Origin of the sequence: Streptomyces sp. NPDC048182, assembly GCF_043202555.1 — a bacterium.
Classification (GTDB): Bacteria; Actinomycetota; Actinomycetes; order Streptomycetales; family Streptomycetaceae; genus Streptomyces.
In genome coordinates, this window is record NZ_JBIDAQ010000005.1 from 110,892 (window position 1) to 166,636 (window position 55,745).

Here is a 55,745-nt window from a genome sequence, read left to right on the forward strand (position 1 = left end):
TCCGGGACCTGCTGACCGACCTCGCCGACCTGGCCGCCGCGCGCGGCCGGGCCCGCCGGCTGGCGGAGCGCCTCGCACTGGTCCTCCAGGGCGCGCTGCTGGTCCGCCACGCGCCCCCGGAGGTCGCCGACCTGTTCTGCGCGTCCCGGCTGGGACCGGACGCCGCGCTGTCCTTCGGCGGGCTGGCGCCCGGGGCGGACCTGGGCGGGGTGGTGGAGCGGGCGCGGCCGGCGGGTTGAGGCACCCGGCAGACGGGGGCGGTGCGCCGAGCGGCGTCAGGGGGGCGGTGCGCCCAGCGGCATCAGGGGGCCGGGGCGCCAGCGGCATCACGGGGGCGGTGCGCCCAGCGGCATCAGGGGGCCGGTGCGCCAGCGGCATCACGGGGGCGGTGCGCCCAGCGGCATCAGGGGGCCGGTGCGCCCAGCGGCGTCACGGGGGCGGTGCCGCGCCGACACGGCACCGCCCCCGGCGGGACCAGTGTCCGGCGGCGCGGGGCGAGGCCACCAGGGTTGCAAGGGGTTGCAACCACGGGCGTCGCCAGGGGTCGCCCGCCGCGCGGCGCTTGCCGCCGGGCGGCCCGGGGCGGTCTCATGGTGACGTGGCGTCAGGCGTACTGCCGGGGAGGACGGGGAGGACGAGGACCAGTGCCGCTCTCACCGTGGGGCACCGACACCGCGCGGGCCGCGCGGCTGCTCAGCGAGGTCCGCTCGGCGCGGCTGGCGGGCCGGCCGGCCCCCGTCGCGCCGCGCCCGGTGATCGAGCAGTCCTGGGCGCGGATGCTGCGCGGCGGCGTCGACCCCGAACGGGACGTGCGCTCCCGGCTGCTGACGCCCGAGGAGGTCCGGCGGCGCCGGGACGCCTCACCGCTGCGGCACGTACTGCCGCTGCTGCGCGAGCGGTTGCTGTCGGTGGCCGACACCGCGCACCACATCATGGTGGTCGCCGACGCGGAGGGCCGGGTGCTGTGGCGGGAGGGCAGCCCCCGGGTGCTGCGCCTCGCCGACGGGCTGGGCTTCGAGACCGGCGCCGACTGGCGGGAGGACGTGGTCGGCACCAACGGGGTGGGCACCCCGGCGGTCACCCGGCGCCCCGTGCAGGTCTTCGCCGCCGAGCACTTCGTCCGCTCCCAGGCCGCCTGGACCTGCGCCGGCGCCCCGCTCACCGACCCGCGCGACGGGCGCCTGCTCGGCGTCGTCGACGTCAGCGGCCCGGTCGGCACCATGCACCCGGCCACGCTCGCCTGGGTGGCCTCGGTGGCCGGGCTCGCCGAGGCCCGGCTGCGCGAGCGGCACCGGCGGTCCCTGGAGCGGCTGCGGGCGGTCGCGGCGCCGGTCCTCGCCCGCCTGACGGGCCGCGCCCTGGTGGTCGACCGGGACGGCTGGACGGCGGCGGTGACGGGGATGCCGTACCTGGAGCGGGTCGCGCTGCCCGGGTCCCCGGCGCCGGGTCCCGCGTGGCTGCCGGGGGTCGGGGCGTGCACGGTGGAGCCGCTGGACGAGGGCTGGCTGGTGCGGGCCGCCGGGGAGGACGGGGAGGGCGCCGCGCCGGTGCCCGAGGGTGCCGCCCGGATCGTGCTCGACCTGCGCGGTGCGCACCGGTGGTCGGTCGGGGTGGCCGGCGGCGCGGGCGAGTGGAGCCGGGAACTGAGCCTGCGGCACGCCGAGTTGCTGTACGTGCTGGCCGCGCACCGGGACGGGCGCAGCGCGGCGGGCCTCGCCGCCGACCTGTTCGGGGACCCGGGGCGCACGGTGACGGTGCGCGCCGAGATGTCCCGGGTCCGCCGCTACCTCGGGGCGCAGCTGCGGCACCGTCCGTACCGCTTCCGCGAGGAGGCCGGCGTCGAGCTGCTCCTGCCGCCCGACCCGCGCGACCTGCTCCCCGGCTCGGCGGCCCCGGCCGTCACCCGGCGCCGGGCGGCCGGGGCGGCCGGGAGGTGAGCCGTTTCGCCCGGACGGAGCGACTTGCGGCGTCCCCGTCCGCCGGACCCCCCGGCTGCCGTAGCATCCTCCATGGACCGCCCCACTGCTCCCAGGTCGCCGTGGCGCACGCCAACGCGGCGACGTCTGGGCACAGTTGACCCGGGGTCCGTGGAGGCCACATGAAGCAGCGCGGCAGACACCGCCGGCGCAGGCGGGGCAGGGCGCTGCGCGCGGCCCTGGCCGGGGCGGCGTTCGCCCTGACCGCCGCCGCCACGATGATCAGCGCCTCGCAGGCCACGGTGACCGGCGACAGCGGCGCCCTGGAGCCCCTCGACCTCAGCGCGCCGGCCCGGGCCGGCGCGCTGCGGCTGACCGAGCAGCGGGTGCCGGAGCCCTGGCTGGAGCGGCTCTCCACCGCGATGGACGGCCCGGTCGCCGCCGACGCCGTCCTCGGCACCGCCGAGCGCACCCTGCGCGACGAGGCCGCGTGCTCGGCCCGCGAGCGCGACGCGCTGCCGGTCGTCCCGGCGGCCACCCGCGCCTACTGCTGGGACGAGGACGACGTGCGCGGCTGGCTGCCCGGCGCGGTGACCACCTCGGCGGACGCCTCCGCCGACGGCCGCTGGGGCACCCACCGGGTCGTCGCCGCCGCCTGGAGCCGCGCCGACGGCACCCCCGGGGGCGGCCTCGCCCGGGTCGCCCTCGTGGACACCGACGTACCCGCGCGCCCCCGCTACACCTCGGTGCTGCTGGCCGTCCCCGCCGACGGCGGACGCGACTACACCGGCCTCGCCTCGCCGGTGACCGGCCTCGCCTGGTACCGCGACAAGCTCCTGGTCACCACCGGCGCCGGGGACCGCAACGCGCTCTACGTGTACGACCTGGACGGCATCCAGCGCGCCACCAGCGGCGCCCGCACGGTGGGCCGGGTGCCCGGCGGCTGGGCGGCGTACGGCTACCGGTACGTGCTGCCCGCCGTCGCCTCCTACGGGCTCCCGGACACCGCGGGGGCGGCCCGCCCGGCCGCGCTCTCCGTGGACCGGGGCACCGAGCCGGACAGCCTGGTGGCGGCCGAGCGCGTGCCCGCCCACGCCGACCACCCCGCCCGCCTGTGGCGCTACGCCCTCGACGAGGGCTCGGACCGCGGCGGGCTGCCCGTCACCGACCCCGCCGGGCGCGTCTCGGCGTGGGAGGCGTACCGCACCCGCGCCACCGAGGTGCGGGGCGTGCTCTCGTACCGTCCGGCGGGCGCGGAGCGCGCCCGCTGGTACCTGGCCCGCGCCTCCGGCGGCCCGGACGGGCGCGGGACGCTGGCCCGCCGGGACACCGAGGGGGCCGGGGCCGCCGAGTGCGGCGCCGACCGCTCGCACCGGTGCTGGAGCGGGCCGGCCGGCTCGCTGGCGTACGCGGCGCAGACCGGCGAGGTCTGGTCCCAGGCGGACGGCACCCTGTTCGCACTGCCGCTGGCGGCGGTGCGGGACGCGCTGGACTGACGGGCCCGGGCGGGCCCGGATCGACAGGGGCGGCACCCTGATGGTTCGCTGACCGCCATGACCACCATCGCCGTGACCACCTGGTCCCTGGAGCAGACCTCGCCCGCCGACCTGCTCCCGGCCGCCGCCCCGGAGGGCGACGTCCGCGTCGTGCGCTCCGAGACACCCTCCCCCGAGTTCAGCCGCTTCCTGTACGCCTCGGTCGGCGGCGACATCCGGTGGACCGACCGGCTCGGCTGGTCGTACGACCGCTGGCGCGCGCACCTGGAGCGGCCCGGCGTGGAGACCTGGGTGGCCTACGAGCGGGGCACGCCCGCGGGGTACGTGGAACTGGCGGCCGGGGACGACGGGGTCGTGGAGATCGAGTACTTCGGCCTGCTCCCGGCCTTCCGGGGCCGGCGCATCGGCGGCCATCTGCTGGCCCGCGGCACCGCCCGCGCCTGGGACCTGGCGGAGCGCTGGCCGGGGCTCGCCCCAACCAAGCGGGTGTGGCTGCACACGTGCAGCAAGGACGGCGAGCACGCGCGGGACAACTACGCGCGGCGCGGGTTCCGGCTGTTCGACACGAAGGTGGCGGAGGAGCCGGAGGTGGCCACCCCGGGTCCCTGGCCGGGGGCGTTCCCGGCCTGAGCCGCGCTGTGACCCACGGCACTCCGGTCTTGTAGAGCGAGACACGAGTGTCCGCATCCTGGACAATGCTGGACTGTGTCCAGAACGCCGTGCCAGGCTTCCGTCATGCCTGGAACTGGAATTGCCTTGGTGAGTCGGCGGCACGTCGACCTCGGCCGCATGTCCAGCGCCATCTGTCCGGCCCGCTGAGAGCGCACCTCCAGCACCACCGGACCCCCGCATTCGCCCTCCCGCCGCGCGCTGCCGCGCACGCTCGTCGTGCCCCCGCACGCGCAGGTCGGAGCCGCCCCCGTCTGTCCCGAAGGACGTGTCAACCATGGCCGCCACGCCACCGAAGCCTGCCGCCGCGACTCCCCGCCGCAAGGTGAGCCGTCACCGCGGCGAGGGCCAGTGGGCCGTGGGTCACTTCACCCCGCTCAACGCCAACGAACAGACCAAGAAGGACGACGACGGTCTCAACGTCCGGACACGTATTGAGACGATCTACGCCAAGCGCGGCTTCGACTCCATCGACCCGGGCGACCTGCGGGGCCGGATGCGCTGGTGGGGGCTCTACACCCAGCGCAAGCAGGGCATCGACGGCGGCAAGACCGCGATCCTGGAGCCGGAGGAGCTGGACGACCGCTACTTCATGCTGCGCGTCCGCATCGACGGCGGCCGGCTGACCACCGAGCAGCTGCGCGTCATCGGCGACATCTCCCAGGAGTTCGCGCGCGGCACCGCCGACATCACCGACCGGCAGAACGTGCAGTACCACTGGATCCGGATCGAGGATGTGCCCGAGATCTGGAACCGCCTCGAGGCGGTGGGGCTCTCCACCACCGAGGCGTGCGGCGACACGCCCCGCGTGATCCTGGGCTCCCCCGTCGCCGGCATCGCCGAGGACGAGATCATCGACGGCTCCCCGGCCGTGGACGAGATCCACCGGCGGATCGTCGGCAACCCGCTCTTCTCGAACCTGCCCCGCAAGTTCAAGTCCGCGATCTCCGGCTCGCCGCTGCTCGACGTGGCCCACGAGATCAACGACATCGCCTTCGTCGGCGTCGACCACCCCGAACACGGCCCGGGCTTCGACCTGTGGGTCGGCGGCGGCCTGTCCACCAACCCGAAGATCGGCGTGCGACTCGGCGCCTGGGTGCCGCTGGAGGAGGTGCCGGACGTCTACGAGGGCGTCATCTCCATCTTCCGCGACTACGGCTACCGGCGGCTGCGCAACCGGGCCCGGCTGAAGTTCCTGGTCGCCGACTGGGGCGCGGAGAAGTTCCGGCAGGTGCTCCAGGACGAGTACCTGAAGCGCCCGCTGCTGGACGGCCCCGCGCCCGAGCAGCCGGTGGAGCGCTGGCGCGACCACGTCGGCGTGCACCGGCAGAAGGACGGCCGCTTCTACGTCGGCTTCGCCCCGCGCGTCGGCCGCGTCGACGGCGCCACCCTCAGCAAGATCGCGGAGGTGGCGGAGGCGCACGGCTCGGGCCGGGTGCGTACCACCGTCGAGCAGAAGATGATCGTCCTCGATGTCGAGGAGGACCAGGTCGAGCCGCTGTCGGCCGCCCTGGAGGCGCTGGACCTGACCGTGAAGCCGTCCCCGTTCCGGCGCGGCACCATGGCCTGCACCGGCATCGAGTTCTGCAAGCTGGCCATCGTGGAGACCAAGGCGCGCGGCGCCTCGCTCATCGACGAACTCGAGCGCCGCATCCCGGACTTCGACGAGCCGATCACCATCAACATCAACGGCTGCCCCAACGCCTGCGCCCGCATCCAGACCGCGGACATCGGCCTCAAGGGCCAGCTGGTCATGAACGAGCGGGGCGAGCAGGTGGAGGGCTTCCAGGTGCACCTGGGCGGCGCGCTCGGCCTGGAGCCCGGCTTCGGACGCAAGGTGCGCGGCCTGAAGGTGACCTCCGAGGAACTGCCCGACTACGTCGAGCGGGTGCTCATCCGCTTCCGCGACGAGCGCGCGGACGGCGAGCGGTTCGCCACCTGGGCGGCCCGGGCCAGCGAGGAGGCCCTGTCGTGAGCGAGCGCGCGGCGCCCTTCTACTGCCCCTACTGCGGCGACGAGGACCTGCGTCCCAGCGAGCAGGGCCACGGCGCCTGGGAATGCGCGGCGTGCAACCGCGCATTCCAGCTGAAGTTCCTCGGGCTGCTCGCCCGGGGGCTCCAGCGAGCCGACGACGGAGGGGACGAGCGGATATGACGGCCGTTCAGCACGAGCGCACCACCGAGGAGTTGCGGGCACTGGCCGAGCAGGCGGGCCGCGACCTGGAGGACGCCGACGCCCTCGACATCCTGAAGTGGGCCGCGGAGACCTTCGGGGACCGCTTCTGCGTGACCTCCTCCATGGAGGACGCGGTCGTGGCCCACCTGGCGTCCCGCGCCCTGCCCGGCGTGGACGTGGTGTTCCTCGACACCGGCTACCACTTCGAGGAGACCATCGGCACCCGCGACGCGGTCGAGGCGGTGATGGATGTCAACGTCATCACCCTCATCCCGCGCCGGACGGTGGCCGAGCAGGACGCCGAGTACGGCCCGCGGCTGTACGAGCGCGACCCCGACCTGTGCTGCGCGCTGCGCAAGGTGCAGCCGCTCCAGGAGGGCCTGACCGGCTACACCGCCTGGGCGACCGGGCTGCGCCGCGACGAGTCGGCGTCCCGGGCGAGCACCCCGGTCGTCGGCTGGGACGAGAAGCGGCAGAAGGTCAAGGTCTCGCCGATCGCCCGCTGGACGCAGGACGACGTGGACGCCTACGTCTCCGAACACGGCGTCCTCACCAACCCGTTGCTGACGGACGGCTACGCGTCGGTCGGCTGCGCCCCCTGCACCCGCCGGGTCCTGGCGGGCGAGGACGCCCGCGCGGGGCGCTGGGCGGGCCGCGCCAAGACCGAGTGCGGACTGCACGGATGACGAACCATCACCTTCAGGAGAACCCCGTGACCACCGGAGCCACCGTCTGGCTCACCGGTCTGCCGAGCGCCGGCAAGACCACCATCGCGCACGAACTGGCGGCGGTGCTGCGCGAGGAGGGCCGCGCCGTCGAGGTGCTCGACGGCGACGAGATCCGCGAGTTCCTCTCCGCCGGCCTCGGCTTCACCCGCGAGGACCGGCACACCAACGTGCAGCGCATCGGCTTCGTCGCCGAACTGCTCGCCCGCAACGGCGTGCTGGCGCTGGTCCCGGTGATCGCGCCGTACGCCGACAGCCGCGACGCCGTCCGCAAGCGCCACGAGGCGCACGGCACGCCGTACGTCGAGGTGCACGTGGCCGCGCCGGTCGAGGTGTGCTCGGTGCGCGACGTGAAGGGCCTGTACGCCAAGCAGGCCGCCGGCGAACTGACCGGCCTCACCGGGGTCGACGACCCCTACGAGGAGCCGGCCGCGCCGGACCTGCGCGTGGAGTCCCAGCACCAGACCGTCCAGGAGTCCGCCGCGGCGGTCCACGCCCTGCTCAGCGAAAGGGGACTGGCATGACCACGACCGCTACAGCGGCGCGCGAGGGCACGGGCAGCCCGTACGCCCTCTCCCACCTCGACGCCCTGGAGTCGGAGGCGGTGCACATCTTCCGCGAGGTGGCGGGCGAGTTCGAGCGGCCGGTGATCCTCTTCTCCGGCGGCAAGGATTCCATCGTCATGCTGCACCTGGCGCTGAAGGCGTTCGCCCCGGCCGCCGTGCCCTTCTCCCTGCTGCACGTGGACACCGGGCACAACTTCCCCGAGGTCCTCCAGTACCGGGACCGCACGGCCGAACGGCACGGGCTGCGCCTGCACGTCGCCTCCGTGCAGGACTACCTCGACCGGGGCGTGCTCAAGGAGCGCGCCGACGGCGTCCGCAACCCGCTGCAGACGCTGCCGCTGACCGAGAAGATCCAGGCCGAGCGGTTCGACGCGGTGTTCGGCGGCGGCCGGCGCGACGAGGAGAAGGCCCGCGCCAAGGAGCGGGTGTTCTCGCTGCGCGACGAGTTCTCCCAGTGGGACCCGCGCCGCCAGCGCCCCGAACTCTGGAACCTCTACAACGGCCGGCACGCCCCCGGCGAGCACGTCCGCGTCTTCCCGCTCTCCAACTGGACCGAGCTGGACGTCTGGCAGTACATCGCCCGCGAGTCCATCGAGCTGCCGCAGATCTACTACGCCCACGAGCGCGAGGTGTTCGCGCGCAGCGGCATGTGGCTGACCGCCGGCGAGTGGGGCGGCCCGAAGGACGGCGAGCGCACCGAGACCCGCCTGGTGCGCTACCGCACCGTCGGCGACATGTCCTGCACCGGCGCGGTCGACTCCGACGCCGACACCATCGAGAAGGTCATCACGGAGATCGCCGCCTCCCGGCTCACCGAGCGCGGCGCCACCCGCGCCGACGACAAGCTCTCCGAGGCCGCGATGGAAGACCGCAAGCGCGAGGGGTACTTCTAGGCATGAGCACCATCCCGACCCCGGTCACGACCGAGGGGCTCTCGGAGACCACGCTGCTGCGGTTCGCCACCGCGGGTTCCGTGGACGACGGCAAGTCCACCCTGGTGGGCCGCCTGCTGCACGACTCCAAGTCGGTCCTGGTGGACCAGTTGGAGGCGGTGGAGCGGGCCTCGGCGAGCCGTGGGCAGGACGCCCCGGACCTCGCGCTGCTCACCGACGGCCTGCGCGCCGAGCGCGAGCAGGGCATTACCATCGACGTGGCCTACCGCTACTTCGCCACCCCGCGCCGCCGCTTCATCCTCGCCGACACCCCGGGCCATGTGCAGTACACCCGGAACATGGTCACCGGCGCCTCCACCGCCGAGCTGACGGTCGTCCTGGTCGACGCGCGCAACGGCGTGGTCGAGCAGACCCGCCGGCACGCGGCCATCGCGGCCCTGCTGCGGGTGCCGCACGTCGTCCTCGCCGTCAACAAGATGGACCTGGTCGGCTACCAGGAGTCGGTGTTCGCGGCGATAGCCGAGGAGTTCACCGCGTACGCCACCGAGCTGGGCGTCCCCGAGGTCACCGCGATCCCGATCTCGGCGCTGGCCGGCGACAACGTGGTGGAGCCCTCGGCGACGATGGACTGGTACGGCGGCCCGACCGTCCTGGAGCACCTGGAGACCGTGCCGGTCAGCCACGACCTGGCGCACTGCCACGCCCGGCTGCCCGTGCAGTACGTGATCCGCCCGCAGACCGCCGACCTGCCCGACTACCGGGGCTACGCCGGCCAGATCGCCGCCGGCAGCTTCCGGATCGGCGACGAGGTCACCGTGCTGCCCTCCGGCCGCACCACCACCGTCAGCGGTATCGACGTGCTCGGCGAGCCGGCCGAGGTGGCCTTCACGCCGCAGTCGGTGACGCTGCTGCTCGCCGACGACATCGACGTCTCGCGCGGCGACCTCATCGTGCCCAGCCAGGACGCCCCGGCGACCTCGCAGGACGTCGAGGCCACCGTCTGCCACGTGGCGGACCAGCCGCTGACCGTCGGGCACCGGGTGCTGATCAAGCACGGCACGCGCACGGTCAAGGCGATCGTCAAGGACATCCCGGCCCGGCTCACCCTGGCCGACCTGTCCCTGCACCCGCACCCCGGGCAGCTCGTCGCCAACGACATCGGCCGGGTCAAGATCCGCACCGCCGAGCCGCTGCCGGCCGACTCCTACGCCGACTCGCGGCGCACCGGCTCCTTCATCCTGATCGACCCGAGCGACGGCACCACGCTCACCGCCGGCATGGTCGGCGAGTCGTTCGCCGCGCCGGAGCCGGTCAAGGACGAGGTGGAGGACGACGGATGGGACTTCTGAGCATGACGCGATGTGCGTGTCGACGCGTATGCCGATGCGCGCGGTGACATCCATGCTGATGCCCGCCCGCCGCCGAAGCCCCGCCGATCCCCCGGCCACGCCCCACCTCCCCTGACCGACGCGAGGGGCGGGCGACCGGGCCACCGAGAGGAACCCCTCCCGTGCCACCCACCATCGCCGCCCCGCGCCGCGCCCTCGCGGTGCTCGCCGCCCTGCCGCTGCTCGCGCTCGCCGCGTGCGGCTACGGGTCGCAGGCGCCGGACGACGGCACCGCGCCGGTCGCCGGGGCGGCGAAGACCGACGGCCTGGACTCGGTGCGGATCGGCTACTTCGGCAACCTGACCCACGCCACCGCGCTGGCCGGCCGGCAGCGGGGCTTCTTCCAGAAGGAGCTGGGCGGCACCGAGGCGAAGTACGCGGTGTTCAGCGCCGGCCCCTCCGAGGTCGAGGCGCTCAACTCCGGCTCGGTGGACATCGGCTGGATCGGCCCCTCCCCGGCGGTCAACGGCTACGCCAAGTCGGGCGGCAGGAACCTCCGCATCGTCGGCGGCTCGGCGTCCGGCGGGGTGAAGCTGGTGGTGAACCCCCAGAAGGTCAAGTCGCTGAAGGACGTGCGCGGCAAACGCATCGCCACCCCGCAGCTCGGCAACACCCAGGACGTGGCCTTCCTCAACTGGGCGGCGCGGCAGGGCTGGAAGGTCGACCCGCAGAGCGGCGAGGGCGATGTGACGGTGGTCCGCAGCGACAACAAGGTCACCCCGGACGCGTACCGGTCGGGGTCGGTGGACGGCGCCTGGGTGCCCGAGCCGACCGCGTCCAAGCTGGTCGCCGAGGGCGGCAAGGTGCTGCTCGACGAGGCGGACCTGTGGCCGGACAAGAAGTTCGTGATCACCAACGTCGTCGTGTCGCAGAAGTTCCTGAAGCAGCACCCCAAGGCCGTGGCGGCCGTGCTGCGGGCCTCGGTCGACACCAACGCCTGGGCGCGGGCCCACCCGGCCGAGGCGAAGGCCGCGGCCAACCGCCAACTGGCCGCCGACACCGGCAAGGCGCTGCCCGAGAGCGTCCTGGACGCGGCCTGGAAGTCGATCCGCCTCACCGACGACCCGCTGGCCGCCACCCTCGGCACCCAGGCCGGCCACGCCGTGCGGGCGGGCCTGCTGGAGAAGCCCGACCTCAGCGGCATCTACGACCTGACCCTGCTCAACAGGATCCTCAAGGCCAAGGGCGACCCCGCGGCCGACGACGCCGGACTGGGCCCCGTCCGGTGAGCCCGGCCCCGACCACTTCGACCCCGACCGTTCACAGGAGGTGACGATCATGGCCACGACCCTCGCCAAGGCCGCCGACGCCACCGGCGCGGCCACCCACGCCGCCCGGATCGAGCACGTCTCGAAGTCGTTCCCGGGCCCCGCCGGGGAGCAGCTCGTCCTCGACGACATCACCCTCGATGTCGCGCCGGGCGAGTTCGTCACCCTCCTCGGCGCCTCGGGCTGCGGCAAGTCCACGCTGCTGAACCTGGTGGCGGGCCTGGACCGGCCCAGCGCCGGCACCATCGCCACGGACGGGCGGCCCGCCCTGATGTTCCAGGAGCACGCCCTGTTCCCGTGGCTGACCGCGGGCAAGAACATCGAACTCGCCCTGAAACTGCGGGGCGTGCCGAAGGCGGAGCGGCGCGGGCGGACCGAGGAGCTGCTCGGACTGGTCCGGCTGAAGGGCGCGTACGGCAAGCGGGTGCACGAGCTGTCCGGCGGCATGCGCCAGCGGGTGGCACTCGCCCGCGCGCTGGCCCAGGAGAGCCGGCTGCTGCTGATGGACGAGCCGTTCGCCGCGCTGGACGCGATCACCCGGGACGTGCTGCACGACGAGCTGACCCGGATCTGGCGGGAGACCGAGGTGTCGGTGCTCTTCGTCACGCACAACGTGCGCGAGGCCGTCCGCCTCGCCGAACGCGTGGTGCTGCTGTCCTCTCGGCCCGGGCGCGTCGCGCGCGAGTGGTCCGTGGGGATCGAGCAGCCGCGCCGCATCGAGGACACCGCCGTCGCGGAGCTGTCCGTCGAGATCACCGAGGAACTGCGTGGGGAGATCCGCCGCCATGGCCAGCACTGACACACCCGCCGACGCCGTCCCGGCGAAGCGGGGCGGCGACCTGGCCGGCCTGGAGGCGGGCCTGGACGCGCTGGAGACGGTGCAGGGGGGCCGCCGGCCCTTCCGGCAGACCCTGACCGAGAAGATCCTGCCGCCGCTGCTGGCCGTCGCGCTGGTGCTCGTGGTGTGGCAGGGGCTGATCTCGTTCGAGATCGTGGACGACCCGACCAAGCTGCCCTCCCCCGGCGCCGTCTGGGACGTGGTGCACAAGTCCTGGCTGGAGGGCAAGCTCCTCGACTACATCTGGACCAGCGTCTCGCGCGGCCTGCTCGGCTTCTTCTTCGCGCTGCTGATCGGAACCCCGCTGGGGCTGATCGTGGCCCGGGTGAAGTTCGTGCGCGCCGCGATCGGCCCGATCCTGTCCGGCCTGCAGTCGCTGCCGTCGGTGGCCTGGGTGCCGCCGGCCGTGATCTGGCTGGGCCTGAACAACTCGATGATGTACGCCGTCATCCTGCTCGGCGCGGTCCCCTCCATCGCCAACGGCCTGGTCAGCGGCGTCGACCAGGTGCCGCCGCTGTTCCTGCGCGCCGGGCGCACGCTGGGCGCGACGGGCCTGAAGGGCACCTGGCACGTCGTGCTGCCGGCCGCGCTGCCGGGGTACGTGGCGGGGATGAAGCAGGGCTGGGCGTTCGCCTGGCGCTCGCTGATGGCCGCGGAGATCATCGCCTCCTTCCCCGACCTGGGCGTGGGCCTCGGGCAGCTCCTGGAGTACGGCCGCGACGCCAGCGACATGGCCATGGTCTTCGAGGCCATCCTGCTCATTCTGATCGTCGGCATCGCCATCGACCTGCTGATCTTCAGCCCGCTGGAGCGGTGGGTGCTGCGCAGTCGTGGTCTGCTGGTGAAGTGAGGCCCGTCATGCACCGACCCGTTCTCCTGGTCATCGCCCACGGCAGCCGCGACCCGCGGCACGCCGCGACCGTGCACGCCCTGGTCCGCCGGGTCAGGGCGCTGCGGCCCGAGGTGCGGGTGGAGACCGGCTTCCTGGACTTCAACGTGCCGTCGGTGCCGGGCGTCCTGGAGTCGCTGGCGACCGAGGGCGTCCGGGACGTCGTCGCGCTGCCGCTGCTGCTGACCCGCGCCTTCCACGCCAAGGCGGACATCCCGGCGGTCCTCGCGGACGCGCCGGCGCGGCTGCGGATCCGGCAGGCGGAGGTCCTCGGCCCGTCCCCGCTGCTGCTGACGGCGCTGGAGCGGCGGCTGTACGAGGCGGGGCTGTCCCCCGCCGACAAGTCCTCGACCGGGGTCGTCCTGGCCTCGGCGGGGTCCTCCGACCCGGAGGCGAGCGCGGTGATCGCAGCAATCGCGCGGGAGTGGCGGCACACCGGCTGGTGCGCCGTGCGGCCCGCGTTCGCCTCCGCCTCCACGCCGCGCACCGAGGACGCGGTGCGCGAGCTGCGTGCCCTTGGCTGCCGGCGGGTGGCCGTCGCCCCGTACGTGCTGGCGCCCGGCCGCCTGCCGGACCGCATCGCGCGGGGCGCGGCCGACGCGGACGTCCTCGCGGACGTGCTGGGCCCGGCGCCCGAGGTGGCCCGGCTGCTCCTCGAGCGCTACGACGCGGCGCGGGTGCCGGAGCTGATGCCGCTGGGCGCGCTCGGGGCTTGAGGTCCGGGCTCCTCAGTCGAAGCACAGGCCGCCGGTGCGGGTGCGCTTGAGCTCGAAGACGTCCGGGTCGCCGGCCAGGACGCGGAAGCTGTCGAAGAGCGCGGCGGCCCGTTCCCCGCGCGGGATCGCCCGCAGCACCGGGCCGAACCACACCGTGCCGTCCACATGGACGGTGGGCGTCCCCACGTAGCCGCCCGAGCCGGCCTCCGCGCCCGCCTCGTGACTGCGGCGCACGGCCTCGTCCCAGGCCGGGTCGTGCGCGGCGGCGGCGAGGTCCGTGGCGAGGCCGAGCTCGGCGAGGGACTCGGCGGCCACCGCGTCGAAGTCCTCGGCCTTCTTCTCGTGGATGCGGGTGCCGAAGGCGGTGTACAGGTCGCGCAGCACCTCCTCCCCGTGCCGCTCCGCCGCGGCGACCGCGACCCGCACCGGGCCGATCGAGCGGTCGACGAGGTCCCGGTACCAGTCGGGCAGTTCGTTGCCGGTGTTGTGCAGGTACAGGATCATCACCCGGAAGCGCAGGTCGACCGGGCGTTCCCGCTCGACCTCCAGGAGCCAGCGGGAGGTGATCCAGGCGAAGGGGCAGGCGGGGTCGAACCAGCAGTCGACGCGGGTGGCGGGGCCGGGTGCGGTGGTCATGATCGGGAGGCTAGCGGGCGGGCGGACCGGCGTCCCGGCCCAATCCGCCCCCTTCCGGCTGGTCCATTCAGGGCGCGGTCAGCGGGTCGGTCAGCTCGGCGAGCTTCACGACGGTGTTCCAGTTGCGGGTGGTGGCGATGAGCCCCTTGGTCAGCCGGGGCTTGCCCAGGGCCTCGGCGAGCTTGGAGCGGCCCAGGCCGTCGGGGGCGTAGAGGTAGAGCGCGCGGTCGCCCAGCCGGAACTCCTCGGGCAGGAAGGCGGGCTGGTCCACCGGGGCGTAGCGCTCGGCGTCGACGGGGGCGGAGAAGTAGGTGACGTGCAGCTGCTTGGCCTCAAGGCGGGCGGCCTCGAACGGGCACGCCTCGACGACGGCGCGGAGGTAGGCGTGGCCCCGCACGAGCACGTCCACGGTGAAGCCGAAGCGCTCCCGGATCGCGTCGGCCAACTCCTCGGCCAGCGCGTCCTCGTCACCGTGCCCGGCGGTGAACACGGCCTGCCCGCTCTGGAGGTAGGTGGCCGTGTCCTGGTGGCCCAGCTCCGCGAGCAGGCCCCGCAGTTCGGCCATGGGCAGCTTCCGGGCCCCGCCCACGTTGATCCCGCGCAGCAGCGCCGCGTATCGAGTCGTCATCCGCACACCATAGGGCGGCCGTCGTGCCCCGTGGGGGCGGGCACGACGGCCGCGTGGGCGACACTCTGGCCGATATCCGGAGCGGGATCAACCACTTCCGCAGGATGGATGTCGGGATAGATGTAAGGGGCCGTGTCCTCCTCAGGGTGCGGGTGCGCGCCTCCGCGGGGATGAGCCGCCCGGCCGCCGGTTCACCGGACAGCACGACGAGACACCCCCCTCCCGGGACCTACCTTCGGACACGGAAGGCGGCGGCAGGGGGCCGGCGCCGCACACGAGGGGGCAGGCCCGTCATGGGGAGCAGAGATTCACGGGTGCGGGTGCGGGGCATAGCCGCCCGGGCCGGCGGCTGGAGCGCCCGGCACCGATGGGCCGCCGTCGGCATCTGGGTGCTGTTCGTCGTCCTGGCGATGGGGCTCGGCACCGCGGCGGGCCGGGTCGACGTCAAGGAGAGCGACCAGCTCAGCGGCGAGACCCACACCGCCGCGCGGATCATCGAGGACGCCGGGATCGACGAACCGGCCGGCGAGACCGTCCTGGTCCAGGCGAAGGGCGGCGAACTCAAGGCGACGGACGCCGAGTTCAGGTCCGCCGTCGCCGCGGTGGTCTCGGCGGTGCAGAAGACCGGGAAGGTCACCGGCGTCACCTCCCCCTACGACACGAAGACCGTCTCCCGGGACGGCCGCAGCGCGCTGGTGCAGTTCGACATGCGAGGCGACGCGGACACCGCGGGCGACCGGGTCGAGCCGGTGCTGAAGGCCGTCGAGGGCGTCCAGGAGGACCACGCGTCGCTGCGGATCGAGGAGATCGGCGGCGCCAGCATGATGAAGACCTTCGACGACGCCTTCGGCGACGACTTCCAGAAGGCCGAGCTGTCCGCGGTGCCGGTGGCCCTCGGCATCCTGCTCATCGCCTTCGGCGCGCTCGTGGCGGCCCTGCTGCCGGTGGCGCTCGCCATCACCGCGATCATGGCGACGATGGGTCTGATGGGCCTGGTCAGCCACGTCCAGCCGATGAGCGAGACCGCCAACTCGGTGATGCTGCTCGTCGGGATGGCCGTCGGCGTCGACTACTGCCTGTTCTACCTGCGCCGCGAGCGCGAGGAGCGGGCCGCCGGGCGGGACGCCCGGACCGCCCTGGAGATCGCCGCCGCCACCAGTGGCCGCGCGGTCGTCGTCTCCGGCGTCACGGTGTGCGTGGCGATGGCGGGCATGCTCTTCACCGGCATCGCCGAGTTCGAGGCGATGGGCCTGGCCTCCCTGATGGTGGTCGCAGTGGCCATGGTCGGCTCCGTGACGGTGCTGCCCGCCCTGCTGTCGCTGCTCGGCGGCCGGGTCGACAAGGGGCGCCTGCCCTTCCTGCGCCGCCGCCGTCCGGGCGGCACCGGCGGCAGCCGGTTCTGGTCGGCGGTCCTCGGCGGGGTGCTCGCCAAGCCCGTGCTCTCCGTGGTGGTGGCGGCCGGTGTGCTGCTGGCCGTGGCCGCGCCGGCGCTCGGCATGAAGACGCAGAACCTCACCCTCGACCAGGAGTTCGGCGACTCGCTGCCCATCGTGCAGACCTACAACCGGGTCAACGACGCCTTCCCGGGCGGCTCGCAGCCGGCCGAGGTCGTCGTCAAGGCCGACGACATCGACGCACCCCGGGTACGGGCGGCGCTGGCCGACTTCAAGGACCGCGCGGTCTCCTCCGGGGCCTCGCGGGGTCCGGTGGAGATCAAGGTGCACGAGGCGCAGGACGTGGCCTTCGTCTACGTCCCGCTGGTCGGCGGCTCCGACCTGGAGAAGGCGGGGGCGAGCCTGGAGAAGCTGCGCGACGACGTGCGGCCGGCCACGCTCGGCAAGGTCGACGGCGTCCAGGCCCCGATCACCGGTGAGGTCGCCGGCTCGAAGGACTTCAACGACCAACTGGTCGGCTCGGTGCTGCCGGTCTTCGTCTTCGTGGTGGTCTTCGCCTTCCTGCTGATGCTGCTGTCCTTCCGCTCCCTGACCGTCGCACTGACGTCGATCGTGCTGAACCTGCTCTCGGTGGGCGCGGCCTACGGCATCCTCGTCGCGGTCTTCCAGCACGGCTGGGGCGCGTCCCTGGTGGGGGCGCACGGGGTGGGCGCGATCATCACCTGGCTGCCGCTGTTCCTCTTCGTGATCCTGTTCGGCCTGTCGATGGACTACCACGTGTTCGTGGTCTCCCGGATCCGCGAGGCGCGGCTGCGCGGCCGGACCACGCGGGACGCCATCCGGCACGGCGTGGTCACCACGGCCGGCACGGTCACCAGCGCCGCGGTCATCATGGTCGCCGTGTTCGCCATCTTCGGCACGCTGTCCATGCAGTCCATGAAGCAGATGGGCGTGGGCCTGGCGGCGGCGGTGCTGATCGACGCGACGGTCATCCGGGGGGTGCTGCTGCCGGCGGTGATGGCGCTGCTCGGGGAGCGGAACTGGTACCTCCCGAAGTGGCTGCACCGCCTCCCTGACCTCACCCACGACGAGTCTCCGGCGGACGTGGCCCCCACCAGCCGCGACGAACGGGGTGAGCCGGTGGTGGTCTGACGGACCGGCCGCTCCCGAGCGGCCGCACAGGGAAGGGCCCGCCGGTCTTGGGGAACCGACGGGCCCTTCTGCCCCGCCAGGGCCGTCTTCCGGGTGCGGGTCCGCTGTGGCTGGTCGCGCAGTTCCCCGCGCCCCTGGGGCGTTGCAGTCACCGTCGGCCGCCTTGCCGCCGCCGCTGCGCCGGGTTGCGCCATGCCCCCCCCGCTACGGCAACTCGGCCTCGATGAGGTCTGCCGCTCGCTGGGTGCCGCCCTCCTTGGCCATGCCGGCCTGGATGTCCCGAAGGCGCCGGGCCACTTCGGGGTCCCCGACAAGGGCCAGCACCGCCTCACGCAGCGCCTCGGCCGTGGCCTCCTCAGTACGCAGCACCCGCGCGACGCCCAGCGCCTTCAGCATCTCCGCGTTGCCGAACTGATCCGCCGCCTGCGGCACCGCGATCATCGGCGTCCCCGTCGCCAGCCCCTCCTGACTCCCCCCGGCCCCCGCATGGGTGACGAACAGGTCGGCCTGCCTCAGGACCGCCAACTGCGGGACCCAGGAACGCACTTCGACGTTCCCCGGCACCTCCCCGAGGTCAGCGGCCTCGACATGTCGCCCGACCTGGAGCACCAGGTGCCACCCGGACAGCCCGCCGAAGGCCCGCACGCACTCCCGGTAGAACCCGGGCTGGTTGGTGAAGGCGGAGCCGAGGGAGACGAGCGCGACCTTCTCCGCCCCCGCCGGCCGCTGCCAGTCGCCCTCCGCCGTGCGGTCCCCCTGGCAGGCGCCGACGAAGGTGTACACCTCCTCGTCCACCCGGTCGGCGTTCGGCTGGAGCACCTTGGGGATGAGCACCAGGGAGCGGGCGGGGCGGCCCGCGAAGGGATCGGGGTGCTCGGTGATGCCGTTCTCCGCCAGCCAGGCGGAGAAGCGGGCGTAGTACGCCTGGCCGCGCTCGGTCTTCAGCGGCTCCGCCCACATCGGCTCGGCGACCTCCTTCTCGTACCCCTCCCACGCGACCATCGCCGGGGAGAGCGAGACGGCGGGGACGCCCCATCGGTGGGCGAGGACGCGGGCCGGGTAGGAGGCGATGTCGTGCAGCACGAGGTCCGGGGTGTCGCCCTCGTAGAGGCCGGTCAGCTGCGGGAGGGCCTGGATCGCGTCGGCGAGGAACGGCTCGACGTTGTCCAGCAGGGTGGTCCCCCACGCCGACGGGTCGGCGCCCGGGGCGGGCAGCGTGCTGTTCCAGAGCCGCGGCTCGGCTCCCGTCGCGGCGACCTTGTCGGCGAGGGCCGGCGGGATCGCGTAGGTCACGCGGTGGCCCCGGGCGACCAGTTCGCGGATCACCTCCAGGCTGGGGTTCACGTGGCCGTGCTGGGCGATGGAGAACATGGCGATGTGCGCGGGGGTCGTGGTCATGCGACGACCCTACGCGAGACGAGACGTCTCGTACAACCGAGTTCGCCCGCCGGCTCAGCGCTGGTAGCGCGCCAGTACCAGGTTCCCGTCCCGTTCCAGTCGTCGGGTCAGCTCGGACAGGCCGATCGCCCCGCTGTAGTACTCCTGGAGCGCCGGTGTGGCGACCTTGTCCTTCCACTCGGGATAGCCCCGCACGCTCTGCGCGGGCGCCGGGCGCAGGTGGGCGGCGAGGGCGGTGCCGGTGGCCCAGCCGTTCTCCCGGGTGTGCAGGGCGGGGTCCTTCAGGGCCTCCGTGCCGGTGGGCAGCATCCAGTCGCCGAGGGCGAGGCGCACCATGTTGTCCGGCTGGAGGAGGAAGTCGAGGAAGGCGGCGGCCTCCTTCTTGTGCGGGCTGTCCTCGGCGATGGAGAGGGTCTGCGGGCTGACGCCCTGGGCGAGCCCGTCGGCGCCCGCCGGGGCGGGGAGGACCTGCCAGTCGAAGCCCTTCGGCGCCTGCTGCTCGATCTGCTGGCGGTAGGAGAAGCCGAGCGGCACCATGGCGTACTTGCCCGCGAAGAAGCCGGGCAGCGTGTCGGAGCCGCCGCTGCCCAGCGTGGACGCGGAGGCGCTGCCGTCGGTGCGGACCTGGTCCCGGATGGTGCGGGGCACCACCTGGTCGGCCGCGTCGAAGCGGACCTCGGCCCTGCCGTCCGCGTCCCGGTGGAACAGTTCACCGCCCGCCGACAGGGAGAGGTTGAGCGTGGCGGACACCGGCTCCTTCAGCGGCCAGGCCACCCCGTACCGGCCCGCGCCGCTCAGCCGCTTCGTCACCTGCCGGAACTCCGGCCAGCTCCAGGGGTGTTCGGGCGTCGGGATCCGCACCCCCGACCGCTTCAGCAGCGCGCTGTCGGCGATCAGCACCCGGGGCTCCTGGAGGAACGGCACGCCGTACACCCCGTCCCCGAAGGTGGCCGTGCGCCAACTGCGCTCGGGGATCGATGACTTCAGCCGTTCGGGCAGCAGCCCTGTCAGGTCGGCGAGGTAGCCGCCGTAGGCGAAGTCGGCGAGGTCGTCGGAGGCGTCGTGGACGATGTCGGGCGCCTCACCGCCCTCGAAGGAGGTGAGGAGCTGGTCGTGGACGCTGTCCCAACTGCCCTGCACGTATTCGACCCTGACCTCCGGGTGCGCGGCGTTCCACTCCTCCACCAGCTCCTTGGTGGCCTTGACCGAGTCGTCCTGCCAGGCGAGGGACTGGAAGCGCAGGGTGATCCGGCCGTCGTCGCCCCCACTGCCGCCGCCCGCGCAGCCGGCGAGCAGCAGGGCGAGGGCGAGGAGCAGGCCCGTGAACGGACGTACGCGCATCAGCTCTTCACCGCCCCGGCGAGCATGCCGCCCGTGATCTTCTTCTGGATGAGCGCGAAGACCACCAGCGAGGGCAGCGTCGCGAGGAAGGCCGCCGCGGCGAGCGGCCCGAGGTCGGCGACGCCCTCGGCGCCGATGAAGTGGGTGAGCACCACCGGCAGGGTCTGCTTCTCGGGGGTCTTCAGCAGGACGAGGGCGAAGAAGAACTCGTTCCACGCCGTGATGAAGGCGAACAGCGCGGTCGCCACGATGCCCGGCGCGAGCAGCGGCGCGGTCACCGACACCAGGGTGCGCAGCCGCCCGGCGCCGTCCACGGCGGCGGCCTCCTCCAGCTCGGCCGGCACGGCGCGGACGTAGCCCGAGAGCATCCACAGCGCGAACGGCAGCGACCACACGACGTAGACGAGGACCAGGCCGGCCAGGGAGTCGATCAGCCGCAGGTTCTTCAGGACCAGGAACAGCGGGATGATCAGCAGGACGAAGGGGAACGCCTGGCTGACCACGACCCAGCCGGTGGCCGCGGTGGCGAGCCGGCCCCGGCGGCGGGCCATGACGTAGGCCATCGGGGTGGCGATGGCCACGGCGATCACGGCGGCGCCGAGCGCGGCGAGCAGGGAGTTCAGCCCGGCGTGCAGCAGGGGCTGCTCGTCCAGGGCCTGGCGGAAGTTGTCGAGTGTGGGGTGCCTGGGGATCCAGGTGGGGTGCAGACTGCCCAGCTCGCGGGGTGGTTTGACGGCCGTGGAGAGCAGCCAGAGCAGGGGGAAGGCCAGGAAGACGAGGTAGGCGAGGAGCGCGGCGTACTGGCCGGCGCGGGCGGCGGCGGAGGTCTTCACGCCTCGTCACCTCCCCGGAGCCGGCCGGCCAGGAAGACGGCCAGCAGGACGGAGACCACGGCGACCAGGACGCAGCCCATCGCCGCCGCGTAGCCGAACTGGCCGTAGCGGAAAGCCTCTTCGTAGGCGAAGAGCATCGGCAGCCGGGTCCGGCCGCCGGGGCCGCCGTTGGTCAGGACGTAGACCAGGGCGAAGGAGTTGAGGTTCCAGATCAGGTTGAGCGCGGTGATGGCCAGCGCGATGGGCTTCAGGGCCGGCCAGGTCACCGTGCGGAAGCGGCGCCAGGCGCCGGCGCCGTCGACCGCCGCCGCCTCGTGCAGCTCGCGCGGGGTGTTCTGGAGCCCGGCGAGCAGCGCGACCGTGGTCTGCGGCAGGCCCGCCCAGACGCCGACGACGATGACGGCGGGCAGCGCGGTGCCCAGGCCGCTGAGCCAGTCCCGGCCGTCACCGAGGCCGAGGTCGCGCAGCGTCTCGTTGAGGATGCCGGCGTCCGGGTTGTAGACCAGCCGCCACATGACGCCGACGACGACCTCGGGCATCGCCCACGGGACGATGGCGAGCGCGCGGGCCAGCCAGCGCATGCGCAGCCGCTGGTCGAGCAGGAGGGCCAGGCCGAGGGCGAGCAGGAACTGCGGCACGGTGACGCCGACCGCCCACACCAGGCCGATGCGGAAGGACTCCCAGAACAGGGTGTCGTGCAGCAGGTCCCGGAAGTTGAGAGCGCCGATCCACTGCGTGGCCGTCGTGCGGCCCGACTGGGCGTCGGTGAAGGCCAGCAGGACGCCGTAGAGCAGCGGGCCGACGCTGAGCACGAGGATGGGGATCAGGGCGGGCAGCACCAGGAACCAGGTGCCGGGCGCGGTCGACGTCCCTCCCCTCGTCCTCCTCGCCGCGGTCAGCGATGTCACGTGGTCGGCTCCCTCTGCCGGTCGGACGGGCCTGGTCATGGTCGTCAAGCCGCCGCGTCCCGTCAAGGGCTCGCGCACACCCTCCCACCAGGACGAATGTGTCAGAAGTGGGTGGCGATCCCGAAGACCCGGCGGAGTCGGGCCATGTCCTGCCGGTCGCGGTCCGCGGGCTCGTACCCCTGGTGGAAGTGCGCCTGCTGCTCGGCGGAGAGGCAGGGGACGGCTGTCGCGCCGATCCCGCCCGACACGAAGCACGAGGCGGGGTAGCGGAAGGGGCGCTCCGGCTCGAAGGACGCCTGTACGGCCGAGCCGTCGTTCGCGACGACGAGAGGATGCAGGTCGATCTCCCGGCCGTCCGCGTGCGTGACGACGAACCGGACGGGCCGCTGGTCGAGGCTCTCGACGAATCCGGCCCCGGAGAGCGCCGCCACCACGGCGGCTTCTTGGTCCTGCCGGTGCATCAGGTCCAGGTCGCGGTGGTCCCGGGTCTCCTCCCCGACCAGGGCGTCGATCCCCCAGCCCCCGCCGATCCAGACGTCCGCCCCGGCCCGTCGCAGCAGGGCGAGGACGGACAGCACGTCTTCCGCGGTCATCATGCGACGCAGGCCAGAAGCCGGCGCCGCGGGCGGCGAGCGCGTTACCCGGCAAGATCGGCCTGGATGGGACACTGGCCGACGCGGGACCGGACGGCAAGAGACGGTAAGAGCGGGACACGGAGGCGGCGAGGATGGACGAGGCGCGGGCGCGGCAGGTGCTGGACGCGGCGGGCGTGCTGCCGGGCGGGGCGCGGCTGCTGGCCCTCGGGGAGAACGCGGTGTTCGCGGCGGGCGACCTGGTGGTCAAGGTCGGTCGCGACGCCTCCCTGCTGGAGCGGGCGCGCCGGGAGCTGGCCGTCGCGCGGTGGCTGGCGGAGGCCGGGGTGCCCGCGGTGCGGGCGGCCGGGGAGCCGGCGCTGGACGTCGAGGGCCACCCGGTCACGGTGTGGCACCGGCTGCCCGACGCGGCGCGGCCCGCCGAACCCCGGGACGTGGCCGGGCTGCTGCGCCTCGTCCACGCCCTGCCCGCCCCCTCCTTCGCGCTGCCGCCGCGCGACCTGCTGGGCGGCGTGGAGCGCTGGCTGCGGCTGGCCGGCGACGCGATCGACCCGGCGGACGCGGCCTTCCTGCGCGAGCGCCGCGACGGCTTCGCGCCGGCCGCCGCCGCGCTGACCCCGCACCTGCCGCCGGGCCCGATCCACGGCGACGCGCTCCCCCGCAACGTGCACGTCGGCCCGGACGGCCCCGTCCTCGTCGACCTGGAGACCTTCTCCTTCGACCTGCGCGAGCACGACCTGGTGGTGATGGCCCTCAGCCGGGACCGCTACGGCCTGCCCGCCGAGGCTCACGACGCCTTCACCGCGGCCTACGGCTGGGACGTGCGCACCTGGGACGGCTACGCGGTGCTGCGGGGCGCCCGCGAGACGGCGAGCTGCGCCTGGGTGGCCCAGCGGACGCCGGGCAACCCCAAGGCGCTGGCCGAGTTCGAGCGCCGGGTGGCGTCCCTGCGGGACGGGGACCCGGCGGTGCGCTGGTACCCCTTCTGACCGTCCGCCGGAGCAGCAGGGAGCGCAGCCAGAGCCCGAGCCGCTGCCGCATGCCCAGCGAGTACTTCCCCACCCTGATCCGCGCCGACCCCTCCAGGCCGACCAGCTCCAGGACTTCGCCGACCCGGCGGCGGGGCAGCCCCGCCAGTGCGGCCAGCGGCCTCAGGTGCGCGCCGCCGCCCCGTTGGGGCCGAAGAACCCCGTCACCCGTCCGGTCCCGACCGTGAACGACAGGTCGTCCACCGGCGTTCTGCGGCCGTACCGCTTGGTCAGTCCCTCGACCCTGATCGCCTCCGGGCCCCCGCCCGGCACTGGTGTCGATGTCATGCCCGAAGCCTCCGGCCCGGTGCTCTCCCGGTCATCCGACCACGGTCGAGTCCCGGTCTCCCACCGAGGTCGGAGACCGGCCTCACCGGCCGCGCGGCACGACCGGCCAGGCCGACTCGACGACGGCCGTCGGGCTCGACGTCCGCCGGAGGTACGCCTGCAGGGACGCCGACTGCTCCGCCGCGGCCCGCACCTGGAGGTCGTGCAGGTCGGCCGCGGACATCGCCCCGACGAGCCGGTGCCGCTCCGCCATGCGCCGCACCACGCCGGCGGCGGCCACCGCGTCGGCCCGCGCGTCGTGGGCCGCGTCGAGCGGCACGCCGTAGTGCGCGCACAGGGCGTGCAGGGCGCGGGTGCCCTTGCGGTACTTGTCGACGTGCTTGTCGATCACCAAGGGGTCGACGACCGGCGCGGGGGCGACGCCCAGCCGCTCGCCGAGCGACTCGAGTCCGTACCGCCGGCACTCGCGGTCAAGGAGCGACAGGTCGTAGCGGGCGTTCATCACCACCAGCGGCGCCCCCGAGCGCAGGACCCCGGCGACGGCCTCGGCGATCTCCTCGATGGCCGCCGCGGCCGGAACTCCGCACGCGCGGACGTGGTCCGTCGATATGCCGTGGATCGCCGACGCCTGTGCGGGTATCACCACACCGGGGTCGAGCAGCCAGGTCTGCTCGGCCGAGACCGCCCCGTCCGGCTCCACGCGCACGACGGCGGCGGTGACGACACGGTCGGTCTCGACGTCGGTGCCGGTCGTCTCCAGGTCGAAGCCGATCAGCGGCTGCCGGTGCCAGTCCATGGCGGTTCCCTCCCAGGCGGTGCGGTGGTGCTCTCCCCCGACGGCTTCCACCCTCGCACGGGCCACTGACAACGGGGCCGCACGCGGTCGCTGCGGCCCGTCAGGACACCGGCCGGGAGTCCGCCCACAGTTGCTCGAACTCCTCCCGGTAGGTGGGGAAGAGCCCCGCTTCGTCCGACATGCCCCGCTGATCCGTTTTCACCACCCGCCCCCCGCCCCGCCCGCTCCGTAGCACCAGCACCGGCGCCTCCATGCCCCGGCTGCGCCGCAGGTAGGACTGGACGATCCCGACGCCGTCGGCGCCGTCGCCGTCCACCAGGTAGGCCGTGAAGCGGGGCGTCTCGTCGAAGACCTGGATCTCGAAGGCCCCCGGGTCGCGCAGCCGGGCCCGCACCCGGCGCATGTGCAGGATGTTCATCTCCACCGCGCGGCTCAGCTCGCCGCGCTTGATGCCGAGTTCGCGCTCGCGGCGCTTGACGGCGCTGGAGGCCGGGTTGAGGAAGAGCAGCCGCAGCCGGCCGCCGGCCTCGGCCATCCGCAGCAGGCGGCGGCCGGAGAAGTTCTGCACCAGCAGGTTGAGACCGATGCCGAGGGCGTCGACCCGCCGGGCGCCGCCGAAGAGGTCCTCGGCGGGGAACTGGCGCAGCAGCCGCACCCGGTCCTGGTGCACGGCGACCACGTCGGCGTACCGGTCGCCGACCAGGTCCTCCACCGCGTCGACCGGCAGCCGGCGGGCGGAGGGCACGTCGCCGCCGGCGCCGAGGATCTCCAGGAGCCGCGCCGAGGCCCGCTCCGCCTGGTCGAGGACGGCGCCGGACAGGGCCCGGTTGCGGGAGACGACGTTGCGGGTCACCTCCAGCTCGTCCAAGGCGAGTTCCACCTCCCGGCGCTCGTCCACGTAGGGCTCGAAGCAGGGCCAGTGCTGGACCATCAGCTCGCGCAGCTGGGGCAGGGTGAGGAAGCTCAGCACGTTGTCGTCGGCCGGGTCGAGGAGGTAGCCCTTGCGGCGGCTGACCTCGCGGACGGCCACGGCCCGCTGCACCCACTCCTGGCCGGCCGGACCGGCGGCGGCCACCACCCAGTCCTCGCCGTGCACGGGCTCGTAGACCGGGCGGAGCACGGCGGCGACCACGGCGCGCAGCCGCTGCTCGACCAGGTTCAGCCAGATGTAGGCCCGCCCCGCCCGCTGGGCGCGGGTGCGCACCTCGTGCCAGGAGGCGGCGTCCCAGTCCAGCTCGGGGCCGATGGCGCCCGCGTCCATCGGCCGCGCCAGGGACACCGCGCCGGGCGGGACGTCCGGGGAGACCCCCTCGTGACCGTCGTCACCAGGGGGCAGCTCAAGGCCACCCGAGCCCACCCGCACACCGCCTTCCGGTTCCCTGGGCGCCTCCGCCCGGACGATCAAGGAAGGGTACTCCGCCGGGGCCGCGCGGTGCAGCCCGATGCGCAGGCCCGCCCTCCCCAACGCCCGCGCGCCGCCTGCCTGTTCCGCGGTCTCGACGGTCTCGGTCGGGAGTCGATCGACAACGGTGACATCGCGCGAGGTGTGTCGGGGTAGGAGGACGGGACTGCTAGGTGGACGCCGCACTTTCGGGGGGACTCGGAAGCGAAGGCGGCCACACCGGCGCCCCTCACCTGAAAGAGTCATATCCATGCAGGTCTGGCCTGGAGAGGCGTATCCACTCGGTGCCACGTACGACGGCGCCGGCACCAACTTCGCGGTCTTCACGGAGGCCGCCGACCGAGTAGAGCTGTGCTTGCTGCACGACGACGGCTCCGAGACCGCCGTCGAGCTGCGGGAGAGCGACGCGTTCGTCCGGCACGCGTACCTGCCCGGCGTGATGCCCGGGCAGCGGTACGGCTACCGCATGCACGGGCCCTACGCGCCGGAGCGGGGGCTGCGCTGCAACTCGGCGAAGCTGCTGCTCGACCCGTACGCGCGCGCGATCAGCGGCTCGGTCCAGTGGGGCGAGGAGGTGTACGGCTACCACTTCGACGACCCCGGCAGGCGCAACGACCTGGACTCGGCGCCGCACACCATGTCCTCGGTCGTGATCAACCCCTACTTCGACTGGGGCGACGACCGGCGCCCCCGCACCGAGTACCACCACACCGTCCTCTACGAGGCGCACGTCAAGGGCCTCACCATGCAGCATCCCGGCCTGCCCGAGGAGCTGCGCGGCACCTACGCCGCCCTCGCCCACCCGGCGATCATCGAGCACCTCACCGAGCTGGGAGTGACGGCCCTCGAACTGATGCCGGTGCACCAGTTCATCAACGACCACCGCCTGGTGGACATGGGCCTCAACAACTACTGGGGCTACAACACCATCGGCTTCTTCGCCCCGCACAACGCCTACGCCTCCTGGGGCGACCGCGGGCAGCAGGTGCTGGAGTTCAAGTCGGCGGTCAAGGCGCTGCACGAGGCGGGCATCGAGGTGATCCTCGACGTGGTCTACAACCACACCGCCGAGGGCAACCACCTGGGCCCGACGCTCTCCTTCAAGGGCATCGACAACCCCTCCTACTACCGGCTGACCGACGACCCGAACTACTACATGGACACCACGGGCACCGGCAACTCGCTGCTCATGCGGTCCCCGCACGTGCTCCAGATGATCATGGACTCGCTGCGGTACTGGGTCACCGAGATGCACGTCGACGGCTTCCGCTTCGACCTGGCGGCCACCCTGGCCCGGCAGTTCCACGAGGTGGACCGGCTGTCGTCGTTCTTCGACCTGGTGCAGCAGGACCCGATCGTCTCCCAGGTGAAGCTGATCGCCGAGCCGTGGGACGTCGGCGAGGGCGGCTACCAGGTGGGCAACTTCCCGCCGCTGTGGACCGAGTGGAACGGCAAGTACCGGGACACCGTGCGCGACCTGTGGCGCGGCGAGCACAGCGCGCTCGCGGAGTTCGCCTCCCGGCTGACCGGCTCCTCCGACCTCTACCAGGACGACGGGCGCCGCCCGCTGGCCTCCATCAACTTCGTCACCTGCCACGACGGCTTCACGCTGCACGACCTGACGGCCTACAACGACAAGCACAACGACGCCAACGGCGAGGACAACCGGGACGGCGAGAGCCACAACCGGTCCTGGAACTGCGGCGCCGAGGGCGAGACCGACGACCCGGCGGTGCTCGACCTGCGGGCGCGGCAGATGCGCAACTACATCGCCACCCTGCTGCTGTCCCAGGGCGTGCCGATGATCAGCCACGGCGACGAGTTCGCCCGCACCCAGGGGGGCAACAACAACGCCTACTGCCAGGACAACGAGATCTCCTGGGTGAAGTGGCCCGAGGAGGAGTCGGAGGGCGGGGGCACGGCCCTGCGGGACTTCACCCGCGCGCTGGTGCGGCTGCGCCGGGACCACCCGGTCTTCCGCCGGCGGCGCTTCTTCCACGGCCGGCCGGTGGAGGGCACCCACGACGACCTGTCGGACATCGCCTGGTTCACGCCGGAGGGCTCGGAGATGACCCAGGAGGACTGGAACTCGGCGCAGGCGTCCGCGCTGACGGTGTTCCTGAACGGCAACGCGATCTCCGAGCCGGGCCCGCGCGGGGAGCACATCGGCGACGACTCCTTCCTGCTGATGTTCAACGCCTTCCACGAGCCGCTGGACTTCGAGGTGCCGCCGGACCTCGGCAGCCAGTGGGAGGTCGTGGTCGACACCGCCCTGCCGGAGGGGATCCCGCCGGACACCGGCGCGAAGGTGCAGGCCGGCGAACGGCTCACCCTGGTGGACCGCAGCCTGACGGTGCTGCGCCGCCCGGTCTGACCCCGCCCCCGGGCGGCACCCCGCGCGCGGGGTGCCGCCCGGACTGGGCGAGGCGGGTTGTCGCTGACACTAAAGGCGCCGGGGCGGGTACACACCTCTGCATGACACCTGAGCGACCGGACCAGGCCGTGCCCGCGCACCCGACACCCACCCCGGCCCCCGTGGCCACCTACCGGCTCCAGCTCCAGCCCGACTTCCCGTTCGGCGCAGCCGCGGCGGCCGTGCCGTACCTGGCCTCGCTCGGCGTATCGCACCTGCACCTGTCCCCCGTCCTGGAGGCGGTCCCGGGCTCACTGCACGGCTACGACGTCACCGACCACGCGCGCGTGCGCGAGGAGCTGGGCGGCGAGGAGGGCCTGCGGGCGCTCTCCCGCACGGCCCGCGAGCACGGCCTCGGCCTGGTGGTGGACCTGGTGCCGAACCACATGGCGATGTCCCCGCGCCACAACCACGCCCTGTGGGAGCTGCTCCGCGAGGGCCGCGAGTCGCCGTACGCGCGCTGGTTCGACGTCGACTGGGAGGCGCAGGGCGGCCGGGTGCTGATGCCGGTGCTCGGGGCCCCGGTCGGCGAGGTGCTCGACCAGCTCCGGGTCGACGGCGACGTACTGCGCTACCACGACCACGCCTTCCCGCTGCGCGCCGGCACCGCCGGCCTGCCGCTCCCCGAGCTGCTGGACGCCCAGCACTACCGGCTCGCCTGGTGGCGCCTCGCCCGCACCGAGCTGAACTACCGGCGCTTCTTCAGCATCTCGGAGCTGATCGGGGTGCGCGTGGAGGACCCGGAGGTCTTCGACGCCACCCACGCCACCGTGCTGCGCCTGCTGCACGAGGGCGTCCTCGACGGCCTGCGCATCGACCACCCGGACGGCCTCGCCGACCCGGACGCCTACCTGCGGCGGCTCGACGAGGCGAGCGGCGGGCGGTGGACGGTGGTGGAGAAGATCCTCTCCGACCACGAGCGGCTGCCCGACGCCTGGCCGGTCGCCGGCACCACCGGCTACGACGCCCTGCGCCGGATCGACGGCGTCCTCGCCGACCCGGACGGGTCCGCGGAGCTGCTCGCCCGGTACCGGGAGTTCGCGGCCCCGCAGCCCGACCGGGGCGGCGACTGGGCGGCGACCGAGCGGCGGGCGGCGTACAAGGTGGTCACGCACGAGCTGGCCGCCGAGACGGAGCGGCTGACCCGCTCCGCGCTGCGGGCCTGCGCCACCTCCCCCGACCCGGCGCTGCGCGACCGGGCGCCCTGGGCGCTGGCCGCCGCGCTGCGCGAGCTGCTGGTGCGGATGGAGGTCTACCGGCCCTACACCTCCGTGGACCCGGCGACGGTGGTCACCGAGGAGGCCGCCGCCGAGGCCCGCGGCGCGTTCGCGGTGCCGGAGGAGGCCGGCGCGGTCGACATGGTCCGCCGGCTGGTGCTCGGCGAGGCCGGGGACGGCCCCGACCAGGTCGAGTTCCGCACCCGGTTCGCGCAGACCTCCTCGGCGCTGCGGGCGAAGTCGGTGGAGGACAAGGCGTTCTACCGCTACGTGCCGCTGCTGTCGGCGACCGAGGTGGGCGGCGATCCGGGGCGCCCGGCGCTCGACCCTGCGGAGTTCCACGCGTACTGCGCCCGGGTGCAGCGCGACTGGCCCGCCACCGGGAACGTCGTCTCGACCCACGACACCAAGCGCAGCGCCGACGTCCGGGCCGCGATCTCCGTGCTCACCCAGGTCCCGGACCGCTGGGCCCGGGTGCTCACGGAGGCGGGGCGCGGGGGCGAGACCGGCCCCGACGGGCAGCTGGCGTGGGCGGCCTGGCAGACGGTGTTCGGGCTCGGCCCGGCGGACGAGAAGCGCGTCCAGGAGGCCGTCCTCAAGCATGTGCGCGAGGCGGGCATGCACACGAGCTGGACCGAGCAGGACCCGGCCTACGAGGAGGCGGTGGCCGGCTTCGTGGCCTCCGGGCCCGGCGGGGCGCCGGGCGCGGCGGTGGCCGCGCTGCGCGGCGAACTGGCCCCGCACATCCGCGCCAACGTGCTCGCCACCGCCCTGACCCACCTGACGATGCCGGGCGTGCCCGACCTGTACCAGGGCACCGAGGACGACTACCTGGCCCTGGTCGACCCGGACAACCGGCGCCCGGTGGACTTCCCGCCCGCCGCGCCCGGCGAGAAGCACGCGGTGACCCGGGCGGCACTGGCGCTGCGGGCCCGCCGCCCGGAGGTCTTTGGCACGGCGGCGACGTACCAGCCGCTCGCCGCCGAGGGCCCGGCCGCCGGGCACTGCCTGGCCTTCGCCCGCTCCGGCGCGGCGGTGACGGCGGTGACCCGCCTGTCGGCCCGGCTCGCGGAGGCCGGCGGCTGGGGGGAGACGGCGCTGCCGCTGCCGCCCGGCCGCTGGGCGGACGCGCTGGCGCCGGGCCGGGAGTTCACCGGGCACGCGCGCGTGGCGGAGCTGTTCGACCGGCTGCCGGTGGCGCTCCTGGAGCGGGTGGACGCCGGGGAGGGCTGACGGGCCACCGGGGGCGGGGCCGGGCGGCGGGCGGCGTGGAGCGGGTCCACGGTGCACAGCCCCTCGCGCTCGGCCCCGGCCGGGCGGAGCGGTCCGGGTCAGCAGCGGGCCAGCAGGACGGAGACCACGGTGCAGGTCGCCGAGGCGGTGTCGTCGGACGGGTCGGGGTCGGCGGGGGTGGACGCGGTGCGGGCGGCGGTGACGGTGACCTGCCCGATGGCGAGCAGGGAGAGCGGGACCCGGAACGACCCCGTGGCAGCGGCCCCCTTGGCGATGGTGCCGAAGACGCAGGTGACCTTGTTGCCGGCGGCGGTGCAGCCGGGTGACAGGGCGGAGGCGGCGGTCCCGGTGGGCAGGGTCGCGGTGACGGTGGCCGAAGTGACGGTGCCGGGGCCGGTGTTGCGGGCGGTGAGCGTGTAGCCGATGGCGCCGGGCAGCAGCAGGCCCGCGCGGGCGGTCAGGTCGATGTCGACGTCGGCCCGCGCGGGCCCCACCACCGCCGTCGCCAACCCGTGCGGATAGCTCCCGACCTGGACGGTGGCGGTGTACGCGTTGCTCGCGGTGTCGAACACCGAGACGGAGCCGTCTCCGCTGTTGGAGACGTAGGCGCGGGACCCGTCCGGCGTGAGCGCCACGTCCCACGGGAGCGAGCCGACACCGACGGCGCCGGTCACGGTGTTGCTCGCGGTGCTGATGACCGACACGGTGGAACTGCCGTAGTTGACCACGTAGGCGCGGGACCCGTCGCGGGACACCGCCACGCCGTGCGGGGAGCTGCCGACGCCGACGGTGGCGGTCACCGTGTCGCTCGCGGTGTCGATCACCGACACGCTGCCGTCGCTCGCGTTGGTGACGTAGGCGCGCGTGCCGTCGGGAGTCACCGCCACCGCGAGCGGAGAGGCGCCGACCTCGATGGTGGCGGTGACCGTGTTGCTCGCGGTGCCGATCACCTGGACGGTGGTGTCGGCCGAGTCGGTGACGTAGACGCGGCTGCCGTCGGGGCTCACCGCCAGCCCGCGCGGAGCCCGGCCGGCGCCGACGGTGGCGATCACCTTGTTGCTCGCGGTGTCGATCACCGACACGGCGTCGCTGCCGCTGTCGGCGACGTAGGCGCGGGATCCGTCCGGGGTGAGGACCACGGCCTCGGGGAGTCCGCCGACGGCGATGGTGGCGGCGACCGCGTTCGTGGCTGTGTCGATCACCGCCACGGTCCCGCTGTTGCGGTAGTCGGTCACGTAGGCGCGGGTGCCGTCCGGCGTCACCGCCACGGCGCGGGGGACGCCGCCGACGCCGACGGTGGCGGCCACGGTGCCGCTCGCGGTGTCGATCACCGCCACCTCGCCGCTGCCGTAGCCGGCGACGAACGCGTACGTGCCGGGGGCCACGGCGGCCGCCGGTCCCGACGGCACGGCGATCACCGCGGCGACCGCCGTCATCAGGGCCGCGAGCACTCCGCCCGCCCGCCGCCGCATCCGCTGTCCTGTGGTCACCGTTCCCCCTGTGCTGATCGACTCACCGAAGAGGTTACTGAAGGTGACCGGGCGCGGACAGAGGGCGCAGGGGGCGCTCCGGGGCGGCCTTACGCGCCGTTCGCGCCGGTGGCCGGCGGGAACACCGAGCCCGTCTGGGCGTGCAGCACGCACGCGTTGGGAAACGTCCGGGTGTACGCGACGGACCGCCCCCGCCACCGCCCCTCGGCGTGCGCGGTGACCGGGCGGTAGATCATCGTGCAGGGCGCCTTGCGCGGCGGGACGGCCGCGATGTCGCCGCCGGCCGCGTCGAGGTCGGCGCACGCCTCGGTGGCCGTGGCGTGGCCGCGGGGCGGGTCGCAGCGCAGCAGGGCGGTGCGGGTGGGGGCGGCCCAACGGGAGGCGCCCTGGTTGACGTCGAGGAGGAGCCAGTCCTGGCCCGGGTCGCGCGGGCCGGTCGCCCGCGCGGGGGCGGCGCAGGAGAGCAGCAGGACGGCGACGGCGGCGAGGAGGCCGGTGCGGCCCCTGGGGAGGGAGGTCATGCCCGGTGTTTCGGCACCGGCGGCCGGGCTCCCCAGTCGGGTCACCCGAACGGGACCGGTGCCCCTGCTCGCCGCCCGGCCAGTTCGAACACGGCGAGCACGATCCGGGTCTGGTACTCGACCTGGCGTTCGACGGGGATCCAGCGGGCCCCGCAGCCGTCGTGGTAGTCGGCGCACCACGCGTCCAGCAGCCGGTCCAGCTCGGGCAGCACGCCCGCCGGGTCGCGCCCCGCCCGGGTCACCAGCTGGTGCAGCAGCCCGGCGGAGCGCAGGGTGAGACGGCGACCGGCGATGCGCATGGCGGTCAGGTGGGCGTTGCTCATCGGCGGCAGCCGGCGTCCACTGCCGTCGTCGGTGTCCGGGTCCCAGGCGTTGGCCAGCCGGGGGGAGACAAGGAGGTAGTCGTCGACGGGGGCCAGCAGGTGGGCGGCGTCGGGGCCGGCCGCGACATGGGGGCGCAGCCGGGCCAGCAGCCGCTGGAGGCGGCGGGTGTCGTGGCGCAGCACGCCGCTGACCGCGCGCAGCACCGCCTCCCGGTCGGCGGGCAGTGCGTCGTCGGCCACGCCGACCGCGCCCCACATCGGCGCCTCGACCACGGCGGTGACCGTGCCGAACCGCCCCGGGTGGCACCAGGTCGACTCGACGGCGGCCTCGGTGATGGCGGCGGTCAGGTCGCCGAGGCGGGGCGGCGGGATGCGGTAGACGGCGGGGCCGAGGTCGGGCCAGTACAGCGTGTCGTAGGAGCCGAGTTCGCGCGGGATGCCGAGGCGGGCGGCGGTGCGCGCCATGCGCCCCGCGATGCCGGGCAGGTCGTGGGTCAGCTCCACGAAGCCGCCGCCGACGTCGACGCCGTGCAGGGAGCACTGGAGGAACGGCCGCAGCTCGTCCTGGAGTTCGAGCAGGGTGCGGGTCTCCGGCAGGGTGACCCGGTCCGGGCCGTCGGGCAGCCACTCGGGCTGCTCCAGGAAGGAGGGGCGGAAGAAGTTCCGCGCGTAGCGGCCGAGGGTGTACGGGCCTGACAGCCAGCCCTCGTTGCGGCGCAGGCCGTCGGGGTCGGCGCAGAGCAGGAGGTTCCAGGTGGCGTCGGCGCCGTCGGTGAGCCGGGGGTCGGCCAGGGCCCGTTCGGCCAGGCGCAGGGCGGTGGCGCCGCCGGCCGGCTCGTTGGCGTGCGGGCCGGCGACGACGAGGGCCTGGCGGCTGCCGTGGCCGACGGAGAGCAGCAGCATCGGGGTGCCGCCGCGGGAGGTGCCGACGCGGCGCAGCCGGGCGGCGCGGGGGTGGCGGGCGGCGAGGGCGGCGGCCCGGGCGCCCAGCTCGTCCACGGTCGGGTAGCGAAGGAGGGGCGGCAGGGCACACCTCCACGATCGAGAGCCGTCGTCGGATCACCTGGCGTGCGCGGTGTACGGGACAGTCAGTCACGACTTGGGAGGTACGTCAACACCGCGAAGTGCAAAGGCATTTGTGCCACAAAGGGTGGGTGGGTCCGGGGCCGCCGGCTCAGTGCCCGGCGAGCCGGAAGGCCATCCGGCCGAAGCCCACCTGGTCGCCCTCGCGGACCACGGCGGCGCCGATCACCCGGCGCCCGTTGACGGTCGTGCCGTTGGTCGAGCCGAGGTCGCGCAGCATCCAGCGGCCGTTCAGGCGGCTGAGTTCTGCGTGCGCGCGGGAGACCGTCTCGTGGTTCAGCCGCAGCCCGCTCGCCGGGTCGCGGCCGATGCGCAGGGGGTGTCCGACGCCGGGGTGCGGCAGCAGCAGCTTGGGCAGCCGCTCGGCCCGCCAGGCCATGCGCAGCCGTACGCCGAACCCGGACACCGCCTCCACCGTGCCCAGCACGAGGCGGGAGACCTTGCCGCCCTCGGCGGGCAGGTCGGCGGTGAGCGCGGCGAGTTCCTCGGCATGGCGGGCGGCGAGGACCAGTTCCACGCGGCGCACGAACGTGTCGTGCGACAGCCGCCCCTGGGCGACCCCGTCCCGGAGCACCTCGAGCGCCCGGTCGCGCTCCGCGTCGGACAACCGCGCGAGGTGGGTGGGGAATCGGGAGGACGACGTCACGCTGCTGATTGTCGGTCAGCGGGGCCGGGGTGTCCAGGAGACGGCCGACGGGCGGTGGCCGGGCGGCCGGTTCGCGACACCGGGCCGCGAACCGGCGACTATCGGCAGCGCGTCGGCCGCTCATGCAGGACGATGGACGGGCTGGATCATCGTGGGCAGACGAAGGGGAACCGTCCGTGCAGTTCGAGGTGTGGGCACCGGAGGCCGGCCGGGTGGCGCTGGAGTGCGACGGCGTCAGGGGCGCGTTGGAGCGCGACGCGGAGCGGCCGGGGTGGTGGAGCGGCCGGGCCGAGGCGCGGGACGGGTCGCGGTACGGCTTCGCGCTGGACGACGGCCCGGTACTGCCGGACCCGCGCTCGCGCCGCCAGCCGGACGGCCCGGACGGGTTGAGCGCCGTGGTGGAGCAGGGGCGGTACGCCTGGCGCGCCGAGTGGCCCGGGCGCCCGCTGCCCGGCGCCGTGCTGTACGAGCTGCATGTGGGCACCTACACCCCCGAGGGCACCCTGGACTCCGCCGCCGGGCGCCTCGAGCACCTGGCGGAGCTGGGCGTCACACACGTCGAGCTGATGCCGCTGTGCCCCTTCCCGGGGACGCACGGCTGGGGCTACGAGGGCGTGTCGCTGTGGGCGGTGCACGAGCCGTACGGCGGCCCCGAGGCGCTGAAACGGTTCGTCGACCGGGCCCACGAACTCGGCCTGGGCGTCGTCCTGGACGTGGTGCACAACCACCTGGGCCCGTCCGGCAACTACCTGCCCGCCTTCGGCCCGTACTTCACGGACACCCACCAGACCCCCTGGGGCTCCGCGGTCAACCTGGACGCGCCCGGCTCGGACGAGGTGCGGGAGTACCTGGTGGGCAGCGCGCTGGCCTGGCTGCGCGACTACCGGCTCGACGGGCTGCGCCTGGACGCCGTGCACGCGCTGGTCGACACGCGCGCGCGGCACTTCCTGGAGCAGCTCTCCGAGGCCGTGGACGCGCTGGCCGCCGAGGTGGGGCGCCCGCTGTTCCTGATCGCCGAGTCCGACCTGAACGACCCGCGGGTCATCACCCCGCGCGCGGAGGGCGGCCTCGGGGTGCACGGGCAGTGGAACGACGACTTCCACCACGCCCTGCACACCGCGCTGACCGGCGAGGGGCAGGGCTACTACGCCGACTTCGCGCGCGACCCGCTGGCGGCGGTGGCCCGGACCCTGACCCACGGCTACTTCCACGACGGCACGTACTCCAGCTTCCGCGGCCGGCACCACGGGCGGGAGCTGGACCGGGCCCGCACGGCCGGGCACCGCCTCACCGGGTACAGCCAGACCCACGACCAGGTCGGCAACCGCGCCCAGGGCGACCGCCTCGCCGCCCAGCTCTCCCCCGGCCTCGCGGCCTGCGCGGCGACGCTCACCCTCACCGCGCCCTTCACGCCGATGCTGTTCATGGGCGAGGAGTGGGCGGCGGGCACGCCGTGGCAGTTCTTCACCGACCACACCGACCCGGAGCTGGCGGAGGCCGTCCGCACCGGCCGGCGCCGGGAGTTCGCCGCGCACGGCTGGAAGGCGGAGGAGGTCCCCGACCCGCAGGACCCGGCGACCCGGGACCGGTCCTGCCTGGACTGGTCCGAGCCGGAGCGCGAGCCGCATGCGCGCGTCCTCGCCTGGTACCGCCTCCTCATCGGCCTGCGTCACGCCCAGCCCGACCTGACCGACCCGGACCTCGACGACACCCGCGTCGCCTTCGACAGCGCGGCCCGCTGGCTGGCCTTCCGGCGCGGTGACATCCGGGTGGCCGTCAATCTGGGCACCGAGCCGGCCGCCATCCCCCTGGGCAACCGGCCGGCCCGCATCCTGGCGGCCTGGGAGCCCGTCCGCCCCCTGGACGAGGACGGGGTGCTGCGGGTGCCCGGGGAGTCGAGCGTGGTGTTGTTGCAGGAGTGAAGACGCGGCCCCGCCAGGGGCCCGGGGAGGCCGCCTCAGGCGGTCCCCCCGAACCCGGTCCCGCCCTCGCCGTCCGCACCGCCTCCCGCGCGCAGCTCCGTCACCCGTTCCAGCAGGATCGGCTCCCAGGCGCGGTGCAGCCGGGCCCTGAGGAGGGGCAGGGCGGCGGGGCGGCCGGAGAGCGCGTCGGCGAGGTGGACGAGCGCGTCGCAGCGGGCCAGCCACAGGCCGCGCAGGCAGGGGCGGGCGCCGTAGCCGGCGAGGGTGGCGGCGCGCACGGCGGCGGGCGAGCCGGTCGCGCGGGCGAGGGCGGCGATGTCCTCGGCCGGGTCGCCGAGCACCGCGCCGCCCCAGCCGAGGACGCCCCGCACCCGGCCGTCGGCGCCGACCACGAGGTGCTCGCCGGTCAGCGCGTGGTGGACGAGGACGGCCGCGCCGGACTGCGCGCCGAGCTGGGCCGCCGCCGCGGGCGTCAGCCGGGCGAGCGCCCCGGGGCCGGCCTCGTCGGGCGCCTCGTCGGCGGCGGCGAGGCGCCGGGCGGCGCCCTCGGCGGCCCGGCGCAGGGTCTCCAGGGAGCGCGGGGCGGCCCGGGGCACGCCGAGGGCCTCGGCCTGCCGGACCGGGACCTCGCGCAGCCCGGCCAGCACCCCGGCGAGGTCGCCCTCGCCGGCGGCGGAGACCGGGTGGTCCTCGCCCGACGCGCCGGGCACCCGGATGTCCAGGGTGTAGGGCAGGCCCGGCGCCCACTCCCCGTGCGCCACGCCGGCGGGCACCGCGACGGGCAGGTGCGGGCGGACCAGGTCGCGCAGCGGCAGCTCGCGGCGCCTGCGGGCGGCGGCTTCCCGGTCGGGCGCGAGGCGCAGCACATGGCGGGCGCCGACCCACCAGGCGGCGGGCGCCGCGTCCTCGCCGACCGGCCGGACCTCGGGCGCCGCCCCCGCGGCCCCACCCTCGCCCTCGCCCTCGCCCAGCAGGGCGCGGACCAGCCGGCGGACGCCGTCCGCGGTGGGTGTCGGGGCCTTTGTCATGGGCGCACCGCCGCCTTTCCTGACCGGGGCAGGGTCGGGTCGGGATCCGTCACTCCACGACGACCAGCTCCCGGGTCGTGTCGTTGAGCCGCCGGCCGCCGTCCGCGGTGACGGTGACGATGTCCTCGATGCGCACCCCGAACCGGCCGGGCAGGTAGACGCCGGGCTCGACGGAGAAGCACATGCCGGGGACCAGGGGCCGCTCCTCGCCCTCGATCATGTACGGCGGCTCGTGGGTGGTGACGCCGATGCCGTGGCCGGTGCGGTGGATGAAGTACTCGCCGTACCCGGCGTCCGCGATGACCGCGCGGGCGGCCCGGTCGACGTCCTGGCAGGCCGCCCCGGGGCGCACCGCCCGGAAGCCCGCCTCCTGGGCCGCGCGGACCAGGTCGTGCACCCGGCGCTCCTCGTCGGTGGGCTCGCCGGCGTGCACGGTGCGGGAGGTGTCGGAGCCGTAGCCGTCCTTCAGGCCGCCGAAGTCGAGGACGACCATGTCGCCGTCGGCGATGACCCGGTCGCCCACCTCGTGGTGCGGGTTGGCGCCGTTGGGTCCGGAGGCGACGATGGTGAAGTCCACCTGGGAGTGCCCGAAGCGGCGCAGCAGCGCGTCGAGGTCGGCGGCCACCTCGGACTCGCGGCGCCCGCCGAAGCGGACCCCGCGGATCTCCTCGAAGGCGGCGTCGGCCGCCGCGCCCGCCGCCGCGAGCAGCTCCAGCTCCGCCGGGTCCTTGACGGCGCGCAGCATGGGCAGCGCGTCGGTGAGGGCGGCGTAGGAGGTGCCGGGCAGGGTCCGCTGGAGGCCGAGGAGGTGCATCGCCCAGGCGTTGTCGCTGACGCCGAACCGCCCGACGCCGTCGAGGAGCGCGGCGGTGACGGCGTAGGGGTCGGTGCCGTCGGTCCAGTCGCGCAGGGTCAGCGCGGGCGCGCCGGCCGCCTTCTCGGCGTCCGGGGCCTCCAGGGTGGGCACGACGAGGACGGGGTCGCCGCCCGCGGGGAGGACGAGCAGGGTGAGGCGCTCGGTGGCCGCGGGGGGCGCGTAGCCGGTGAGCCACACCAGGTCGGGGCCGGGCGCCACCAGGAGCCCGGCCAGCCCGGCGTCGGACGCCGCGGCGGCGGCGCGGGCCATGCGCGCCCGGTAGTCGTCGGTGGTGAACGGCGCGGTGGCCGTCGGGCCGGTCATCCGGGCCTCCCAGGGCGTCGACGGTGCTCTGGTCAGCATCCTGCCCGGTGCGCGGGGGCGGCGCGAGCCGGTTTCGCGGGTCTTGTCAGCCCTCACGCGTGGTGCTTGGATCCGACCGGGCGCCTGCCGCGGGGGACGGCGGCGCCGGAGGAGGAACGGGCCATGCTGGTACTCGCGCACATCAGCGACCTGCACCTGGACGGCACCGGGCGGACCGCCCGCCGTGCCGGGCGGGTGCGCGACCGGCTGTGGGCGCTGCCCGGCCGGGTGGACGCCCTGCTGGTGACCGGGGACATCGCCGACCACGGCACGGAGGCGGAGTACGAGGAGGCCGCCCGCCTCCTCGGCCTGGACACGGGCGCCGCCCCCTTCCCGGTGCTCACCTGCCCGGGCAACCACGACCGCCGGGCGCCCTACCGCAAGGCCCTCCTGGGCCGCGACCCCGCCGACGGGCCCGTCAACGACGTGCACGTCTTCGACGGCGGTGCCGTCCTGATGTGCGACTCCAGCATCCCGGGCAGTGACGAGGGCGAGCTGGACGAGGAGACGTACGGCTGGATCGAGAGCTCCCTGGACGAGCTGGGCGCCGACCGCCCGGTCGTCCTGGCCTTCCACCACCCGCCCGTCGTCCTGCACCACCCGGCGCTCGACGCCATCCGGCTGCGCCGGCCCGAGCGCCTGGCCGCCCTCCTGGAGCGCCGGCCGGAGATCGCGGGGGTGATCACCGGGCATGCCCACTCCGCCGCCGCCTCGGTGTTCGCCGGCCGGCCGCTGATCGTCGGTCCCGGGGTGTTCTCGGAGCTGCGGCTGCCCTGGGAGGGCGGCGAGGAGATCGCCGACCGTGACGCGCCGGTCGGTCTGGCCTTCCACGTCCTGGACGACGCCGGGCGGCTGACCACCCACTTCCGCACCGTCTGACACACCGTCCGGCCCCCTCAGGTGACGATCCCCGGCACCGCCGACAGCTGCTGGTAGGCGCCGCTCTCGTGCCGCACCGTGAGCTTGACACTCTTGCCCGGACGGATGCGGGACACCGCGCGGGCGAGGTCGGCGGCGGAGTCGACGCGGGTCTTCCCGACGGTCAGCAGGACGTCGCCCCTGACCAGCCCGGCCGTGTACCCGGGTCCGGGCATGTGCACGCCGACGACCACCGCCCCCGGTCTCTCGTCGTCCACGGCCTCCACGCCGAGGGTCGCCCGGGCCGCGGCGGCGGACGCGCCGGGTGACGGGGAGGCCGACGGCGGGGCGGTGGGGGCCCGGCCGCCCGGTGCGCCGTGCGCTCCCGCCCCGGTCCCCGCCGCGCCGGCCTGGCGCTGCATCTCGGCGAGCTTGCTCATGCCGATCACCGCCGCCCCCATCGTGCCGAGCCCGAAGCCGGCGAGCAGCAGGACCAGGGCGGCGAGGAGCCCGGCCAGCGTGGCGAGCACCCGGCGCCGGCGCCGGCGCGGGGCGTGCGGACGGTGGGCGGGACCGGAGCCGGGGCCGGTCCCCCGCTCCCCGCCCGGCATCGGCTTCGGGCGCAACGCGGTCTGTTCCATGGACGCACCTCCATCGGGGCCGGTCGGAAACGGGCGTGACGGGTCAGCCGAGGGCGGCGGGCACGGCCGCGCCCCTGGGCACCGGCACCGCCGGGCCGCGGCCCGGGAGGAAGCCGTGGACGCGGGAGGCCAGGTACTCGGCGGTGTAACGCGGGGCGTTGCGGTGCCAGTTGAGGATGCCGGCCATCCAGTTCCGCAGGTCCTCCACATACCCGTCGAGCACGGCCCGGGCCTCGTCCGACAGGCGGAAGTCCTCGCAGACGACGGGCAGTTCATGGGCGACGACGTGCTCGAACTGGCGCAGGCGCTGGTCCAGCAGGTCGTGCACGACGCGCAGGGCGGAGGGGTAGTCGACGCCGAAGAAGTTCTGCACGACGAGGACCGCGTTGTGCACCTCGCCCTCGTACTCGATCTCCTTCTGGTACGAGAAGACGTCGTTGACCAGGCACGCCCAGTCGATGGCGGCGTTCTCCAGGGAGCGGACCGGGCCGGCGCGGTAGACCTCGGGCGGCACGGCGGGGCCGTGGCCGGCGCGGCACAGGCCGAGGGTGAGGTCGGAGCCGAAGGTGGCCCGGCGCATCTCCAGGTAGTCCACCGGGTCGGGGACGCGGTGCTGGAGCTGGTTGGACAGCTCCCACACCCAGGACTCGGTCATGGTGTCGACGGCCGTCCGCAGCGGCTGCCGTTCCTCGGGGGTCATGCCTGCGGTGGTGCGGGCCCAGAGGTCGATGAGCGACCGCTCCATGGCGTTGGCCGGGACCGGCACCGGCTCCCCGTCCAGCGGCATGCAGGCGGACAGGCGGGCCGTGGTCAGCCGGGCGGCGGCCAGGTCGCGGCGGTGGCCGTACACCAGCGGGTAGTAGTCGTCGCCGTAGGTGCCGAAGGCGAGCCAGTCGGAGGCGAGGTCGAGCTGGTCCTGCGTGGCGTCCGGGTCGAGGCCGGCCGCGCACAGGGGCAGGTCGCAACCGGCCAGCCGGTCCTCGTCCCAGACGCCCTCGGCGAGGATGCCCATCCGGTGCGACCAGGCGAGCAGATGGCGCCGGGAGCCCTCCAGGGCGGGGCTCAGCTCCAGCCGGAAGGGCATCCGGATGTCGGGGATCAGCGAGGGGCCGACCTTGGGGAAGGGCACGTGTGTATAGGGGCGGGCCCGGTCGGCGGCAGCGGCGGCGAGCAGGGCGCCGACCTGGGCGGCGGAGGTGCCCGGGCCGGTGAGCGCCTGCCAGGAGGCCGTCGAGTGCGCGCCCTCGTTCATGTACCGGCTGGAGCGCAGGTGCCATTCGTGGCCGCCGGACTGCCAGTCCTGGAGGCCCTTGGCGTACGCCCCGATCGCGGCGGTCTCGGCCGGCGTGAGCCCCTGCTCCAGGGCGACGGCGGGCACCTCGGTGAACGCGGTGTGCTCGAACTGGTGCAGCCGGGAGGTGAGGACGTCGTTGACCAGGTCGGCGGCGCGCTGGGTGGTGCAGCCGAAGAAGGTCTCCAGGACGAGCACGCCGTTGCTCAGCTCGCCCTCGTCCTCCACTTCGCGCTGGTAGGAGAACAGGTCGTTGCGCAGGTGCACGGCGTCGGAGAAGGTCTCCATCAGCACCCGCAGCGGCCGGGTGCCGGCGACCGCGGCGGGCACCTCCGCCGTCGCGTACTCCACGAGTCCGGCCGACCAGGGGGCGCCGCCGACCTTGCGGCGCATCTCGATGTACTCGACCGGGTTGGCGATCCGGCCCTCGTTGATGTTGGACAGCTCCCACATCGACTCGTTGAGCAGGTGCTCGGTGGCCGTGGCGAAGCGGCGGCGCCAGCCGGCGGACATGGCCGGCACGGTGCGGGTCCACAGGTCGGCGAGGCCGGCCTCCACCGGGTTCTCCGGCTCGGGCATGCCGGCGGCGAGGTCGAGCGGCATGAACAGGGGGAGGCGGTCCAGGTGGGCCTTGCCGGCGGTGCGGTCCTGGGTGCGTTTGAAGCGCTCCAGGAAGTGGTCGTCGAAGAAGAAGACCCACACGTACCAGTCGGTGATCAGGGAGAGGGCCGGGCCGTCGCAGTCCGGGTGGGTGTAGGCGCAGAGCAGCCCGTAGTCGTGCGCGTCCAGGTCGGACTGCTCCCAGACGCCGGAGCCCTCCAGCATGCCCATCTCGCGCGCCCACGCGGTGGAGTGGGTGCGCGCCTCGTCCAGATGCGGGTTCAGCCGCGCCGGGTGCGGGAGGTAGAAGTGCGGGAGGGTGAAGGGCTGGTGCGTCATGGGCCGAGGCTGCCCACCCCCCGCCGACGCCATCCGCCGGGTCACCCCTGATCACACCATCGCGTGAACTCCCGCCCGGTGTCCCGCGCGCCGGGAACTTTCCGGGCGGCCCGCGCTCAGGCGCTGACCTGGATCAGGGCGTGCGTTCCGCTGGTCCGCCACCGCTGCCCCTCGGCCGCCGTCAGCGCCGCCTCGGTCTCCGCGTCCAGGCCGGTGACCACCTCGGACTTCAGCGTGCGCAGGGCGGCGACCGGGCCGGGGAAGTAGGCGGTGACGTCTGCGAAGGGGGTGGTGGCCGGCCAACGCCGGTCCCCCACCAGGCGGCGGTAGTTGAGGTCGCCCTTGAGGACGGTGACGGTGGCCGCGGCGAAGTCCGCGCGCAGGCCGGCGGGCAGGTCGGCGTACGGCAGCGGGGCGCAGGAGAAGGGGTGGGCGCGCACGGCGACCCGGCCGTCGCCCAGCGCGTCCCACAGCCGCCGCCCGTACCCGGCGGCCGTGCCGCCCGCCCGGGTCAGCCGGCGCAGCGCGTCGAGCAGGTCGGCGGGCGTGGCGTCGGAGACGTAGTACGGGTGGGGCTTGACGTGCAGGACGGCCCGCGCCACCCGCTCCTCCTCCAGGAGGCGGGCGAGGAGGAGCAGGTCGGGGACGAGTTCGCGGCCGGCGTTGTCGGCGACGAGGCAGAGCGTGCCCCGGCCGCCGGGCGGCAGCAGGGACCACAGCGCGGCACTGTCGTCGACGAGCAGGGCGTCGCCCTGTCCGCCGCCGCCACCCTCGCCGCCCCCCGCCTCGGCGGAGAGGCGGAAGCCGAGGTCCGCCCGGTTGCCCCAGAGCGAGCCGTGCAGCAGGGCTTGCGTGCGCTCCTCGGCGGGCAGGCCGGACAGGTCGTCCAGGGCGGCGAGTTCCTCGTCCGTCTCCGGCGCGTCCAGTTCGGCGAGCTTGGCCGGCCGGAAGGGGTCGACACCCCGCCAGGCCCCGTTGCCGAGGTAGCCGGTGGCGTCCAGGAGCCGGCGGTAGAAGTGGCTCTCGGCCCACAGCCACGGCACCTCGAACCAGGACCGCCCGGTGTGCTCGGCCAGGCCCCAGGCCGCCCAGAGTTCCCGGTCGGGGGCGTCGGCGGGCAGCGGCTCGATGACGCCGGTGAGGCAGTTCTCCCGCAGCGCGTCCAGGGCGCGGCGCCGGTCGGGATCGTAGGGGAACGCCTCCCCCACCTGCCGGATGATCGCGGGATGCCGCTCGGCCAGCGTGCCGTGGGGGAAGGACCCCGGCTCGTCGCCGAGGATCACGGGTGCGGGCGCGGGCGGGGTGGCGGACATGCGGCTCACCGTACCCCGCGGGCCGGGCGGCACCCGGCTACAGCAGGGTGAAGGTGTGTGCCGCGCCGATGCCGGCCACCGAGCCCTGGCCCAGCGTGCAGGCGGTGATCTGGAGCGAGGGGGCCGTCATGGTCTCCACGAACGAGCGGCCCTGGAGGAAGCCGCCGGTCACGGTGCCGGTGAAGGTGTTGGTGAACACCGCGCCGGCCAGGTTGGAGACCCGCTGGGCGGTGACCGTGCTGCTCTGGCCGGTGTTCCAGTGGATGGTCCAGCTGACGGTCGCGGTGGAGAGCAGCTGGAGGCAGGAGCGGGTGGTGGTGTTGGTGGAGGAGTGGGTGCCGCCGGTGATCGGCGCGGCGGCGCCGGTGCCGACGCAGGGGCCGTAGGTCTGGTTGATGGTGCGGGTGCTGGCCGCCGGGGTGGTGGTGATCGGCGGGCTGTAGGTGGTGGTGGAGCTGCTGGTGCAGTTGAGGGTGTCGAGGGCCGTTGCCGAGCCCTGCGCGGCGCCGGCCGGGACGGCCGTGGCGAGCACCGCCGCCACGGCGGCCCCGCACGCGCTCCCGACCCGCTTCGCTGCTGTCCGCATGGCCTGTTCCTTCCGACGGGGACCGCTGACGCCCTCTCATCCTCGGCATCCGTGAGGCAGCCGGTAAGGGCGCGCCGGCCCGGACCGCGGGTGGCCGGCGCGCGCCCCGCGCCGGGTGCGCGCACGGGGTGTGCGGTGGCCGGGGCCGAGGGCCGGCCGGGAACGGCGCGGCGCCGCGGCCCGGTGGGGTCGCGGCGCCGTGCGGCCGGCTTACGCCGGATCAGACCAGGCCGGCGGAGGACAGCCAGGACTTGGCCACGTCCAGCGGGTCCTTCTTCTCCAGCTGGATCTGCGCGTCCAGGTCGAGCAGCGTCTTGGTGTCGAGCTTCGCGGAGACCGCGTTCAGCGCGTCGACGCCCTTCTGCGACAGCCCGTCCTTCTTGACCAGCGGGGTCACGTTGGCGAACCCGAAGAGGTTCTCCGGGTCCTTCAGGGTGACGAACTTCTCCTTGACGATGGTCGGGTCCGTGGTGAACACGTCCGCCGCCTGCACGCTGTTCTTGGTGAGCGCCGACTGGGTCAGCGGCCCGCCGGCGTCCAGCGCCTTGAAGTCCTTGAACTCGAGGCCGTACACGGACTTCAGGCCGGTGAGGCCCTGCTGCCGCTTCTTGAACTCCGGCGAGCCGCCGATGGTCAGCTCGGGTGCGGCCTTCTTCAGGTCGGCGATGGTGGAGTCCGCGGTCAGCTTGTACTTGGCGGCGGTCTCGGCGTTGACGGTGAGCGAGTCCTTGTCCTCGGCCGGCGAGGACTCGAGCAGCGTCAGCTTCGGATCGAGCTTGGCCTTGACGGCGCTGTTGACGCCGTCCTTCGACTTCTGCTCGGCCTTGGCGTCCAGGTAGGCGAGGAGCGAGCCGTTGTACTCGGGCAGCACCGTGACGGTGCCGTTCTTCAGGAAGCCGTAGGTCGTCTCGCGGGTGCCGATGTTGTGCTTGTAGGTCACCTTCAGGCCCTTGGCCTTGAGCGCCTCGCCGTAGATGTCGGCGAGCAGGGTGGACTCGGCGAAGTTGTTGGAGCCGACGACGACCTCGCCGGCCTTGGCCTTCTCCCCGGCCAGCGGGTTGTCACCGTCGTCGTCGGAGGAGCCGCAGCCCGCGAGCAGCGCCGCGGCGGCGGTGAGCGCGAGGGCCGCCACGCCGGTGTGTCTCATCGTCGACCTGCTGCTGTGAGACTCGCTGCTACGAGCGGTAGATGTCATCCACCGATCCAAACGAGCCACTCGTCGGTCAGTCAAGGGAAGCCTCATTACGGTTTCTTGTCGGGAGGTGGGTCAGGGGGTGCGTCAGCGGGACGGGCGCCGCACGCCCGGCGAGACCGCCAGCCGGCCGGCCCCCCAGAACAGGGCGAGCGTGGCCAGCGCGAGCAGCGCGACCAGGGTGGCGCCGCCGACGACCTGCTCGTAGTCGCGCTGGTAGAGCCCGTCGATGATGTAGCGGCCGAGCCCGCCGAGGCTGACGTAGGCGGCGATGGTGGCGGTGGAGACGACCTGGATGGCCGCCGAGCGCACTCCGCTGAGGATCAGCGGCAGGGCGACCGGCAGTTCCACCTGGAAGAGGATGCGGGACTCGCGCATGCCGAGGCCGCGCGCCGCGTCCACCGGGGCGGGGTCGACGGAGCGCACCGCCTCGTAGGTGGTGACCAGGATCGGCGGTACGGCGAGCACGACCAGCGGGATCATCACCGGGGTGAGCCCGATGCCGACCGACACGGCGATCAGCACCAGGAGCCCGAAGCTGGGCAGGGCGCGGGCGGCGGTGGCGACCAGCGCGACGGCGTTGCCGCCCCGCCCGGTGTGCCCGGTCAGCAGCCCCGTGGGCAGGCCGATCGCGGCGGCCAGGCCGAGGGCGAGCAGCGTGTAGCGGACGTGCTCCAGGAGCCGGGTCGGGATGCCCTCGGCGCCGTGCCAGTGGGCGCCGTCGCCCAGGAAGTCGTTGATGTAGTTGAGGACGTTCACCGGGCCGCGGCCTCCTCGGGCTCGGGCAGGGACTCGCGGGCGGCGGCCTGCCGGTTCCCGGCCCGTCCGCCGCGCGGCATCCAGGGCGTCAGCAGCAGGCGGACCAGGACGAGGGCCGCGTCGCACAGCATGGCCAGGACGGCGGTGGTCAGGACGGAGTTGACCGCCAGCTCGGGCCGGTCGTACTTCTGCGCGTCGGCGAGCAGGTTGCCGAGGGCGCCCTGGTTGCCGATCAGGGCGCCGACGCTGACCAGGGAGATGCTGGAGACGACGGCGACCCGGAGCCCGGCGAGGATCGCGGGCACGGCGATGGGCAGCTGCACGTGCGCGTAGCGCCGCAGCGGGCCGAAGCCCATCGCGGTGGCGGCGGCCAGCGTCTCCTCGGGCACCGAGCGCACGCCGTCCACGATGGCCGGGACGAGCACCACGAGGCTGTAGAGGGCGAGCGGGATCATCACGGTCAGCTCGGTCTGGCCGGTGTAGTCGATGAGGACGACGAAGACGGCCAGCGAGGGGATCGCGTAGAAGACGGTGGTCACGCCGAGCACCGGCGGATACAGCCAGCGGAAGCGCACGCAGAGCTGGGCGACCGGCAGCGCGAGCAGCAGCCCGGCGAGGACCGGCAGGAGCGCCTCGCGCAGATGCAGTCCGACCAGTCCTGCCCAGGTGTTGCCGAGGTCGCTCGGGATGTCGAAGAAGCCGTTCACGGGCCGACCTTCACCTCCACGCCCTCGGCCTGCCCGGCGGCGTGCGCGGCGCGGACGGCCTCGGCGATGGTCTGCTGGGAGACGACGCCGGTGACCCGGCCGTCGGCGTCCACGGCGACGGCCCAGCCGGTGGGCGAGAGCACCGCGCAGTCCAGGGCGGCGCGCAGCGAGTCGGTGCCGGGCCGGTAGGGGCGCCCGTACGACAGCAGCCGCTCCGGCGCCGGTTCGCCCTCCGCGACGTCGCCCGGCTCGGCCCAGCCGAGGGGGCGCCCTTCGGCGTCGGTCAGCAGCAGGTAGGGCGCGTCGGCGGCGGTCCCGGCGGCGTCGCCGGCGCGCACGACGGGCGCCTCGGTCAGTTCGAGCCCGGTGGAGGGGAAGAAGGAGAGCCGGCGCATGCCCCGGTCGGCACCGAGGAAGTCCTCCACGAAGGCGTCCGCCGGGTCGGAGAGCAGCTCGGCCGGGGGCGCGTACTGGGCGAGCCGGCCGCCCTCGCGCAGGACCGCGACCATGTCGCCCAGCTTGATGGCCTCGTCGATGTCATGGGTGACGAAGACGATGGTCTTGCCCAGCTCGTCCTGGATGCGCAGGAGTTCGTCCTGGAGCCCCTTGCGGACCACGGGGTCGACGGCGGAGAACGGCTCGTCCATCAGCAGCACCGGCGGGTCGGCGGCGAGCGCCCGGGCCACGCCGACGCGCTGCTGCTGGCCGCCGGAGAGCTGGTAGGGGTAGCGCTTGCCGAGGGCGGCGTCGAGCCCGACGCGCTCCATGAGTTCGGCGGCCACGGTGCGGGACTTCTCCTTGCCCCAGCCGAGCATGCGGGGCACGGTGGCGATGTTGTCGAGGATCGTCCGGTGCTGGAAGAGGCCGGCGTTCTGGATGACGTAGCCCATGGACCGGCGCAGGGTGGTGACCGGCCGGCGCTGGATGTCGTCGCCGTCCAGCAGGATGGTGCCCTCGCTGGGCTCCACCATCCGGTTGATCATGCGCAGGGTGGTGGTCTTGCCGCAGCCGGAGGGGCCGACGAGGACCGTGATCGAGCGGTCGGGTATCTCCAGGGAGAGCCGGTCGACCGCCACCGTGCCGTCCGGGTACCGCTTGGTGACTGAATCCATCCGTATCAAGACGCGGATTGCCCTTCGGGATCTGGCAGAAGCTGCCCGCTCCGGCCTGTGGGGTGGGGCCGGTCGCCGGCCGAGTGCAGACGGCGGGAGGTGCGGGGCCCGTTGGCTGGGGCACGCCTTCCCCCTGGTCAGGGTTTCACACCGGGCAATTGCCGGACCTGGGCCGGGGTTGTTTTCACGTCCTTGTCATACGGCGCAACACGACGGCCCGGGACCGGATGGTCGCCGAGCCGTCGGGGGTGGGTGGGCGTCAGCTCCCCTCGGGCGCCAGCCGCAGGGAGATGCTGTTGATGCAGTACCGCTGGTCGGTCGGGGTCGGGTAGCCCTCGCCCTCGAAGACGTGACCGAGGTGCGAGCCGCAGCGGGCGCAGCGGACCTCGGTGCGCAGCATGCCGTGGGAGCGGTCCTCGATCAGCTCGACCGCGTCGGTGTCCTTCGGGTCGTAGAAGGACGGCCACCCGCAGTGCGAGGCGAACTTGGTGTCGGAGGTGAACAGCTCCGCCCCGCAGGCCCGGCAGGAGTAGACGCCCTTGGTGGTGGTGTCGGTGTACTCACCGACGAAGGCCGGTTCGGTGCCGGCCTGGCGCAGCACGGCGTACTCGGCCGGCGCCAGCTCCGCGCGCCACTGCTCGTCCGGCTTGTCGACGTCGTACGGCATGAGTCTCAGCCCCTTGCTTCGCTCGGCTAATACGGCTGGCCCGGTGCTGCGGCCGGTCCGGCGCCTTCGGCCGGTCCGGTGCTACAGCTGGTCCAGGATGAGCGGGCCGAGGTCCGTGACGTCGCCCGCGCCCATGGTGAGAACGAGATCGCCCGCCTTCGCCATTCCCGCGACCACCGCGGGGGCCTCCGCCTTGTCGTGGACGGCGGTCACGTCGGCACCGGCGGCCCGGGCTGCCTCGATGATCAGCTCGCTGGTGATGCCCGGGATCGGGTCCTCGCGGGCCGGATAGATGTCCAGGACGACCGAGGCGTCCGCGAGGGCCAGGGCCGCGCCCATCTCCTTGCCCAGCTCCTGGGTCCGGGAGAAGAGGTGCGGCTGGAAGAGGACGAGGATCCGGGCGTCGCCGACCGCGGCGCGCATGGCCTCCAGGTCGGCGGTCATCTCGGTGGGGTGATGCGCGTAGGAGTCGACGACCTGGACGCCGGCCGCCTCGCCCTTGAGCTGGAGCCGCCGCTTCACACCGGTGTACGCGGCCAGCGCGGGGGCGAGGTCGGCGGCCGGGACGCCGAGCGCGGCGCCGGCGGCGAGGGCGGCCACCGCGTTCAGGGCGTAGTGCCGGCCGGGGACGGAGACGCGGAAGGTGAGCTGCTCGCCGTCCATCAGGACGGTGACCTCGCTGGTCAGGCCGTGCGGGACGACGGAGACCACGCGCACGTCGGCGTCCTCGGCCTCGCCGTAGGTCACGGTGCGCACCGAGCGCGGGGACGCGGCCAGGCGCCGGGTCAGCTCCCGGGCGCCCGCCTGGTCGGCGGAGACCACCAGGGTGCCGCCGGGCACGATCTTGTCGGCGAACGTCTCGAAGGACTCGTAGATCTCGTCCAGGGAGGCGTAGTTGGCGTGGTGGTCCAGCTCCACGTTGAGGACGATGGCGACCTCGGGGGCGTACTTGTGGAAGCTGCGGTCGCTCTCGTCGGCCTCGGCGACGAAGATGTCGCCCTCGCCGTGCCGGGCGTTGGAGCCGGGGGCGTCCAGGTCGCCGCCGATGGCGTAGGACGGGTCAAGGCCCAGCTCGGTGAGGGAGACCGCCAGCATGGAGGTGGTGGTGGTCTTGCCATGCGTGCCGGCCACCGCGATCGGGCGCAGCCCGGTCATCAGCGCGGCCAGCGCGTCGGAGCGGTGCACGACCGGGACGCCCAGCTCGGCGGCGCGCACCAGCTCCGGGTTGTCGGCGCGGATCGCGGAGGAGACGACGACGCAGCTCGCGTCGTCGGCGAGGTGCCCGGCGGCGTGCCCGATGTGCACGGTGGCGCCCAGCGCGCGCAGCGCGTCGGCGGTGGCGGACTCCCTGGCGTCGCTGCCCGCGACGGCGGCGCCGCGGCTGGCGAGGATCTTGGCGATGCCCGACATCCCGGCGCCGCCGATGCCGATGAAGTGCGGTCGGTCCATGGCGGTAGGAAGGCCGGGTGCCATGCGCTGTTCTCCCCTTGCGGTGCCGGTGCGTCGGTGGTGCGGGTGGGTCGGTCGTGCGGCCTCAGCCTATGCCTTGGCGTGGGAGAAGAGCTTCAGCACCGGCACGCCGACCTTGTGGCGGGCCCGGGAGGCCCAGTCCCGGTGGAAGAACTCCTCCACGTAGTGCGGGTCGGTCAGGACGATCACCTCGTCGGCGCCGGTCTCGGCCACGACGGCTCTGAGGGCGTCCAGCGGGTGGTCCTCGATGAGGCGGCCCTCGGCGGTGGCGCCGGAGGCGCGCAGCGCGGCCAGCGAGACCTCCAGGGCCCGCGCCCCGACGCTCTTGGCCTCCGCGCCCTCGGGGGTCTCGCCCTCGCGCACGGCGTCGTCCAGCTCGCCGAGGGCGACGTCGTCGATGGCGCGCAGCAGCACGTCGGCCTGGTCGCCGCGCGGCTGGAGCAGCACGTGGAAGCCGACCTGCTCCTCGCCGTGCAGGGTGGTGACGAATTCCACGTCGGCGGACGTCAGGGCCTTCTCGATCATCAAAACGCTGGTGAACACCTAACGTCCCTTCTCCTCGGGGGGCCGTGTCCCGGCCCCTGCGCACACCATCCTGCCCCGTGATCGCACGGGTATCGCCGGTTTCCGGGTGCCCGGCGCGGATCGAACGGAACGAAGGGTTCCGCTCGGCGCCGCGGCGTCAGGCACGCCGGTAGCGGCTGAAGAGGAAACCTTCCTCCTCCAGGAGGGAGGCGAGGGCGAGGCGGTGCGGCATCTCGACGCCCGGGCCGCCGGCGATGCGCTGGGCGTCGCCCGCGGTGAGCGTCGGAGAGACGGTGAGACACAGCTCGTCCAGGACGCCGGCCGCGACGAAGTGGCCGAGGAGGCGGGGGCCGCCCTCGGTCAGCAGCCGGGTGTGGCCGAGGGCGGCCAGCGCGCGGACGGCGCGGTCGGGGTCGACGCCTTCGCCGTCGCCGGCGGTCACCACGCGGGCGCCGGCCCGCTCGGCCGCCGCGACGCGGGCGGGGTCGGCGGCGGCGCCGGTGAGGATCAGGGTGGGGACCAGGGGGGAGGTGAACAGCGGCAGGTCGAGGTCGAGGTCGAGGCTCGCGCTGACCACCGCGATCGCCGGCGCGGGTGCCTGGCCGGCGGCTTGGCGGGCCTCGGCGAACTCCGGGCGGGCGCGTGCGGGGCGGTATCCCTCCCGGCGTACGGTCTCGGCGCCGGCGATCACCACGTCGGCGAGGGCGCGGAGGGTGCCGAAGATGCGCATGTCGGAGGCGCCGGAGATCGGTTGTGACCGTCCGTCGTGCTGGGCGGCGCCGTCGAGGGTGGAGACCATGTTGGCCCGGAGCCAGGCGCCGCGCTCGCCGTACTCGGCCGGCGCCGGGTAGGCGTAGGCGGCGGCCAGCTCGGCGAGGCTCCACTCCTTCCCGTCCGGGTGGGGGGTCGGGTCGGGCACGGGGAACAGGCGTCGCATGCGGTGCAGTGTTCCACGAGGGGCTGCGCCGTGGGGGGCGGGGCTCTGTCCCCGGGTGCGGGTGCGTCGTGGCTGGTCGCGCCCGCGCGGCGGAGCCGCAGATCGACACAGCCCCGCGCCCCTTGGGGGTGCAGTCACACCGGCCGTGTCGCGGGCGACCGCCCCGCCGTCAAGGGGTTGGGCTCCCTTCGCGGGTGCGGGTGCGTCGTGGCTGGTCGCGCAGTTCCCCGCGCCCCTGGGGGGGGTGCAGTCACGTCCGCCGTGTCGTGGGCGGACGGGGCGGGGGCGGGCCGACCACCCGCCCTCCACCGAACCGGCACGAGACCCGGCAGCTCCGCCCGCACCCCACCCGACCACCCCGCCCGCACCCAACCCGGCAAGGGGCGGTGGGCCTCTCCGCAGGGCCTACCATGGAGCACCGTGTCGTCCTCCTCCCCCGCCCCCGGTCCCGCCGCCTCCGGATCCCGTGCGATATCCGACGGTGAGCCGCTGTCCCTCTGCGCGCGCGAGCCGCACGTGCCCGCGGAGCGGCTGGTCGCCGAGATGGTGCCGCCGCCGCGCTTCGACTCGGTGCGCTTCGATACGTATCTGCCCGACCCGAACCAGCCCAGCCAGAGCGAGGCCGTCCGGGTCCTGGAGGGCTTCGCGGCCGGCCTGGGCGAGCAGGCGCGGGGCGGCGGCCGTCGGGGCTTCCTCGGACTGGGCCGGAGCAAGGCCCCCAAGGTGCCGGCCGGCCCGCGCGGCGTCTACCTCGACGGCGGCTACGGCGTCGGCAAGACCCACCTGCTGGCCTCCCTGTGGCACGCCACCCCGGCGGAGCCGGCGCGGAAGGCGTTCGGCACCTTCGTGGAGCTGACCAACCTGGTCGGCGCCCTCGGCTTCCAGCAGACCGTGCGGACGCTGTCCGGGCACCGGCTGCTGTGCATCGACGAGTTCGAGCTGGACGACCCCGGCGACACCGTCCTCGTCTCCACCCTGCTCGGCCGCCTCGTGGACGAGGGCGTGGCGCTGGCCGCCACCTCCAACACGCTGCCCGGCAAGCTCGGCGAGGGCCGGTTCGCGGCGGCCGACTTCCTGCGCGAGATCCAGGGCCTGTCCGCCCACTTCCGCGCCCTGCGCATCGACGGCGAGGACTACCGCCACCGCGGCCTGCCCGAGGCGCCGGCGCCGCACTCCGACGAGCAGGTCACCCGGGCCGCGCACGCCACCCCCGGCGCCTCCCTGGACGACTTCGCCGCGCTCCTCGACCACCTCGCCCGGGTGCACCCGAGCCGCTACGGCGCGCTGACCGACGGCCTCGCGGCGGTCTGCCTCACGGGGGTGCGCCCGGTGCCCGACCAGTCCACGGCGCTGCGGCTCGTGGTCCTCGCCGACCGGCTCTACGACCGCGAGGTGCCGGTGGCGGCCTCCGGGGTGCCCTTCGACCGGCTGTTCAGCGAGGAGATGCTGAACGGCGGCTACCGGAAGAAGTACTTCCGCGCGATCTCCCGGCTCACCGCGCTGGCCCGGGACGCGGCCCGCCTGGTCGAGGCCGGCTGACCGAAGCCGCGCACAGAGGGCGCTGAACAGCGCCTTCGCGCCATCCACCCATCGGTTTCCGGCTCTTCTCATCTCGTAACGCTCAGTTAACCCTGCGACCGGCTGCGCGACGCTACCGTGATCCTTGACCAAACGTTGACCAGGTACTGACCGACCCTTGGCCAGTGCTTGACGCGTGAACAACCCGACGCGCCCCCACAGCGCGCCAGGAGGTAGCACCATGCAGCCCCTCATCGACCACGCCCGCTCGTTCGGACAGCGCCCTGAGGAGTTCGCCGGACTCGCCGCCGGCCAGTCGCCGGAGGTCCTCTTCATCACCTGCTCCGACTCCCGGGTGGTGCCGGCCCTGATCACCGGCGCCCGCCCCGGCCAGCTCTTCGAGCTGCGCACCGCGGGCAACATCGTCCCGCCGCACGGCGCGGGCCGCCCCTCCGGCGAGGCCGCCACCATCGAGTACGCCGTGGAGGTGCTCGGCGTCCGGGACGTCGTCGTGTGCGGCCACTCGCACTGCGGCGCCGTCGGCGCCCTGGTGCGCGGCGACGACCTGACCGCCGTGCCGGCCGTGCGCGACTGGCTGGCGCAGGCCGCGGACGCGCCCGCCGGCGGCGACCCCGCCGACCCGGCCGTCGCCGTGCAGCACCACGTGCTGGCCCAGCTGCTGCGGCTGCGCTCCTATCCGTGCGTCGAGCGGCGCCTCGCGGAGGACCGGCTGCGACTGCGCGGCTGGTACTACGAGGTGCACACCGGCACCGTGCGCGAGCACCGCGCGGCCACCGACGCGTTCGAGGCGCTGTGAGCGCCCGGACGGACGCGCCGACGCGCTTCCCGTACCTGCGACAGGACGTCGCCGCGTCGCTCGTCGTCTTCCTGGTCGCCCTGCCGCTGTGCGTGGGCGTCGCCGTCGCCTCCGGGGTGCCCGCCGAACTGGGCCTGGTCACCGGCATCGTCGGCGGCCTCGTCACCGGCCTGCTGCCCGGCAGCAGCCTCCAGGTGTCCGGCCCGGCCGCCGGGCTGACCGTGCTGGTCTTCGGCGCGGTCGACGCGTACGGGCTGCCCGCGCTCGGCGTCATCGTGCTGGCCACCGGGCTCGTCCAGCTGGCGCTCGGCGCCCTGCGGCTCGGGCGCTGGTTCCGGGCGATATCCCTGGCGGTGGTCGAGGGCATGCTGGCCGGCATCGGCCTGGTGCTGATCGCCGGGCAGCTGTACGCGGCGGCCGGGCAGCAGGCCCCCGCCTCCGGCGTGGACAAGATCACCGGCCTGCCCGGGGCCGCCCTCGACGCCGCCGGCAGCACCGCCGCGCTCACCTCGCTGGCCCTGGGCGCCGGCACCGTGGCGGTGCTGGTCCTCTGGAAGCGGCTGCCGGGGCCGGCGCGGGCGGTGCCGGGCGCGCTGGCCGCGGTCGCCCTGGCCACGGCGGCCACCTCCCTGCTGGGCCTCTCGGTGGCCAGCGTCGAGGTCAGCGGCCTGCTGGCCGCCGTGCAGCCGCCGGGGGCGGACGCCTTCGGCGAGCTGGCGAGCCCGGCCGTGCTCGGCACCATCGCCGCCTTCGCGCTGATCGCCTCCGCGGAGAGCCTGTTCAGCGCCGCCGCCGTGGACCGGCTGCACACCGGCCCGCGCACCGAGTACGACAAGGAGCTGGTCGCGCAGGGCGCGGGCAACACGGTGTGCGGGCTGCTCGGCGCGCTGCCGATGACCGCGGTGATCGTGCGCAGCTCCGCCAACGTCGCGGCGGGCGCGCGCACCAAGGCGTCCCGCGTGCTGCACGGCGTGTGGCTGCTGCTGTTCGCGGCGCTGCTGCCCTCCGTGCTGGCCCTCATCCCGCTGCCCGCCCTGGCCGGCCTGCTGATCCACGCGGGCTGGAAGCTGATCCCGTTCCGGGGGCTGGCGGTGCTGTGGCGGGGCCACCGGGGCGAGGCGCTGATCCTGGTGGTCACGGCCGTCTCGATCGTCGCGGTGAACATGTTCGAGGGCGTGCTGATCGGCCTGGCCCTGTCGGTGGCCAAGACCGCCTGGCAGACCTCGCACCTGCGCCTCGACGTCGTCGACAAGGGAGCGGGACCGGTCCAGGCCCACCTGAGCGGCAACGCGACCTTCCTGCGGCTGCCGAAGCTCCTGGAGAGCCTGGAGGCGCTGCCGCCGGACCGCCCGGTCGAGCTGGACCTGTCCGGGCTGCACCAC

General features: G+C 74.3%; 51 protein-coding genes and 1 pseudogene (2 of these 52 cut by a window edge). 24 read left to right on the forward strand and 28 right to left on the reverse strand.

Annotation, left to right across the window (positions count from 1 at the left end; all coding sequences use genetic code 11):
- The 15 genes from ACGFZL_RS11890 to ACGFZL_RS11960 form a co-directional block, all read left to right on the forward strand.
- Nucleotides 1–239: the end of an acyl-CoA dehydrogenase family protein gene (locus tag ACGFZL_RS11890; RefSeq protein WP_393690722.1), read on the forward strand. The gene continues 1,357 nt to the left of window position 1, outside the view; the window shows 239 of its 1,596 coding nt (coding positions 1,358–1,596); the start codon falls outside the window, past its left edge; it ends in the stop codon at nt 237–239.
- Nucleotides 240–644: 405 nt separating this feature from the next.
- Nucleotides 645–1,937 (forward strand): GAF domain-containing protein, encoded by a 1,293-nt coding sequence (locus tag ACGFZL_RS11895; protein WP_355170893.1) that lies wholly within the window; start codon nt 645–647, stop codon nt 1,935–1,937.
- Between the two features lie 161 nt (nt 1,938–2,098).
- Complete coding sequence (locus ACGFZL_RS11900; RefSeq protein ID WP_393690725.1) at nt 2,099–3,412, forward strand: hypothetical protein; 1,314 nt, start codon at nt 2,099–2,101, stop codon at nt 3,410–3,412.
- A gap of 57 nt (nt 3,413–3,469) precedes the next feature.
- Nucleotides 3,470–4,042, forward strand: coding sequence for a GNAT family N-acetyltransferase (locus tag ACGFZL_RS11905; RefSeq protein WP_393690727.1), 573 nt, complete (start codon nt 3,470–3,472; stop codon nt 4,040–4,042).
- 105 nt (nt 4,043–4,147) lie between these two features.
- Nucleotides 4,148–4,231 (forward strand): putative leader peptide, encoded by an 84-nt coding sequence (locus ACGFZL_RS11910; protein ID WP_310887545.1) that lies wholly within the window; start codon nt 4,148–4,150, stop codon nt 4,229–4,231.
- 127 nt (nt 4,232–4,358) lie between these two features.
- Nucleotides 4,359–6,056: a nitrite/sulfite reductase gene (locus ACGFZL_RS11915; protein ID WP_355170887.1), complete on the forward strand. Its 1,698-nt coding sequence runs from the start codon at nt 4,359–4,361 to the stop codon at nt 6,054–6,056.
- Nucleotides 6,053–6,235: a hypothetical protein gene (locus ACGFZL_RS11920; protein WP_355170885.1), complete on the forward strand. Its 183-nt coding sequence runs from the start codon at nt 6,053–6,055 to the stop codon at nt 6,233–6,235. The genes ACGFZL_RS11915 and ACGFZL_RS11920 overlap by 4 nt, the downstream gene beginning before the upstream one ends.
- The gene (locus tag ACGFZL_RS11925; protein ID WP_393690730.1) at nt 6,232–6,942 is read left to right on the forward strand and encodes a phosphoadenylyl-sulfate reductase; all 711 of its coding nucleotides are present in this window, start codon (nt 6,232–6,234) and stop codon (nt 6,940–6,942) included. The genes ACGFZL_RS11920 and ACGFZL_RS11925 overlap by 4 nt, the downstream gene beginning before the upstream one ends.
- A 26-nt stretch (nt 6,943–6,968) precedes the next feature.
- The gene (gene cysC, locus ACGFZL_RS11930) at nt 6,969–7,505 is read left to right on the forward strand and encodes an adenylyl-sulfate kinase (protein ID WP_393690732.1); all 537 of its coding nucleotides are present in this window, start codon (nt 6,969–6,971) and stop codon (nt 7,503–7,505) included.
- The gene (gene cysD, locus ACGFZL_RS11935) at nt 7,502–8,440 is read left to right on the forward strand and encodes a sulfate adenylyltransferase subunit CysD (RefSeq protein ID WP_393690734.1); all 939 of its coding nucleotides are present in this window, start codon (nt 7,502–7,504) and stop codon (nt 8,438–8,440) included. The genes cysC and cysD overlap by 4 nt, the downstream gene beginning before the upstream one ends.
- Nucleotides 8,441–8,442: 2 nt before the next feature.
- A complete protein-coding gene (locus ACGFZL_RS11940) occupies nt 8,443–9,789 on the forward strand; it encodes a GTP-binding protein (RefSeq protein ID WP_355170877.1) in 1,347 nt (448 codons plus the stop codon).
- Between the two features lie 161 nt (nt 9,790–9,950).
- Nucleotides 9,951–11,057, forward strand: coding sequence for an aliphatic sulfonate ABC transporter substrate-binding protein (locus tag ACGFZL_RS11945; protein ID WP_393690737.1), 1,107 nt, complete (start codon nt 9,951–9,953; stop codon nt 11,055–11,057).
- 49 nt (nt 11,058–11,106) lie between these two features.
- The gene (locus ACGFZL_RS11950) at nt 11,107–11,895 is read left to right on the forward strand and encodes an ABC transporter ATP-binding protein (protein ID WP_393690739.1); all 789 of its coding nucleotides are present in this window, start codon (nt 11,107–11,109) and stop codon (nt 11,893–11,895) included.
- A complete protein-coding gene (locus ACGFZL_RS11955) occupies nt 11,882–12,784 on the forward strand; it encodes an ABC transporter permease (protein WP_355170871.1) in 903 nt (300 codons plus the stop codon). Before ACGFZL_RS11950 ends, ACGFZL_RS11955 begins: the two co-directional genes overlap by 14 nt.
- A gap of 8 nt (nt 12,785–12,792) precedes the next feature.
- Nucleotides 12,793–13,539, forward strand: coding sequence for a sirohydrochlorin chelatase (locus tag ACGFZL_RS11960; RefSeq protein WP_393690742.1), 747 nt, complete (start codon nt 12,793–12,795; stop codon nt 13,537–13,539).
- A 12-nt stretch (nt 13,540–13,551) separates the two neighbouring features.
- Here ACGFZL_RS11960 and ACGFZL_RS11965 read toward each other — a convergent pair whose 3' ends face one another.
- Entirely contained in the window at nt 13,552–14,175 is a 624-nt protein-coding gene (locus tag ACGFZL_RS11965) for a DsbA family protein (RefSeq protein ID WP_393690744.1), read from the reverse strand.
- 67 nt (nt 14,176–14,242) lie between these two features.
- Nucleotides 14,243–14,803 (reverse strand): DUF1697 domain-containing protein, encoded by a 561-nt coding sequence (locus ACGFZL_RS11970; protein WP_393690746.1) that lies wholly within the window; start codon nt 14,801–14,803, stop codon nt 14,243–14,245.
- Between the two features lie 293 nt (nt 14,804–15,096).
- On the opposite strand from ACGFZL_RS11970, the gene ACGFZL_RS11975 reads away from it, so the two are divergent.
- Nucleotides 15,097–17,349: an MMPL family transporter gene (locus ACGFZL_RS11975; RefSeq protein WP_355170863.1), complete on the forward strand. Its 2,253-nt coding sequence runs from the start codon at nt 15,097–15,099 to the stop codon at nt 17,347–17,349.
- Between the two features lie 204 nt (nt 17,350–17,553).
- On the opposite strand, the gene mgt is transcribed toward ACGFZL_RS11975, so the two are convergent.
- The 5 genes from mgt to ACGFZL_RS12000 form a co-directional block, all read right to left on the reverse strand.
- Nucleotides 17,554–18,747 carry a macrolide-inactivating glycosyltransferase gene (gene mgt / locus ACGFZL_RS11980; RefSeq protein ID WP_393690749.1) on the reverse strand — a complete coding sequence of 398 codons (1,194 nt, stop codon included), beginning with the start codon at nt 18,745–18,747 and terminating at the stop codon, nt 17,554–17,556.
- A gap of 54 nt (nt 18,748–18,801) precedes the next feature.
- Nucleotides 18,802–20,088 (reverse strand): ABC transporter substrate-binding protein, encoded by a 1,287-nt coding sequence (locus tag ACGFZL_RS11985; protein ID WP_393690751.1) that lies wholly within the window; start codon nt 20,086–20,088, stop codon nt 18,802–18,804.
- Nucleotides 20,088–20,921, reverse strand: coding sequence for a carbohydrate ABC transporter permease (locus ACGFZL_RS11990; RefSeq protein ID WP_355170857.1), 834 nt, complete (start codon nt 20,919–20,921; stop codon nt 20,088–20,090). The genes ACGFZL_RS11985 and ACGFZL_RS11990 overlap by 1 nt, the downstream gene beginning before the upstream one ends.
- A complete protein-coding gene (locus ACGFZL_RS11995) occupies nt 20,918–21,868 on the reverse strand; it encodes a carbohydrate ABC transporter permease (protein WP_393690754.1) in 951 nt (316 codons plus the stop codon). The genes ACGFZL_RS11990 and ACGFZL_RS11995 overlap by 4 nt, the downstream gene beginning before the upstream one ends.
- Before the next feature lie 62 nt (nt 21,869–21,930).
- The gene (locus tag ACGFZL_RS12000; protein WP_393690756.1) at nt 21,931–22,425 is read right to left on the reverse strand and encodes a nucleotidyltransferase domain-containing protein; all 495 of its coding nucleotides are present in this window, start codon (nt 22,423–22,425) and stop codon (nt 21,931–21,933) included.
- Nucleotides 22,426–22,556: 131 nt separating this feature from the next.
- On the opposite strand from ACGFZL_RS12000, the gene ACGFZL_RS12005 reads away from it, so the two are divergent.
- Entirely contained in the window at nt 22,557–23,411 is an 855-nt protein-coding gene (locus ACGFZL_RS12005; protein WP_393690758.1) for a phosphotransferase enzyme family protein, read from the forward strand.
- Nucleotides 23,412–23,442: 31 nt separating this feature from the next.
- Here the strand turns inward: ACGFZL_RS12005 and ACGFZL_RS12010 are convergent.
- The 3 genes and pseudogenes from ACGFZL_RS12010 to ACGFZL_RS12020 form a co-directional block, all read right to left on the reverse strand.
- Nucleotides 23,443–23,738: pseudogene (locus ACGFZL_RS12010) on the reverse strand (ABC transporter ATP-binding protein); the annotation flags it as partial.
- Nucleotides 23,739–23,820: 82 nt separating this feature from the next.
- Complete coding sequence (locus ACGFZL_RS12015; RefSeq protein WP_393690760.1) at nt 23,821–24,534, reverse strand: exonuclease domain-containing protein; 714 nt, start codon at nt 24,532–24,534, stop codon at nt 23,821–23,823.
- Nucleotides 24,535–24,634: 100 nt separating this feature from the next.
- Complete coding sequence (locus tag ACGFZL_RS12020) at nt 24,635–25,891, reverse strand: SAV2148 family HEPN domain-containing protein (protein WP_393691225.1); 1,257 nt, start codon at nt 25,889–25,891, stop codon at nt 24,635–24,637.
- 295 nt (nt 25,892–26,186) lie between these two features.
- Between ACGFZL_RS12020 and glgX the strand changes: the two genes are divergently transcribed.
- Together glgX and treY are read left to right on the forward strand one after the other, a co-directional pair.
- Nucleotides 26,187–28,310 carry a glycogen debranching protein GlgX gene (glgX, locus tag ACGFZL_RS12025; RefSeq protein ID WP_393690762.1) on the forward strand — a complete coding sequence of 708 codons (2,124 nt, stop codon included), beginning with the start codon at nt 26,187–26,189 and terminating at the stop codon, nt 28,308–28,310.
- Between the two features lie 101 nt (nt 28,311–28,411).
- On the forward strand, nt 28,412–30,799 hold the full coding sequence (gene treY / locus ACGFZL_RS12030) for a malto-oligosyltrehalose synthase (protein ID WP_393690764.1): 2,388 nt from the start codon (nt 28,412–28,414) through the stop codon (nt 30,797–30,799).
- A gap of 98 nt (nt 30,800–30,897) precedes the next feature.
- On the opposite strand, the gene ACGFZL_RS12035 is transcribed toward treY, so the two are convergent.
- The 4 genes from ACGFZL_RS12035 to ACGFZL_RS12050 form a co-directional block, all read right to left on the reverse strand.
- Nucleotides 30,898–32,289 (reverse strand): hypothetical protein, encoded by a 1,392-nt coding sequence (locus tag ACGFZL_RS12035; protein ID WP_393690766.1) that lies wholly within the window; start codon nt 32,287–32,289, stop codon nt 30,898–30,900.
- Nucleotides 32,290–32,378: 89 nt separating this feature from the next.
- On the reverse strand, nt 32,379–32,810 hold the full coding sequence (locus ACGFZL_RS12040) for an SSI family serine proteinase inhibitor (RefSeq protein ID WP_393690768.1): 432 nt from the start codon (nt 32,808–32,810) through the stop codon (nt 32,379–32,381).
- A 41-nt stretch (nt 32,811–32,851) separates the two neighbouring features.
- Nucleotides 32,852–34,132: a M14 family zinc carboxypeptidase gene (locus ACGFZL_RS12045; RefSeq protein ID WP_393690770.1), complete on the reverse strand. Its 1,281-nt coding sequence runs from the start codon at nt 34,130–34,132 to the stop codon at nt 32,852–32,854.
- A gap of 175 nt (nt 34,133–34,307) precedes the next feature.
- Nucleotides 34,308–34,862, reverse strand: a complete 555-nt coding sequence (locus tag ACGFZL_RS12050) for an FHA domain-containing protein (protein WP_393690772.1) — start codon at nt 34,860–34,862, stop codon at nt 34,308–34,310.
- Between the two features lie 176 nt (nt 34,863–35,038).
- Between ACGFZL_RS12050 and treZ the strand changes: the two genes are divergently transcribed.
- A complete protein-coding gene (gene treZ / locus ACGFZL_RS12055) occupies nt 35,039–36,784 on the forward strand; it encodes a malto-oligosyltrehalose trehalohydrolase (RefSeq protein WP_393690774.1) in 1,746 nt (581 codons plus the stop codon).
- 35 nt (nt 36,785–36,819) lie between these two features.
- Here the strand turns inward: treZ and ACGFZL_RS12060 are convergent, their stop codons facing one another.
- Both ACGFZL_RS12060 and ACGFZL_RS12065 read right to left on the reverse strand, forming a co-directional pair.
- A complete protein-coding gene (locus tag ACGFZL_RS12060) occupies nt 36,820–37,812 on the reverse strand; it encodes an aminoglycoside phosphotransferase family protein (protein WP_393690776.1) in 993 nt (330 codons plus the stop codon).
- Between the two features lie 49 nt (nt 37,813–37,861).
- Nucleotides 37,862–38,992: an aminopeptidase P family protein gene (locus ACGFZL_RS12065; protein WP_393690778.1), complete on the reverse strand. Its 1,131-nt coding sequence runs from the start codon at nt 38,990–38,992 to the stop codon at nt 37,862–37,864.
- A 162-nt stretch (nt 38,993–39,154) separates the two neighbouring features.
- Here ACGFZL_RS12065 and ACGFZL_RS12070 point away from each other — a divergent pair, with 162 nt between their 5' ends.
- Nucleotides 39,155–39,910, forward strand: coding sequence for a phosphodiesterase (locus ACGFZL_RS12070; protein ID WP_393690780.1), 756 nt, complete (start codon nt 39,155–39,157; stop codon nt 39,908–39,910).
- 17 nt (nt 39,911–39,927) lie between these two features.
- On the opposite strand, the gene ACGFZL_RS12075 is transcribed toward ACGFZL_RS12070, so the two are convergent.
- The 12 genes from ACGFZL_RS12075 to ACGFZL_RS12130 form a co-directional block, all read right to left on the reverse strand.
- Nucleotides 39,928–40,530 carry a PDZ domain-containing protein gene (locus ACGFZL_RS12075; protein ID WP_393690782.1) on the reverse strand — a complete coding sequence of 201 codons (603 nt, stop codon included), beginning with the start codon at nt 40,528–40,530 and terminating at the stop codon, nt 39,928–39,930.
- Nucleotides 40,531–40,573: 43 nt separating this feature from the next.
- Nucleotides 40,574–42,760 carry a germacradienol/geosmin synthase Cyc2 gene (gene cyc2 / locus ACGFZL_RS12080; protein WP_393690784.1) on the reverse strand — a complete coding sequence of 729 codons (2,187 nt, stop codon included), beginning with the start codon at nt 42,758–42,760 and terminating at the stop codon, nt 40,574–40,576.
- Between the two features lie 116 nt (nt 42,761–42,876).
- Nucleotides 42,877–44,073, reverse strand: a complete 1,197-nt coding sequence (locus tag ACGFZL_RS12085; RefSeq protein ID WP_393690786.1) for a damage-control phosphatase ARMT1 family protein — start codon at nt 44,071–44,073, stop codon at nt 42,877–42,879.
- Between the two features lie 37 nt (nt 44,074–44,110).
- Nucleotides 44,111–44,659 carry a hypothetical protein gene (locus ACGFZL_RS12090; protein WP_355170818.1) on the reverse strand — a complete coding sequence of 183 codons (549 nt, stop codon included), beginning with the start codon at nt 44,657–44,659 and terminating at the stop codon, nt 44,111–44,113.
- 220 nt (nt 44,660–44,879) lie between these two features.
- A complete protein-coding gene (locus tag ACGFZL_RS12095) occupies nt 44,880–45,854 on the reverse strand; it encodes an ABC transporter substrate-binding protein (RefSeq protein WP_393690789.1) in 975 nt (324 codons plus the stop codon).
- 84 nt (nt 45,855–45,938) lie between these two features.
- Nucleotides 45,939–46,610: an ABC transporter permease gene (locus ACGFZL_RS12100; protein ID WP_393690791.1), complete on the reverse strand. Its 672-nt coding sequence runs from the start codon at nt 46,608–46,610 to the stop codon at nt 45,939–45,941.
- Nucleotides 46,607–47,317, reverse strand: coding sequence for an ABC transporter permease (locus ACGFZL_RS12105; protein WP_393690793.1), 711 nt, complete (start codon nt 47,315–47,317; stop codon nt 46,607–46,609). Before ACGFZL_RS12105 ends, ACGFZL_RS12100 begins: the two co-directional genes overlap by 4 nt.
- Complete coding sequence (locus tag ACGFZL_RS12110) at nt 47,314–48,438, reverse strand: ABC transporter ATP-binding protein (protein WP_393690796.1); 1,125 nt, start codon at nt 48,436–48,438, stop codon at nt 47,314–47,316. Before ACGFZL_RS12110 ends, ACGFZL_RS12105 begins: the two co-directional genes overlap by 4 nt.
- Before the next feature lie 250 nt (nt 48,439–48,688).
- Nucleotides 48,689–49,096, reverse strand: a complete 408-nt coding sequence (gene msrB, locus ACGFZL_RS12115) for a peptide-methionine (R)-S-oxide reductase MsrB (RefSeq protein WP_355170808.1) — start codon at nt 49,094–49,096, stop codon at nt 48,689–48,691.
- Between the two features lie 81 nt (nt 49,097–49,177).
- Entirely contained in the window at nt 49,178–50,569 is a 1,392-nt protein-coding gene (gene murC, locus ACGFZL_RS12120) for a UDP-N-acetylmuramate--L-alanine ligase (protein WP_393690798.1), read from the reverse strand.
- A 66-nt stretch (nt 50,570–50,635) separates the two neighbouring features.
- Entirely contained in the window at nt 50,636–51,109 is a 474-nt protein-coding gene (locus tag ACGFZL_RS12125) for an indole-3-glycerol phosphate synthase (protein ID WP_355170804.1), read from the reverse strand.
- 139 nt (nt 51,110–51,248) lie between these two features.
- A complete protein-coding gene (locus ACGFZL_RS12130; RefSeq protein WP_393690801.1) occupies nt 51,249–52,028 on the reverse strand; it encodes a pyrimidine reductase family protein in 780 nt (259 codons plus the stop codon).
- A 420-nt stretch (nt 52,029–52,448) separates the two neighbouring features.
- Between ACGFZL_RS12130 and zapE the strand changes: the two genes are divergently transcribed.
- From zapE to ACGFZL_RS12145, 3 genes are all read left to right on the forward strand, one after another.
- Entirely contained in the window at nt 52,449–53,567 is a 1,119-nt protein-coding gene (gene zapE / locus ACGFZL_RS12135; RefSeq protein ID WP_393690803.1) for a cell division protein ZapE, read from the forward strand.
- 220 nt (nt 53,568–53,787) lie between these two features.
- Nucleotides 53,788–54,363, forward strand: a complete 576-nt coding sequence (locus tag ACGFZL_RS12140) for a carbonic anhydrase (RefSeq protein WP_393690805.1) — start codon at nt 53,788–53,790, stop codon at nt 54,361–54,363.
- Nucleotides 54,360–55,745 carry the 5' portion of a SulP family inorganic anion transporter gene (locus ACGFZL_RS12145; RefSeq protein WP_393690807.1) on the forward strand. The gene runs 102 nt beyond the window's last position, so 1,386 of the gene's 1,488 nt are visible here — the first part of the coding sequence; the start codon lies at nt 54,360–54,362; its stop codon lies beyond the right edge, outside the window. The genes ACGFZL_RS12140 and ACGFZL_RS12145 overlap by 4 nt, the downstream gene beginning before the upstream one ends.

What these genes read in the sequence shown, in the direction of transcription:
- ACGFZL_RS11925 (WP_393690730.1), top strand. Translation starts at nt 6,232, where the DNA reads ATGACGGCCGTTCAGCACGAGCGCACCACCGAGGAGTTGCGGGCACTG.
- ACGFZL_RS12085 (WP_393690786.1), bottom strand. Translation starts at nt 44,073, where the DNA reads ATGTCCGCCACCCCGCCCGCGCCCGCACCCGTGATCCTCGGCGACGAG.
- treY (WP_393690764.1), top strand. Translation starts at nt 28,412, where the DNA reads ATGACACCTGAGCGACCGGACCAGGCCGTGCCCGCGCACCCGACACCC.
- ACGFZL_RS11975 (WP_355170863.1), top strand. Translation starts at nt 15,097, where the DNA reads ATGGGGAGCAGAGATTCACGGGTGCGGGTGCGGGGCATAGCCGCCCGG.
- ACGFZL_RS11955 (WP_355170871.1), top strand. Translation starts at nt 11,882, where the DNA reads ATGGCCAGCACTGACACACCCGCCGACGCCGTCCCGGCGAAGCGGGGC.
- murC (WP_393690798.1), bottom strand. Translation starts at nt 50,569, where the DNA reads ATGGCACCCGGCCTTCCTACCGCCATGGACCGACCGCACTTCATCGGC.
- ACGFZL_RS12040 (WP_393690768.1), bottom strand. Translation starts at nt 32,810, where the DNA reads ATGACCTCCCTCCCCAGGGGCCGCACCGGCCTCCTCGCCGCCGTCGCC.
- ACGFZL_RS12095 (WP_393690789.1), bottom strand. Translation starts at nt 45,854, where the DNA reads ATGACATCTACCGCTCGTAGCAGCGAGTCTCACAGCAGCAGGTCGACG.
- ACGFZL_RS12005 (WP_393690758.1), top strand. Translation starts at nt 22,557, where the DNA reads ATGGACGAGGCGCGGGCGCGGCAGGTGCTGGACGCGGCGGGCGTGCTG.
- ACGFZL_RS11965 (WP_393690744.1), bottom strand. Translation starts at nt 14,175, where the DNA reads ATGACCACCGCACCCGGCCCCGCCACCCGCGTCGACTGCTGGTTCGAC.
- ACGFZL_RS11995 (WP_393690754.1), bottom strand. Translation starts at nt 21,868, where the DNA reads ATGACCAGGCCCGTCCGACCGGCAGAGGGAGCCGACCACGTGACATCG.
- ACGFZL_RS11970 (WP_393690746.1), bottom strand. Translation starts at nt 14,803, where the DNA reads ATGACGACTCGATACGCGGCGCTGCTGCGCGGGATCAACGTGGGCGGG.
- ACGFZL_RS12075 (WP_393690782.1), bottom strand. Translation starts at nt 40,530, where the DNA reads ATGGAACAGACCGCGTTGCGCCCGAAGCCGATGCCGGGCGGGGAGCGG.
- ACGFZL_RS12060 (WP_393690776.1), bottom strand. Translation starts at nt 37,812, where the DNA reads ATGACAAAGGCCCCGACACCCACCGCGGACGGCGTCCGCCGGCTGGTC.
- ACGFZL_RS11940 (WP_355170877.1), top strand. Translation starts at nt 8,443, where the DNA reads ATGAGCACCATCCCGACCCCGGTCACGACCGAGGGGCTCTCGGAGACC.
- ACGFZL_RS11985 (WP_393690751.1), bottom strand. Translation starts at nt 20,088, where the DNA reads ATGCGCGTACGTCCGTTCACGGGCCTGCTCCTCGCCCTCGCCCTGCTG.
- ACGFZL_RS12065 (WP_393690778.1), bottom strand. Translation starts at nt 38,992, where the DNA reads ATGACCGGCCCGACGGCCACCGCGCCGTTCACCACCGACGACTACCGG.
- ACGFZL_RS12000 (WP_393690756.1), bottom strand. Translation starts at nt 22,425, where the DNA reads ATGATGACCGCGGAAGACGTGCTGTCCGTCCTCGCCCTGCTGCGACGG.
- ACGFZL_RS11915 (WP_355170887.1), top strand. Translation starts at nt 4,359, where the DNA reads ATGGCCGCCACGCCACCGAAGCCTGCCGCCGCGACTCCCCGCCGCAAG.
- ACGFZL_RS12090 (WP_355170818.1), bottom strand. Translation starts at nt 44,659, where the DNA reads ATGCGGACAGCAGCGAAGCGGGTCGGGAGCGCGTGCGGGGCCGCCGTG.
- cyc2 (WP_393690784.1), bottom strand. Translation starts at nt 42,760, where the DNA reads ATGACGCACCAGCCCTTCACCCTCCCGCACTTCTACCTCCCGCACCCG.
- ACGFZL_RS11910 (WP_310887545.1), top strand. Translation starts at nt 4,148, where the DNA reads ATGCCTGGAACTGGAATTGCCTTGGTGAGTCGGCGGCACGTCGACCTC.
- mgt (WP_393690749.1), bottom strand. Translation starts at nt 18,747, where the DNA reads ATGACCACGACCCCCGCGCACATCGCCATGTTCTCCATCGCCCAGCAC.
- cysD (WP_393690734.1), top strand. Translation starts at nt 7,502, where the DNA reads ATGACCACGACCGCTACAGCGGCGCGCGAGGGCACGGGCAGCCCGTAC.
- ACGFZL_RS12070 (WP_393690780.1), top strand. Translation starts at nt 39,155, where the DNA reads ATGCTGGTACTCGCGCACATCAGCGACCTGCACCTGGACGGCACCGGG.
- ACGFZL_RS11900 (WP_393690725.1), top strand. Translation starts at nt 2,099, where the DNA reads ATGAAGCAGCGCGGCAGACACCGCCGGCGCAGGCGGGGCAGGGCGCTG.
- glgX (WP_393690762.1), top strand. Translation starts at nt 26,187, where the DNA reads ATGCAGGTCTGGCCTGGAGAGGCGTATCCACTCGGTGCCACGTACGAC.
- ACGFZL_RS11950 (WP_393690739.1), top strand. Translation starts at nt 11,107, where the DNA reads ATGGCCACGACCCTCGCCAAGGCCGCCGACGCCACCGGCGCGGCCACC.
- ACGFZL_RS12130 (WP_393690801.1), bottom strand. Translation starts at nt 52,028, where the DNA reads ATGCGACGCCTGTTCCCCGTGCCCGACCCGACCCCCCACCCGGACGGG.
- ACGFZL_RS12140 (WP_393690805.1), top strand. Translation starts at nt 53,788, where the DNA reads ATGCAGCCCCTCATCGACCACGCCCGCTCGTTCGGACAGCGCCCTGAG.
- ACGFZL_RS12015 (WP_393690760.1), bottom strand. Translation starts at nt 24,534, where the DNA reads ATGGACTGGCACCGGCAGCCGCTGATCGGCTTCGACCTGGAGACGACC.
- ACGFZL_RS11960 (WP_393690742.1), top strand. Translation starts at nt 12,793, where the DNA reads ATGCACCGACCCGTTCTCCTGGTCATCGCCCACGGCAGCCGCGACCCG.
- msrB (WP_355170808.1), bottom strand. Translation starts at nt 49,096, where the DNA reads ATGCCGTACGACGTCGACAAGCCGGACGAGCAGTGGCGCGCGGAGCTG.
- ACGFZL_RS11905 (WP_393690727.1), top strand. Translation starts at nt 3,470, where the DNA reads ATGACCACCATCGCCGTGACCACCTGGTCCCTGGAGCAGACCTCGCCC.